The 57,671-nt window shown below is 41.6% G+C and carries 52 protein-coding genes, 2 pseudogenes and 1 riboswitch (2 of these 55 only partly in view); of the genes and pseudogenes, 30 read left to right on the top strand and 24 right to left on the bottom strand.

Annotated elements, in window-relative coordinates; translation table 11 throughout:
• Together nagK and MCT08_RS08560 are read right to left on the bottom strand one after the other, a co-directional pair.
• A protein-coding gene (gene nagK, locus MCT08_RS08565; protein WP_053311510.1) for an N-acetylglucosamine kinase crosses the window boundary here: on the bottom strand, positions 1-589 show its 5' portion. It extends 320 nt beyond the left edge of the window; only the first 589 of its 909 coding nucleotides appear in the window; it begins with the start codon at positions 587-589; its stop codon lies off the left edge, out of view.
• A 153-nt stretch (positions 590-742) separates the two neighbouring features.
• Positions 743-1,480 (bottom strand): tRNA-uridine aminocarboxypropyltransferase, encoded by a 738-nt coding sequence (locus MCT08_RS08560; RefSeq protein ID WP_053311509.1) that lies wholly within the window; start codon positions 1,478-1,480, stop codon positions 743-745.
• A 77-nt stretch (positions 1,481-1,557) separates the two neighbouring features.
• Between MCT08_RS08560 and MCT08_RS08555 the strand changes: the two genes are divergently transcribed.
• Positions 1,558-2,349 (top strand): sterol desaturase family protein, encoded by a 792-nt coding sequence (locus MCT08_RS08555; protein ID WP_053311508.1) that lies wholly within the window; start codon positions 1,558-1,560, stop codon positions 2,347-2,349.
• On the opposite strand, the gene MCT08_RS08550 is transcribed toward MCT08_RS08555, so the two are convergent.
• Positions 2,350-4,383 carry a methyl-accepting chemotaxis protein gene (locus tag MCT08_RS08550; protein ID WP_274678247.1) on the bottom strand — a complete coding sequence of 678 codons (2,034 nt, stop codon included), beginning with the start codon at positions 4,381-4,383 and terminating at the stop codon, positions 2,350-2,352.
• A gap of 101 nt (positions 4,384-4,484) precedes the next feature.
• On the opposite strand from MCT08_RS08550, the gene MCT08_RS08545 reads away from it, so the two are divergent.
• Positions 4,485-4,997, top strand: coding sequence for an NlpC/P60 family protein (locus tag MCT08_RS08545; protein ID WP_274678246.1), 513 nt, complete (start codon positions 4,485-4,487; stop codon positions 4,995-4,997).
• Here the strand turns inward: MCT08_RS08545 and MCT08_RS08540 are convergent.
• The gene (locus MCT08_RS08540) at positions 4,994-5,335 is read right to left on the bottom strand and encodes a DUF3802 family protein (RefSeq protein ID WP_053311505.1); all 342 of its coding nucleotides are present in this window, start codon (positions 5,333-5,335) and stop codon (positions 4,994-4,996) included. The genes MCT08_RS08545 and MCT08_RS08540 overlap by 4 nt on opposite strands.
• Before the next feature lie 399 nt (positions 5,336-5,734).
• Here MCT08_RS08540 and MCT08_RS08535 point away from each other — a divergent pair, with 399 nt between their 5' ends.
• Complete coding sequence (locus MCT08_RS08535; RefSeq protein WP_261926841.1) at positions 5,735-6,601, top strand: fructosamine kinase family protein; 867 nt, start codon at positions 5,735-5,737, stop codon at positions 6,599-6,601.
• A 154-nt stretch (positions 6,602-6,755) separates the two neighbouring features.
• Positions 6,756-6,959, top strand: a complete 204-nt coding sequence (locus MCT08_RS08530) for a CPXCG motif-containing cysteine-rich protein (protein ID WP_053311503.1) — start codon at positions 6,756-6,758, stop codon at positions 6,957-6,959.
• 42 nt (positions 6,960-7,001) lie between these two features.
• On the opposite strand, the gene MCT08_RS08525 is transcribed toward MCT08_RS08530, so the two are convergent.
• Complete coding sequence (locus tag MCT08_RS08525; protein WP_274678245.1) at positions 7,002-7,613, bottom strand: riboflavin synthase subunit alpha; 612 nt, start codon at positions 7,611-7,613, stop codon at positions 7,002-7,004.
• 119 nt (positions 7,614-7,732) lie between these two features.
• On the opposite strand from MCT08_RS08525, the gene MCT08_RS08520 reads away from it, so the two are divergent.
• Positions 7,733-9,103, top strand: coding sequence for an MATE family efflux transporter (locus MCT08_RS08520; RefSeq protein ID WP_053311501.1), 1,371 nt, complete (start codon positions 7,733-7,735; stop codon positions 9,101-9,103).
• Between the two features lie 37 nt (positions 9,104-9,140).
• On the opposite strand, the gene MCT08_RS08515 is transcribed toward MCT08_RS08520, so the two are convergent.
• Positions 9,141-9,989: a DNA ligase gene (locus tag MCT08_RS08515; RefSeq protein ID WP_274678244.1), complete on the bottom strand. Its 849-nt coding sequence runs from the start codon at positions 9,987-9,989 to the stop codon at positions 9,141-9,143.
• Between the two features lie 303 nt (positions 9,990-10,292).
• On the opposite strand from MCT08_RS08515, the gene MCT08_RS08510 reads away from it, so the two are divergent.
• The 17 genes from MCT08_RS08510 to MCT08_RS08430 all read left to right on the top strand — a co-directional run bounded on the left by MCT08_RS08510 (position 10,293) and on the right by MCT08_RS08430 (position 29,203).
• Entirely contained in the window at positions 10,293-10,613 is a 321-nt protein-coding gene (locus MCT08_RS08510; RefSeq protein ID WP_053311499.1) for an STAS domain-containing protein, read from the top strand.
• 50 nt (positions 10,614-10,663) lie between these two features.
• Positions 10,664-11,497, top strand: a complete 834-nt coding sequence (locus tag MCT08_RS08505; RefSeq protein WP_053311498.1) for an OmpA family protein — start codon at positions 10,664-10,666, stop codon at positions 11,495-11,497.
• Positions 11,490-13,583, top strand: coding sequence for an SLBB domain-containing protein (locus MCT08_RS08500; RefSeq protein WP_053311497.1), 2,094 nt, complete (start codon positions 11,490-11,492; stop codon positions 13,581-13,583). Before MCT08_RS08505 ends, MCT08_RS08500 begins: the two co-directional genes overlap by 8 nt.
• Positions 13,583-14,278 (top strand): P-loop NTPase family protein, encoded by a 696-nt coding sequence (locus MCT08_RS08495; RefSeq protein ID WP_053311496.1) that lies wholly within the window; start codon positions 13,583-13,585, stop codon positions 14,276-14,278. Before MCT08_RS08500 ends, MCT08_RS08495 begins: the two co-directional genes overlap by 1 nt.
• 93 nt (positions 14,279-14,371) lie before the next feature.
• The gene (locus MCT08_RS08490; protein WP_274672674.1) at positions 14,372-14,779 is read left to right on the top strand and encodes an Hpt domain-containing protein; all 408 of its coding nucleotides are present in this window, start codon (positions 14,372-14,374) and stop codon (positions 14,777-14,779) included.
• A gap of 108 nt (positions 14,780-14,887) precedes the next feature.
• Entirely contained in the window at positions 14,888-16,360 is a 1,473-nt protein-coding gene (locus tag MCT08_RS08485) for a sigma-54-dependent transcriptional regulator (RefSeq protein WP_053311495.1), read from the top strand.
• A complete protein-coding gene (locus MCT08_RS08480) occupies positions 16,338-17,369 on the top strand; it encodes a glycosyltransferase family 4 protein (RefSeq protein WP_274678243.1) in 1,032 nt (343 codons plus the stop codon). The genes MCT08_RS08485 and MCT08_RS08480 overlap by 23 nt, the downstream gene beginning before the upstream one ends.
• 152 nt (positions 17,370-17,521) lie before the next feature.
• On the top strand, positions 17,522-18,715 hold the full coding sequence (locus MCT08_RS08475; protein WP_171980505.1) for a glycosyltransferase: 1,194 nt from the start codon (positions 17,522-17,524) through the stop codon (positions 18,713-18,715).
• A gap of 9 nt (positions 18,716-18,724) precedes the next feature.
• Entirely contained in the window at positions 18,725-19,924 is a 1,200-nt protein-coding gene (locus MCT08_RS08470) for a glycosyltransferase family 4 protein (protein ID WP_274675910.1), read from the top strand.
• A complete protein-coding gene (locus MCT08_RS08465; protein WP_274678242.1) occupies positions 19,921-21,342 on the top strand; it encodes a lipopolysaccharide biosynthesis protein in 1,422 nt (473 codons plus the stop codon). Before MCT08_RS08470 ends, MCT08_RS08465 begins: the two co-directional genes overlap by 4 nt.
• A gap of 13 nt (positions 21,343-21,355) precedes the next feature.
• Positions 21,356-22,729, top strand: a complete 1,374-nt coding sequence (locus tag MCT08_RS08460) for an O-antigen ligase family protein (RefSeq protein WP_053311490.1) — start codon at positions 21,356-21,358, stop codon at positions 22,727-22,729.
• Positions 22,730-22,848: 119 nt separating this feature from the next.
• On the top strand, positions 22,849-23,559 hold the full coding sequence (locus MCT08_RS08455; protein ID WP_053311489.1) for an acyltransferase: 711 nt from the start codon (positions 22,849-22,851) through the stop codon (positions 23,557-23,559).
• Between the two features lie 11 nt (positions 23,560-23,570).
• Positions 23,571-24,689 carry a glycosyltransferase family protein gene (locus MCT08_RS08450; protein WP_053311488.1) on the top strand — a complete coding sequence of 373 codons (1,119 nt, stop codon included), beginning with the start codon at positions 23,571-23,573 and terminating at the stop codon, positions 24,687-24,689.
• Positions 24,686-26,113 (top strand): GumC family protein, encoded by a 1,428-nt coding sequence (locus tag MCT08_RS08445; RefSeq protein ID WP_053311487.1) that lies wholly within the window; start codon positions 24,686-24,688, stop codon positions 26,111-26,113. Before MCT08_RS08450 ends, MCT08_RS08445 begins: the two co-directional genes overlap by 4 nt.
• Positions 26,114-26,266: 153 nt before the next feature.
• Positions 26,267-27,367 carry a glycosyltransferase gene (locus MCT08_RS08440; protein ID WP_176245520.1) on the top strand — a complete coding sequence of 367 codons (1,101 nt, stop codon included), beginning with the start codon at positions 26,267-26,269 and terminating at the stop codon, positions 27,365-27,367.
• Complete coding sequence (locus MCT08_RS08435) at positions 27,364-28,551, top strand: glycosyltransferase family 2 protein (RefSeq protein WP_172533236.1); 1,188 nt, start codon at positions 27,364-27,366, stop codon at positions 28,549-28,551. Before MCT08_RS08440 ends, MCT08_RS08435 begins: the two co-directional genes overlap by 4 nt.
• A gap of 10 nt (positions 28,552-28,561) precedes the next feature.
• Complete coding sequence (locus tag MCT08_RS08430; protein ID WP_053311484.1) at positions 28,562-29,203, top strand: sugar transferase; 642 nt, start codon at positions 28,562-28,564, stop codon at positions 29,201-29,203.
• Between the two features lie 37 nt (positions 29,204-29,240).
• On the opposite strand, the pseudogene MCT08_RS08425 reads toward MCT08_RS08430, so the two are convergent.
• The 11 genes and pseudogenes from MCT08_RS08425 to hppD form a co-directional block, all read right to left on the bottom strand.
• A pseudogene (locus tag MCT08_RS08425) lies at positions 29,241-30,547 on the bottom strand (IS4 family transposase).
• Positions 30,548-30,860: 313 nt separating this feature from the next.
• The gene (locus tag MCT08_RS08420) at positions 30,861-32,045 is read right to left on the bottom strand and encodes a tetratricopeptide repeat protein (RefSeq protein WP_274678241.1); all 1,185 of its coding nucleotides are present in this window, start codon (positions 32,043-32,045) and stop codon (positions 30,861-30,863) included.
• Positions 32,042-32,662 (bottom strand): energy transducer TonB, encoded by a 621-nt coding sequence (locus tag MCT08_RS08415; protein WP_274678240.1) that lies wholly within the window; start codon positions 32,660-32,662, stop codon positions 32,042-32,044. The genes MCT08_RS08420 and MCT08_RS08415 overlap by 4 nt, the downstream gene beginning before the upstream one ends.
• Positions 32,662-33,066, bottom strand: a complete 405-nt coding sequence (locus MCT08_RS08410; RefSeq protein WP_053311471.1) for an ExbD/TolR family protein — start codon at positions 33,064-33,066, stop codon at positions 32,662-32,664. The genes MCT08_RS08415 and MCT08_RS08410 overlap by 1 nt, the downstream gene beginning before the upstream one ends.
• A complete protein-coding gene (locus tag MCT08_RS08405; protein ID WP_053311470.1) occupies positions 33,063-33,599 on the bottom strand; it encodes a MotA/TolQ/ExbB proton channel family protein in 537 nt (178 codons plus the stop codon). The genes MCT08_RS08410 and MCT08_RS08405 overlap by 4 nt, the downstream gene beginning before the upstream one ends.
• Positions 33,599-34,951 (bottom strand): MotA/TolQ/ExbB proton channel family protein, encoded by a 1,353-nt coding sequence (locus MCT08_RS08400; RefSeq protein WP_274678239.1) that lies wholly within the window; start codon positions 34,949-34,951, stop codon positions 33,599-33,601. Before MCT08_RS08400 ends, MCT08_RS08405 begins: the two co-directional genes overlap by 1 nt.
• Position 34,952: 1 nt before the next feature.
• The gene (locus MCT08_RS08395; RefSeq protein WP_274672094.1) at positions 34,953-35,720 is read right to left on the bottom strand and encodes a DUF3450 domain-containing protein; all 768 of its coding nucleotides are present in this window, start codon (positions 35,718-35,720) and stop codon (positions 34,953-34,955) included.
• A gap of 184 nt (positions 35,721-35,904) precedes the next feature.
• A complete protein-coding gene (gene maiA / locus MCT08_RS08390; protein WP_168522141.1) occupies positions 35,905-36,555 on the bottom strand; it encodes a maleylacetoacetate isomerase in 651 nt (216 codons plus the stop codon).
• Positions 36,555-37,565 carry a fumarylacetoacetate hydrolase family protein gene (locus MCT08_RS08385; RefSeq protein ID WP_274678238.1) on the bottom strand — a complete coding sequence of 337 codons (1,011 nt, stop codon included), beginning with the start codon at positions 37,563-37,565 and terminating at the stop codon, positions 36,555-36,557. The genes maiA and MCT08_RS08385 overlap by 1 nt, the downstream gene beginning before the upstream one ends.
• Before the next feature lie 9 nt (positions 37,566-37,574).
• A complete protein-coding gene (locus MCT08_RS08380; protein ID WP_274678237.1) occupies positions 37,575-38,711 on the bottom strand; it encodes a homogentisate 1,2-dioxygenase in 1,137 nt (378 codons plus the stop codon).
• Positions 38,704-39,777 carry a 4-hydroxyphenylpyruvate dioxygenase gene (gene hppD, locus MCT08_RS08375; RefSeq protein WP_274678236.1) on the bottom strand — a complete coding sequence of 358 codons (1,074 nt, stop codon included), beginning with the start codon at positions 39,775-39,777 and terminating at the stop codon, positions 38,704-38,706. Before hppD ends, MCT08_RS08380 begins: the two co-directional genes overlap by 8 nt.
• 481 nt (positions 39,778-40,258) lie before the next feature.
• On the opposite strand from hppD, the gene MCT08_RS08370 reads away from it, so the two are divergent.
• Both MCT08_RS08370 and MCT08_RS08365 read left to right on the top strand, forming a co-directional pair.
• Positions 40,259-41,758 carry an EAL domain-containing protein gene (locus MCT08_RS08370; protein ID WP_274678235.1) on the top strand — a complete coding sequence of 500 codons (1,500 nt, stop codon included), beginning with the start codon at positions 40,259-40,261 and terminating at the stop codon, positions 41,756-41,758.
• 163 nt (positions 41,759-41,921) lie between these two features.
• Positions 41,922-43,028 carry a M20/M25/M40 family metallo-hydrolase gene (locus tag MCT08_RS08365; protein ID WP_168522131.1) on the top strand — a complete coding sequence of 369 codons (1,107 nt, stop codon included), beginning with the start codon at positions 41,922-41,924 and terminating at the stop codon, positions 43,026-43,028.
• A 58-nt stretch (positions 43,029-43,086) separates the two neighbouring features.
• Here MCT08_RS08365 and MCT08_RS08360 read toward each other — a convergent pair whose 3' ends face one another.
• Together MCT08_RS08360 and MCT08_RS08355 are read right to left on the bottom strand one after the other, a co-directional pair.
• Entirely contained in the window at positions 43,087-43,821 is a 735-nt protein-coding gene (locus MCT08_RS08360; protein ID WP_168522129.1) for a chromosome partitioning protein ParA, read from the bottom strand.
• Between the two features lie 21 nt (positions 43,822-43,842).
• Positions 43,843-44,001 (bottom strand): hypothetical protein, encoded by a 159-nt coding sequence (locus MCT08_RS08355; RefSeq protein ID WP_168522127.1) that lies wholly within the window; start codon positions 43,999-44,001, stop codon positions 43,843-43,845.
• 366 nt (positions 44,002-44,367) lie between these two features.
• Positions 44,368-44,462: riboswitch (glycine riboswitch) on the top strand.
• 105 nt (positions 44,463-44,567) lie between these two features.
• On the opposite strand from MCT08_RS08355, the gene MCT08_RS08350 reads away from it, so the two are divergent.
• Positions 44,568-45,947 (top strand): alanine/glycine:cation symporter family protein, encoded by a 1,380-nt coding sequence (locus MCT08_RS08350; protein ID WP_168522125.1) that lies wholly within the window; start codon positions 44,568-44,570, stop codon positions 45,945-45,947.
• Between the two features lie 328 nt (positions 45,948-46,275).
• On the opposite strand, the gene MCT08_RS08345 is transcribed toward MCT08_RS08350, so the two are convergent.
• A complete protein-coding gene (locus tag MCT08_RS08345) occupies positions 46,276-46,917 on the bottom strand; it encodes a LysE family translocator (RefSeq protein WP_171981498.1) in 642 nt (213 codons plus the stop codon).
• A 183-nt stretch (positions 46,918-47,100) separates the two neighbouring features.
• Positions 47,101-47,334: pseudogene (locus MCT08_RS08340) on the bottom strand (DUF2931 family protein); the annotation flags it as partial.
• A gap of 280 nt (positions 47,335-47,614) precedes the next feature.
• Between MCT08_RS08340 and MCT08_RS08335 the strand changes: the two are divergent.
• The 4 genes from MCT08_RS08335 (at position 47,615) to MCT08_RS08320 (ending at position 51,705) form a co-directional block, all read left to right on the top strand.
• Complete coding sequence (locus tag MCT08_RS08335) at positions 47,615-49,096, top strand: carboxypeptidase M32 (RefSeq protein WP_274678234.1); 1,482 nt, start codon at positions 47,615-47,617, stop codon at positions 49,094-49,096.
• A 380-nt stretch (positions 49,097-49,476) separates the two neighbouring features.
• Complete coding sequence (locus tag MCT08_RS08330; protein WP_274678233.1) at positions 49,477-51,021, top strand: sensor domain-containing diguanylate cyclase; 1,545 nt, start codon at positions 49,477-49,479, stop codon at positions 51,019-51,021.
• Between the two features lie 151 nt (positions 51,022-51,172).
• Entirely contained in the window at positions 51,173-51,427 is a 255-nt protein-coding gene (locus tag MCT08_RS08325) for a hypothetical protein (RefSeq protein WP_274678232.1), read from the top strand.
• 68 nt (positions 51,428-51,495) lie between these two features.
• Positions 51,496-51,705, top strand: coding sequence for a hypothetical protein (locus tag MCT08_RS08320; RefSeq protein WP_274675091.1), 210 nt, complete (start codon positions 51,496-51,498; stop codon positions 51,703-51,705).
• 185 nt (positions 51,706-51,890) lie between these two features.
• Here MCT08_RS08320 and MCT08_RS08315 read toward each other — a convergent pair whose 3' ends face one another.
• On the bottom strand, positions 51,891-52,376 hold the full coding sequence (locus MCT08_RS08315; RefSeq protein WP_168522107.1) for an outer membrane beta-barrel protein: 486 nt from the start codon (positions 52,374-52,376) through the stop codon (positions 51,891-51,893).
• Between the two features lie 103 nt (positions 52,377-52,479).
• Complete coding sequence (hrpA, locus tag MCT08_RS08310) at positions 52,480-56,415, bottom strand: ATP-dependent RNA helicase HrpA (RefSeq protein ID WP_261915482.1); 3,936 nt, start codon at positions 56,413-56,415, stop codon at positions 52,480-52,482.
• Between the two features lie 183 nt (positions 56,416-56,598).
• Between hrpA and MCT08_RS08305 the strand changes: the two genes are divergently transcribed.
• Positions 56,599-57,186 carry an FMN-dependent NADH-azoreductase gene (locus MCT08_RS08305; RefSeq protein ID WP_168522103.1) on the top strand — a complete coding sequence of 196 codons (588 nt, stop codon included), beginning with the start codon at positions 56,599-56,601 and terminating at the stop codon, positions 57,184-57,186.
• Positions 57,187-57,283: 97 nt separating this feature from the next.
• Here the strand turns inward: MCT08_RS08305 and MCT08_RS08300 are convergent, their stop codons facing one another.
• On the bottom strand, positions 57,284-57,671 hold the final stretch of the coding sequence (locus tag MCT08_RS08300) for a MipA/OmpV family protein (RefSeq protein ID WP_246203219.1). The gene runs 872 nt beyond the window's last position; the window shows 388 of its 1,260 coding nt (coding positions 873-1,260); its start codon lies off the right edge, out of view; it ends in the stop codon at positions 57,284-57,286.

Genomic DNA, 57,671 nt, shown 5'->3' with positions numbered 1-57,671 from the left:
GAAGTTCGAAACCACGACCTGATAAATAACTGTCCAAACAACCTTTTTTTCCACAGCCACAACCTAGCATTGGTGCATTGTCACCAAGGTGGAGCCATGCATCTAAAGGAAGACGCATATGACCAAACTCGCCAGCTACATGGTTACGGCCAGAAAAAACTTGGCCTTGATAAACCAAACCACCACCAAAACCAGTACCGAGGATAAGCCCCATCACGGAAGGTTCATCTTTGAGTTCTTCATCCCAAGCTTCTGAAAGTGCAAAACAGTTCGCATCATTTTCAATTTTGACGCTACGGCCAATTTTTGCTTCGAGATCAGCACGAAGTGGCTTACCTTTTGCGGCCGGTACATTTACAGTCAGAACGGTTGCATCATCAGCATCTTCCATACCCGGAAGACCTAAACCAATTTTACCTTCAACACCAAACTGAGCATCATACTTATTCACTAGCCCAGCAATGGTGTCGACCAACATATTGTAATCATCCGTTGGGGTTGGTACACGTTCTGTTGCAACACGTTCTAAATTCTCATTAAATGCACCAAATTCAATTTTAGTGCCGCCGACATCAAAGCCGTAGTACATGTAATCTCTCCTAAAATTCACTCGAATCGATGAGCGATAAAATAAATCTTTTGGCATTATCCACAGAGCTACGCCTACGTTCCGTGACATAGTGCGAATTTATCTGGTTCACGAGTCTGTTTGGATAATATCGCAGCACTTAAACGATCAACTTTAGAGTGATCTCTCGCTTTTAGTCTGCTCGATGAAATGTTTCAACATCGGTTTACTAAAATCACGTTTTAAACGAGTTTTGCTTAATAAATAGCTTTCTCTAAACACTTCAAACCATTGCGTAAGCATTGTTGACGCCTGCTCTTCCCCCACTCCACTTAACACCAAAGAGGCTACTTCTGCAGTTGATAAGTGTTGATCATTTTCTGATTTTCTCATCATATATTGCGATACGGTTTGTGGAGAAATAGACATTACGGGCAAGGTATCGAGATAAGGCGATTTACGAAACATACGCCTTGCTTCGCGCCAGCTACCATCAAGGAAAATAAGTAATGGTTTACGCTTGTCGCCCACTTTCGGTAGTTCAAGTAACATTCGTTCTCTATTTTCGACATACTCTTCTGGAAATATCACAATAGGCTGATAACTAGGATCTTGTAAGAGTACGAGCATTTGAGCGTCTGGTTCTGTGCGATTCCACTGATAAACGTAAGTCTCTTTCACTACATCTGCAATTAAACGTCCAGTATTACTAGGTTTAAACACCTCATTTTCAGACACCAATAAAAGAACAGCTACATTGCTTTCAATATCGGGTTGGTACGGGCATAAGCAGTGTTCAGTGGCAATCTGACAATATGGGCAACGTTCCACTTTTGCTCCACGTGCTTGAAATGGTTTGGTCGATAAAGCGATACGGTGTTGATAGAGGTGATTAAAAGCGTGAATTCTCATAAAACCAATGTTTAAACTGGAAAGTGGTTGCGATTGTACTTACAGTAAAGCCAGATTCCTAGCACAGAAAGAGAACCATGAATCATAACCCTGAATTGATCCGCTTAAGCTTCTTTATTGCTGTATTTGTCTTGTGTGCGTGCTGGGAATGGCTAATGCCGCGCAAGGTTTTGACTCAAAATAAGATCAATCGTTGGCTGAATAATTTAGGGTTGATTGGGTTAAATAGCCTGTGTCTCTCGTTGCTGATGCCGATCCTCGCTTTTGAAGCGGCAAGTTGGGCTGAGATGCAACATATAGGTTTGTTTAATTGGTTAACCTTGCCTACCAGTATTGAGATTATTATTGCCGTCATTGTGCTTGATTTTGTTATTTATGCGCAGCATGTGTTTTTCCACTTTGTTCCTTGGTTGTGGCGCCTACACCGTATGCACCATGCAGATCAAGACATTGATGTGACGACGGGAACTCGCTTCCACCCCATCGAAATTGTTTTATCTTTATGGATAAAAATAGCGAGCGTGCTGATCTTGGGTATCGATCCGTTGGCTGTATTGATATTCGAAATATTATTGAATGCTAGCGCGATGTTTAACCATAGTAATGCGAAATTGAATTTGAAATTAGACCATCAGCTACGATGGTTTATTGTCACTCCAGATATGCATCGCGTTCATCATTCAGTGATTGCACGGGAAACGCATTCCAATTTTGGTTTTTTCTTGTCATGGTGGGATCGCCTGTTTGATACTTACCGAGCTCAACCGGAATTAGGGCATGATGAGGTAAAGATTGGTATTCCGCTGTTCAGACAAACGCGTGAGCAATGGTTGGATAAAATGCTGACCCAACCATTTCGGGAAAAATAACTAAAAGCGATATTTATGCAGCATGGCTTGTTGATCACCTGCGATTGCAGCGACCTGTTTTGAGCTTTCAACCATTGCCTCTAACTGCAATTTGGTCTGTCCACCTTGCGCTGAAACCTGAGTGATAGAGCGACTAACATCTGCTGTCGCTCGTTCTTGCTCTTCAGTGGCAACACTAATTTGTTCAACTCTGTCGCGAATATGCTCAACGGCTTTCTCGATCTGTTCGAAGGTTGTCTTTACCTCATCACTAGAGTGCAACGCATTGGTCATTTCTTGACGAGACTCATAGACTGCTTGGCGAGAGCGCTCTGCTGCTGCTGTGAGTTCATTCATCATGCTACGGATATTGGTGGTCTGTTGTGATGTATCACTTGCTAATTTTCGTACTTCATCAGCCACGACAGCAAAGCCTCGTCCTTGTTCTCCTGCCCTTGCCGCTTCTATTGCGGCATTGAGGGCTAACAAATTCGTGCTATCCGCAATACCGCTGATCATATCCACCATTTCACGTATTTGCTTCACTCGACTGTCCAATTCAAGCATCGCGACTTCATTTAGGTGTAAGGTATTTTCAAGTGACTCTAAACGGCCTCTATTTTGTTCAATAACATCAACACCTTGTGATGAATACTTGCTCGCCGACACCGATTCTTCATACGATTCATTAGTCACCATAGCAATATTACGAATAGCAGACTCTAGCTCCGTCACAGTGGTAACCATGTTCACTAGCGAGTCATTTTGCAATACCATATTAATATTTGATTTATCAGCAGCATCGTGACTGGTTTCGGCATTTTGGTATAGGATTTCGCAGTTGCGGGTAACGGTTGATATTGATTCGTTTGTCGACGCGATCACTTGGTTTAATTTTACAGCGACTTCTTTACACTCATTAGGGCCGATCAACATTGTTGGTTGAGAGAAATCGTGCTGTGTTAATAACGATAACCTTACCATTAAGTTATCCAGTCCTTTTTTCAACCAATGACGTAATCCTAACCAAGATAGCAGTACCAAAACAGTTAGCACTATACCACCAATATATTGCACTCTCTCAACTCGATACATCGCATCATGAACCACATTTTCGCTTTGCTTTATTAACCCACTTGCCGCATTTGAAATAGCATTCAACTGTACTATTGTCTCTTTTGCTATCTGGGCGGCTTGGTTCATTTCTAAACGCTGTAACTTCCCTTGTTCGACCTTTTTTAGGATTTTCTGCAAGATTCCGCCATCCGTGAAACCCGCTTTAACCATGTCGTATGGTGCTGTTAAACTTGTATATTCCATCACCTCTGGATGCCATTCTTTAAAATCATCAAATGCCAAATCTATGCTTGCCATTCGGTTTCTAACCTCTTTATAGTGCTTGTATGCAAGTTGAGGGTCTCGTTGCATCATCATCAATAGAAATGTGCTTTCCATTGAGCTGGCACTCGCAATAAATCGGTTTGCGGCATCCATAGATTCTGGGTTTTCCATCGATAAAAACGAACTAATACGGTTCATTTCAGGTCCGATAGAGCTCAGCCCATATCGAAATACGCGAGCCGCAGCTTCAATCGATTGTTGCTGTTCAAGCTGGTCAGCTTGTGCTGCCAGAATTGACTTAATCAGTGTTTGAAAGTTGATATTTTTAGTTTGCAGTTGCTCTTTTTGTTGCGGTGTAATCGTGGTGCCAAAATGAGAAGATATCGAGAAAAGTTGTTCGATAAGTACTTGTGTTTTCAAGCTCAGTTGGTTTAGTTGAGTGTTGACTGATTTTAATTCGAGTTGATTTTCAGTACGAATACCATCACCAAGGTATTGCACTTGTTCTAAGATATTTTGTGTCAGGCTTGCATTGTTTAATGCTAAAGGTAAAGTTTGTTCAGCTAAGTTAGAAAATTGCAGGCCTACCTTTTCCATACTTTTTAAACTCAACACTGCCAATAATATAACAAGCAGGATGATAGCAATAAAAATAGCACTAATGGTTTGCATGAATGAAAGCGAGCGAAGCTGTTTGTTTGGCAAAGAATTCATAATAAATACGACTAAATAATTAAGTAGGCAAATAAGACTCAAACCATGGTATGAAGGGAGTATTTCAGAAATGTTTCACTTGAATTTCAGTAAGATGACAAATGCTTAAATGCAGCTCATTATGTGACTTGTTGCTGGTATTTATTCTTGCAGGCTGTAGCAATGTGCCAACGTCACCTCAAACAAACGCTACTACTGTGACGGTGCAAGAAGTTAAGTCGATCATCAATAATTCCGAAGATGAGCTCGGTTTGGTATTTCAAAGTTGGCAAGGAGTGCCTTATCAACTTGGGGGAAATTCAAAAACGGGGGTTGATTGTTCTGCATTCGTTCAAATTGCGTTTAGAGATGTGTGGCAAATCCCATTACCAAGAACGACTCATTCACAAAGCCAAACGGGACGTCAGGTTAAATACAACAGCGCACAACGAGGAGACTTGGTATTTTTTAAAACATCAAGAACCACTAACCATGTTGGGGTTTACTTAGGTAATAAGAAATTTATGCATGCTTCGACATCCAAAGGCGTAATGATATCGAGGATTGATAACCCATATTGGGCATCTAAATTTTGGCAGTTTAGGCGGATAATGAGTCCGCCTAACGTCAATTAATCGTACTTCGCTACAGCAGAATCAAACAGGTTTTTCACCAATGCGATATATTCATCCAAGAAAATAATCTGTTCGTTAGTTGCAGGTTTATTCCAAACGCCGGCCAACACTTCACCCAGATCTTCAACGACTGAATCCGCTTCTTTTAATAGCTGAAAACGAACACTTGAATGCATGTCTGGGTTTTGTTCAAAAATAGCCATGATGTTACTGGCTACCATATCGGTTACCACATCTTCCACACTCTCTGAGCCAATATCCCCACCAGATGTAAATACATCCATATTAAAAGAGAGGTGCTCAATCAAAGCCAAATAGCCATCGGTTTCTACAACCACTTTAATTCTCCGCTTTACCGCTTTACCGCTTAATTGCCAGTAATCACTGTACCTTAAACAATACTAAGCCATGTCAGCTCTTTTTCACAGATTTGATAGTTTAATGGTGCGATTTTTCATCAATTTATTGATAAATATCTAGTATCAACAATATCTCAAACTTAAATATCGTTGATAAAAATGGGAAATGTAGTCCTTTAAGGAATGTTTTTTGGTGTTTATTGCTCTTGAGCCTTAATGTTCCGTCACAAAATCAACAATATTCTTGCACTAAATCACATTTATGAGCATTTATGTATCTTGATGCCTAAAGTGATGAAATTTGTGCCATGGAGGTCTGAAATATTTGTAAGCATAGCCTAAACTACGAATTATTAAGTAAATAAAACAGAGGTCATTATGTGGCAAAGGCTCACCCAGCAATTATCCGACACGCTAATGTTTCAATTCGACCTAGTTGAAAAAACCAAAATCAGTGGTGGTGACATTAACGACTGCTACATGATTAGCGATGGTGAACAGCGTTACTTCGTGAAAACGAATACCCGCGATTTTTTACCCAAGTTTGAGATAGAAGGTGAAAATCTTCGTACACTCCGTGAAACTTCAACGGTATCGTTACCTGAACTGGTAATGATCGGAACCAGTAAAAACCATGCTTTTATTGTCTTAAATTATCTGCCAACTAAGCCTCTTGATGATGCCAATAATAGTTACCAGTTTGGTGTACAGCTTGCAAAATTACACCAATGGGGTGAGCAAAAAGAGTATGGCTTTGATAGTGATAATTATATTGGTACTACGTTACAACCGAATCAGTGGCATAAAAAATGGCATCGCTTTTTTGCCGAGCAGCGCATAGGTTGGCAGTTACAGCTACTACGTGAAAAAGGAATTGAACTGGTTAATATCAGCGAGTTTTTAGATGTAATCCAAACACGATTAGCTAATCATAACCCTCGCCCTTCTCTACTTCATGGGGATCTTTGGCACGGCAATGTTGCTAACTCTGTCACTGGCCCGATTTGTTATGACCCCGCTTGTTACTGGGGAGATAGAGAATGTGATATTGCAATGACTCAGCTATTCGAAGGGTTTCAACCAGAGTTTTACCAAGGCTATGAAAGTGTTTTACCACTGAGTTTAGATTACGAAGAACGTAAAGCGATCTACAATCTTTATCATATTCTTAATCACTACAATCAGTTTGGGGGTCATTATCTTGCTGAAGCGGAAAGCCTCATCAAGGAAATACTCTCTTATTAAATATGAAAATCATATAGGTAAACATCGTTAAAGAGGCGATATAAATGAATGCGGGGCTGTTTTATGGATGAACTCAAACTTTACACTTAATTTGCCGCTTTAAGTAACTTCGGAGGCTAGTATTAGGATATCTCAATGATGTAAGGATAGAGATATGCAGAATTATACAGAAAGACAAGTTACGTGCCCGCATTGTGGTCACTCAATTCGAATTACGTTAGATGCTTCTAATGGCAGTCAAAATTTCTACGATGATTGTCCAGCATGTTGTCATGCTATTCATCTCAACATGATGGTTGATGAACGTTTAGATACCATAGAATTGTTTATCGACGCAGATGACGAACAGATTTTTTGAATCAGATAGAGCGCCTAAATGGGCGCTCTATCTGATTTTGAATTATCGATTTTGGCTCGCCAACACGCGTTCTACAGTGTCAACTATTGCTTGTGTTTGAGGATCAAATTCAACATTGATTTTGTCACCGACTTTTCTCATACCAAACAGTGTGCGCTGCAGAGTTTCTGGAATTAAATGTACGCTAAATTGATTGTCTTTCACTTCACCGATAGTAAGAGAGCATCCATCTAGACCGATGTAACCTTTAGCTAGCACGTATTTCATAGATGCTTGAGGTAATGAGAACCAGATGGTGCGGTTATTCGGTGTATCAATCACCTCTGAGATTTCCGCCATTAAAGCAATATGCCCTGACATATTATGGCCACCGATTTCATCACCAAATTTGGCAGCTCGTTCAATATTGACATGAGAGCCAACCTTTAGCTCTCCCAAGTTGGTTAACGCAAGCGTCGCTTGCATTAAATCGAACCATACTTGCTCTCCCTCAACTTTAGTGACGGTTAAGCAACATCCATTGTGAGCAACTGACGCCCCTACCGCTAAATCTTGATTAAGTGGTACTTTTAGCTCAATAACGTGAGTTTGAAACGACTCTTTTTTCTCGATGGCAGCGATTTTTGCCATTCCTTGCACGATACCTGTAAACATTTTGTCATTCCGGCAGTTTTTCATGGAGCTTAGTGTGACATTTCTTTATCATCCTTCCCAGTGCGACTTGTCACTTATTTTTTGCACCATTTTTACTCATCCTTCCTCTGGAGAATTCTGTGCATCGTTACAAACTAGAAGCTTCAAACCTAATAAAATTGGCATCACCTGTACTTGTCGCCTCTATCGCTCAAACGGGAATGGGCTTTGTTGATACGGTGATGGCTGGCGGCGTCAGCGCAATTGATATGGCCGCAGTATCAATTGCAGCCAGTATTTGGCTACCTTCGATTTTATTTGGTGTTGGGCTACTAATGGCATTAGTTCCTGTCGTAGCACAATTAAATGGCTCCGGTCGCCAAAAGAAAATACCTTTCGAAATTCAGCAAGGTGCAGCGCTAGCACTTTTTGTTTCTATTCCGATCATTGGAGTGCTGTTTCAAACCCAATGGATTCTTAAATTGATGGACGTTGAACCGTTAATGGCGGAAAAAACCAATGGTTATATGTATGCGGTGATGTTCGCGGTTCCTTCTTATCTTTTATTTCAAACATTACGCAGTTTTACTGATGGAATGTCGCTAACCAAACCAGCGATGGTTATCGGCTTTATCGGTTTGTTGGTTAATATCCCTTTGAACTGGATTTTTGTATACGGTAAGTTTGGGATTCCAGAAATGGGCGGTGTCGGCTGTGGAGTTGCTACTGCGATTGTCTATTGGATTATGTTTTTCATGTTGCTGTTTTATGTAATAACTTCCAAACGAATCGCACACATTAATATTTTTGGAGAATTTCATAAGCCGCAATGGAAAGCACAAATCCGACTGTTTAAACTTGGTTTCCCGGTTGCAGCAGCAATTTTCTTTGAAGTGACACTGTTCGCTGTTGTTGCTCTTTTGGTTGCACCATTAGGGTCATTAGTGGTAGCCGCCCACCAAGTTGCACTCAATTTTTCCTCCTTGATTTTTATGCTACCAATGAGTATTGGTGCAGCGGTGAGTATTCGCGTTGGGCATAAATTAGGAGAGAAAGATATTGAAGGAGCAACTATTGCTTCACGTGTAGGGTTATTGGTTGGGCTTTCTACCGCCTTCATTACCGCCACATTAACCGTTATTTTCCGTGAACAAGTTGCCCTACTTTATACAGAGAATAGTGCGGTGGTCGCGATGGCTATGCAATTGCTATTGTTTGCAGCGATTTATCAATGTACTGATGCCATTCAAGTTGTCGCTGCCGGAGCATTGCGTGGTTATAAAGATATGACGGCTATCTTTAATAGAACTTTTATCGCCTACTGGTTGATCGGTTTACCGACAGGTTATGTGCTCGCAATGACAGATATGGTTGTTGAGCCGATGGGTGCAAGCGGTTTTTGGATTGGGTTTATTGTCGGCTTGTCTTCCGCCGCGTTAATGCTTGGTATTCGTTTACATTGGATGCATAAACAAGAAGACCATATCCAATTGGATTTCGCCTCCAAATAAACGATTAAAGCCAGACTTGATGTCTGGCTTTTTAGTATTAGATCGTTGGCCTTTCTCTGAGATAACGAGCAAACCGAGGCTTTCCTTCTGCCGTTAGCCCATTAAAGCGAAACGTGATTGTGGAACCTATCTTCGGTGGATTTTTCCTGACCTCATCAGAAAAGCCACTGCCAATATAAAATTCAACCCCGTTATCTAACTTTACCAATACTGAGCCCATTAGTCCTTCGTATTTTCCTTGCCCTAATTTGTAACCAATGACCATGGCTTCGGAGTCTTGATGCTTTTTGAGTTTAAGCATGTCATTGCTGCGACCGGCCTGATAACGAGCATTGATTTTGCGCAACATCACTCCCTCACCTTTTTCGTCATTTACGCTATTCAAATATCCAAGTAATTCGGCTTCTGATGCTATCGGTGTATGCTCAATATATTTGACGTGCTTGCTATTGGTTTTTGACACTAAATCAACAATATTGAAATAGCGTTTTTGATAGTCCCCTGTCGCTTCTGGCATATCAAACAACATTAAATTAATCCTCATCCAAGCTTCATCATTCGGAGTGGTGTCTAATACGGTTTGTTGCACGTGATAAAAATGCCCTCGGCCAGCCCATAACTCACCTTCTATTGCGTAATTTGGCAAAGGATCGGTAAACCATGTCGGTGCATAAATTCGCTTGCCACTTCGAGTCTGTAAGTCATGCCCATTCCAAATGGCGCGAATACCATCAAGCTTTTCGCTTTTCCAATACTCATCAATATTGATGCCATGCTGATAATTATTAGCAGCAGTGACCTGAATAAAAGCCAAAGAACCGTCAGTAGCAATAGCATGTTGAGCGCTGAACATGGCGATGGATAGGCAAGAAAGACGGAATAACATCTCGATGTGATCCGGTTAATGAATAGTGGCTGAATAATGTCGGTCAACATATAGGAGAGAAAGAGCACAACGGAAATAGTGCGAGAAGTCTCATAGACATTAGCGGTAAAGAGGATTATTTATTACAAATTATACTGACAGAGATCTATTTCTAGTTTCTATTCCCCCCTATCAAAATGAAAAAAAATGATTTCTCATTTTGAGAATCATCAATAAGCCATCCATATTGCATTGAATTATAAGGAAATAATTTATGGCACATTATCTGCTCTATTAGATTACAACTACTGAGGAGATACCGTCATGGAACTACGTAAAATTGAAACAAATAACATCCAACTTACTCTACATATTGAAGGCAATTTAGATGCCGATGGCTGCCGTCATGTGCAATCTCATATCGATGAAGTGATTTCCCAAGATACATATCAAGAGATCGAAATTGATTTTAGCAACGTTCAGTTTCTCGATTCATCAGGTGTTGGAGCGTTAGTTTATCTCTACAAACGTCTTGTGGAACGCGAGCGCAACATGCGAATTGAAAACGTACGTGGGCAGCCATTAGAGATTATGAACTTACTTCGTATTGGTCATGCTATTCCCGTTAACTCTCGCTCTCATTAATACTATAGCTATATTAAACATAATAATAATCACTAACTGGAGACGTTGGCATGCGCTTATATTATCGATACATAGCCTTGTTGATAGCCACAACTTTAACCTTAGGTTGTACTAGCTATCCACAACAAGGGACTGGCGGTCTGGCGGAGTCTTACGCCTCCGCAGGGTTTTCTCCCGTGATGCCAGACGAACCACTTGGCCCTGAACACGGTTTGCGATTTGATTGGCAGCTTGCCAAGTTGCATCTAGACGCGCTAATTCGTGAAGGGGCTAAATGGTGTTTTCCTGCCGCAGTAGTACAAGCCTTAGAAAAACAAAACCGTATTGCGCGTGAACTAGAGGGTGGGCTATTACTTGATGCAGCCAACGATTTAGTGATTCAACGCAACCGTCTGAATCGGTTAGAACAGCAGTTAGATTATGTCACTTCGCAAACTCGTTGTGCTCCACCGAGTGATCAAAATCAATTAAACCAACAATTAGCGATTGTTGATAAGTTGTTTAATCTACTCAATGTCGATAACCAATTCGCCTTTAATTCTATAGAAATCAACCCCAAATTTATGGGCCATTTAGCGCAAGCTACCCACTTATTAAATGAGTATCCAATGCTCTCCGTTGTGGTGACAGGCCATGCTGATTCAACAGGAAGTGAAGAACACAACAACAAACTAGCCAAAGGCCGAGCAGAGCAAGTAAAACGCTACTTAACCATTTTTGGTTTAGAAGCCAAACGCGTTTCAACACAATCTTTAGGCGATAGTTTACCCTTATACCAAGGCGACTCACCAGCTGTTCAATTAACAAATCGTCGCGTTAGCATTGAAATCATCTCAACCGAAGAGCACTCAGTGACTCCGTCACTAGGAGGACTTTATGAATAAGCTCAATCTTCTCATTCTAATCATTTTAGCCATATTCATTCAGCCGTCACTAGCGAAAGAAACGATGGTTCAAGTCGGCGATCTTATTCAAGTCAATCTTCCTGGTGAAGAAGAGTTAAATCGTGGTTTCCAAGTGGACAAACGTGGTCGTATCACTCTACCTGAAATTGGGCCTATTTTTGTTGTGGGTTACGATGAAGGACAATTAAGTAAAAGCGTGACCGAAGCATTAAGTACCGTATTTCGTGATTTATCTAATGCGAAAATATTCATTGCAGAGCAACAGGTATTAATCTCGGTGCAAGGTTATGTTTCTTCCCCTGGTGAGTATACTTTGCCCAGCAATGCTGATATTCAGACGGCGCTTCACGCTGCTGGCGGTCTGAGATCCGGCGCACAGCTCGATAAAATGCAGCTTAAACGTGGTGGTGAAAAATCCGAATTTAATTACAAGGCCTTTTTAGATTCCGGTAACGACAATACCCTACCGAAACTTCAGTCTCTTGATACCTTATTTGTTCCAGCCTCACCACTTGTGGGTAATATCGAGCAAGAATTTGATGCTGCAAAATTGGCTAATTCGGGTGACAGTGCGGATAGTCGTAATGCAATTAAAGTCTTTGGTGAAGTGAATGCCCCCGGCTCATTCACTTATCAAAACAGCTCAGACTTGGTTGATATTTTAATGCGATCTGGTGGTGTCACTCGTTATGCTGGCGTGGAACAAATTCGAATTATCACCAATAACAATCCGCAGATTTTTAATCTTAAGCGATATCTTGATACTGGAGACAGTGGCTTACTACCAACCCTTTCACCAGGAACGACTATTTTTGTACCTAAACAAGAAGAGGAGATTAAATCTGGTGCAAATATGGTTTATGTGATGGGCGAAGTGGCTCGCCCTGGTGCTTTTGAAGGTAAGAAAGGTGCAACCTTCATGGATATTTTGGCTAACGCCGGCGGGCCAACGCGCTTTGCAGAATCTCGTCAAATTCGCATCATTAAAGCTAACGGCCAGGTGATCCGCTTTGATCTAACCGCATACACCGAAGGACTAACGGGTGAAAATCCTCCTAGCATCGCATCCGGTGACGCTATTTTCGTTCCCGAAAAAACAGACATGAATGAAAAATCATGGCTGAAAGTAGCACCAGACCGTGCTGTCAGTGTAATTGGTGAAGTTATTCGACCTGGGCGTGTTGAATGGTCTGACGAAATGGATTTAATGGATCTACTCGCACATGTGGGTGGCCCAACATTACGCGCAGATACCACCAGAATAGAAGTAGTAACAGCGGATAATCGTCTGCATGTTTTTAACCTTGATGCTTATATTCAAAAAGGAGCCCCGACGTCGGAATTGCCTTTGATTCGTGCTGGCTCAATCATTCGAATTCACGATCTTCCTCAAGATCCATCGGATAATAAATCACAATGGGTACGCCAAAGTTCGGAGGCTTCTATTTATCTATTCGGCCAAATCAACGCCCCGGGGCGCTATCGTTTCACCACGGAAATGCACTTCCTAGATATTCTTTCTGCGGCTGATGGCCCGACAAAAGACGCAGATATCCATAACATTCGCATTACTCATCGCGATAAAACCTATGCACAGGTCAGCAAGTTGAATTTATCGCTTTATTTTGAAACTGGTGATGAAAATCTGCTGCCTAAAGTTAAACCCGGTGACACCATTTATATTCCAGAGAAAAACCGTAACTGGCTCGATCGCTCTAAAGAATCAACGGTACGTGTACTTGGTTCTGTGAATAAGCCCGGCCGATATGTATTTAACGACACAATGACTATTCTCGATATTTTGGCTGAAGCTGGTGGTCCGAGTGACTCCGCTTATCTTGAGAAAATTACTGTGGTTAATATGTCATGTTGTCAAGGGCAGGCGCGTTCATTCAACTTAGTCGAATTTAGTAAAACCGCGAATATCTATCAACTTCCCGTACTGCGTGCTGGTGATACCATTTACATTCCTGATCGCAGTGAGAGTTTCATGGAAAAAGCACGTGTCGGTTTAGAGGATATTTTGCGTCTAACTACCACCATCGTACTGATAGGAGCTTTATAATGTGTATTCCTGCAACCCATGCTGAAATTGAGCAAATCTATATGGCGGCAGAGTTAGCAGACTGCCACTCACTGTGTATTACCGCCTGTCAAACTGGTGAGGGTGTAACTTCGGTAGCAAGTGCACTCGCCGAACGTTATTTACTTGCAGGCCATCAAACATTATTAGTGGATTTAAACCTATTTAACCCCGCCTTTCGCAACTTGGAATTGACCATTAATAGTAATCAACAACAAGAGTATTGGATAGAAAATAAAGAGACCCATCAGTTATTTACTGGGCTTGCCATTCCCAATGAACGTGCAACCCAACTGGCCTATAAAGATCCAAATACCATGGCAAAGGCGGTAGCCGGTTGGATGAGCAAATTTGACCGCGTCATTGTTGATACCTCACCATTACTGCAGGTTAATAAAGGGAATATTCCCGCACAAAGCGTTGCCAGTGCGTGTGATAAAACCATTCTAGTGGTAATGGGCGGTGCCACTACTTCCGGCCAAATCAGTACCGCAATGAATTTATTACAGTCGGAGAAAATCGACTTTTTGGGCTCGGTTCTCAATATAAAAAACCAACCGCCGTTGAGTCAAGAGTTGGTCAGAGAATTAGACCGCATTCCTTTTATTCCTCAATCTTGGCGCGAACGAATCAATCACTGGTTACTAAAAAATAGTTTCCTTTCTGTTTCTGCTTAACAACACGCTTTTAATCCTTGGCGTAAAACTTGCGCCTTCTCTCAGCTTACAGAAAAAGCTGACTTATAAGCCACGATAAAGGAAACAAAGGCTATGATAAATAATAAGTTTGGAATAGTGCTAGGTGAGAAGTTAATGACAAAAGATGAGATGGAACAATGGGTTGATGAGTCTATTTTACAACAGATGATTAAAGATACTGGTGTAGAAGTCATCCCTTTTCTTATTGAGCATTACCTCAAAGAGTGCGAATTACGTCTCTCTAAAATTCAACTCGCAACGATAGAACAAAACCTACCAGCGCTAGAGTTTGAATCACATACTTTGGGTAGTACTTCTCTTGCTTTGGGTAATCGCCGCCTGTCTGAATTAGCTCGCAAGATAGAAAAACATTGCCTCATAGGAGAGGCTGATATTGCATTTAGCCTTATTCCTGAATTAGAAAAGCTAGCGCATGATTCTATACGCGCGCTAATTCAACGTAAAGCTCTCGGATTCTGAAATGCCTCAACTTCAAATAATTGGCGAACAGCATTTCACACAATCTTAACCTTATGCTAGAAAATATGGATACAGGTGAATATCAAGCTATAGAACAAGGACGTGAAAATGAGACCCAAAGTATTACTCGTTGAAGATTCCACCTCCCTTGCCGTACTTTATAAACAGTATGTCAAAGATGAGCCCTATGACCTGTTTCATGTAGAAACGGGGCTAGAAGCCATCGCATTTATCGAACGTAACGTACCACAATTAGTCATTTTAGACTTAAAGCTACCCGACATGTCTGGAGAGCAGGTACTGGATTGGATTTCTGACAATCAAATACCAACCGCCGTTATTGTGGCCACCGCGCATGGTTCTGTCGATATCGCAGTCACCTTAATGAATAAAGGCGCAGAAGACTTTCTGGAAAAACCGATCAAAGCAGATCGACTCAAAACTTCGGTTAATCTACATCTAAAGCGAGCCAAGCTAGAGCATCTAGTTGAAGATATTAACAATAAATTCGATAGAACTCGTTTCCATGGTTTTATTGGTGCTTGCCTGCCAATGCAAGCAGTATACAAAATTATTGATTCCGTCGCTCCAACAACTGCGAGTGTCTTTATCAATGGTGAGAGTGGGACGGGTAAAGAGGTGTGTGCTGAAGCCATTCACAAAGAAAGCCAACGCAGAGATAAACCCTTCATCGCCATTAACTGTGGTGCGATTCCACGTGATTTAATGGAAAGTGAGATTTTTGGTCATGTTAAAGGCGCATTCACTGGCGCAACAACAGACCGTAAAGGGGCAGCATCATTGGCTGATGGCGGAACACTATTTCTCGATGAATTGTGTGAAATGGAATTGGAGATGCAAAAGAAGCTATTGCGGTTTTTGCAGACAGGAACCTTTACTCCTTTAGGTTCTTCCAAGGAACACAAAGTTGATTTGCGAATCATTTGTGCCACAAACCGAGACCCTCTAAAAGAAGTTGAAGAAGGGCGTTTCCGCGAAGACCTTTATTATCGTGTTCATGTGGTACCGATTGAAATGCCACCATTGCGTGAACGTGGAAATGATATTGTAACGCTAGCAAATCATTTTTTACTGCAATATGCCAAACAAGATAAGAAGAAATTCACAGGTATCAGCCGTGATGTGGAGGCGGTATTCAAACGTTATACGTGGCCTGGCAATGTACGTCAGCTACAAAATATTATCCGTAATATCGTGGTGCTAAATGATGAGAGTAAAGTTTCCGTTGCGCACCTACCAGCTCAAATGCATCAACAACGAACTGTCAAAATCGAATTGGTTAGTGATACAGCTTCTTCAACAATGTCAGCCACACCTCTGTCGGAAGTGAGCGCGGTTGGTCATCACGAAGCAATTCCTTTATCGGAAAACCTATCTTCTCCTCATCAAATGGTGATTCGCCCCATGTGGCAAATAGAACGAGAAACCATACAGCAAGCGATCGATTTTTGTGATGGTAATGTGCTTAATGCCGCAGTGTTACTAGAGCTGAGCCCTTCGACTGTTTACCGGAAAAAACAGGCATGGGAAATGGAAGATGAACAAACTCATAGCCAATAAGGTTTGGTTGCTGCTCGATAGCTTAGTGTTTGGTGGGATTGAAACCTATGTGCTTGAATTGGCTCGTGGGCTTTTGTCTCATGACGTGAATGTGGAAGTTATATTTATCCAGCGGTATGAGCAAAGTAACCAACTTGCTCTACAACTGGCGAAATATCAGATCCCTTTCTTTTATCTTTCCGAGCGTTCCTCAACAAACAATCCGTTTTATGCTCTGATACAAGTGGTAAAAGATGAAAAGCCCAGCGTAATTCACTCCCATGGTTATAAAGCCAGTATTTTCAGCAAATTATTGGTATGTGTACCGGGTTGTAACGTGAGACAAATTAGCACCTTTCATGCCGGTGAAACGCCAAAAGGGCGCGTTTGGTTTTACGATACACTTGATCGCTACACGAGTTTTCTATCTAAACACCGCTTTGCCGTCAGTGAAAAAGTGGCTCGAAAAATCCCATATCCGGCGTTAGTATTGAATAATTTTCTTAATGTGGGTGATCTTCATCTTTCACTAGGAAAACAAATTGCCTTTATTGGGCGCTTAAGTCATGAAAAGGCGCCCGATCATTTTCATCGCCTAGCACAAGCAAGCCCTAACCTTTCATTCCATTGTTACGGCTCTGGACCAATGGAAAAAATACTCAAGGCAAAAAAATCACACAATCTTAAGTTACATGGTCATCAAATTGAGATGAATATTGTTTGGCCAAAAGTTGGTTTGCTGGTGATTTGCTCACGCTATGAGGGACTGCCTATGGCGGCATTAGAAGCTATGGCGCGTGGTATTCCCATCGCTACCGTTGATGTTGGTGACCTCCCCAAATTAGTTATCCATGGAAACAATGGATTTATTGTTGATCACTATTCTCAGCTTTCTGATGTTATCGAGCGTTGGTCGACAATGAGCTCACAACAAAAAGAGTCCTTGAGCCAACATGCCAAACAAACTATTCAAGAGCACTATTCTAGTGATGTAATGATTCCAACAATCCTTGGCTTTTATTTTACTTAAACTGACTCTCATTTTGAGAAAATGCCATCCCCTAGCTATCCTGACATTACCTCAATAAAATAATACTTTTAAAAACAGTCAAATAGCACAATTTTATCATTGGCACTCCATTTGCAATCCTTTCCTTAACGAAAGCAAAAGGAGGTATTATCATGAAAAACCGTAAACGCGTGTTGTTTGTCCATTACGGTGATAATTGGATTCGCGGTAGTGAACAATGTTTGCTTGATTTAGTTACGCACCTAAACCGAGCTCAATACACTCCTTATGTCTGGACCAATTGCGAAGCCCTGCATCATAGAATGCAAAACGATGCAGTGCACAGTGAGTATTCTCCATTTACTTTACTTCTAGGCTGGAAAGCCCCTCGATTCAGCGTGCTAGGTTGGTATCGCTTAGTAAAACAAGGCATCGATTATATAAAACGGGCGCAAATCGATATCATCCATGTCAACAGCGGCGCTCCCTGCCAGTGGATGAGCCTTGCAGCTAGAATCACCAAAACACCGATGGTGACACAACTACATTCTGACTATCCAATGCGCGATCGCCTAACGCTCGGGCTGCATTTTTCGCCACATATTATTGCCGTCAGCAAAGCGATTACTGAGCATTTACGTCGTGATGGATATAAACGTGATCGCCTCTCCGTCATTCATAATGGTATTGATGTTGATCGGCTTAAACATTTTTCTGCGGTTGATTTAAATGAAAAATTGGGGATTGCTGATGATGCTTACGTCTTCATTACCGTTGGTTCTTTAATACATCGTAAAGGGATTGATCGTATATTGTCGGCGATCCGCCATCTGGCATTAGAATATCCCAATACTCATTTATTGGTGATTGGCGAAGGACCTCAACGGCATTCTTTAGAACTCAATGCGGATGAGCTGCATATCAATAATCATGTCCATTTCGTGGGTGAGCAAACTAACGTTCAGGGTTGGCTTCATGCATCAAATGCGTTTGTCAGCGGGGCTCGAAATGAGGCGTTTGGCTTGGTGATTATTGAAGCTGCACTTGCCGAACTACCGATTGTTGCCCCCAGAGTGGGCGGCATACCTGAAATTATTCGCCATAAGCAAACTGGGCTTCTTTATGAAAACTCCTCGATCAAACCTTTAGTCGAAGCAATGCGAGCCGTGATGAAGCATCCTTACCCTGCACGGGCGCTTGGTGTACGCGCAAAACAGAATGTACTTGCCCGCCATACAATCCAACATAATGCGCGAGCGATTGAGTTTGTGTACGAACAGTTATTAGAAGCGCAAAACTTACCAGAGTTTTCTTGGTTAGCGGCATTTCGCCCAGTGAAAACTTACATAACAAAGCATTTTGCTTAGGAGGGGATGATGAACTCTCACCCAACTCATTGTATTATTTTTGACCCCATCGCCTTTAAAGGCGGGTCAAAAATCGCGACCAGAGAAGCGTTATCTTTATGTGACCACACCACCACGCGCTTTACCGTGATCACATCCAGTTTAGAGTCATGGCAAGACGTTGGATTTAGCGACAAGCAAACGGTCGATTTTATTTCATTACCTTCATTTCGTTTTATTGCCAAAACGACTTCTGGGTTTGCATTTTGGTTTAAGCAATGCATTTATAGTCTTTATCTGTTGTTCCTTTTATTGAAGCTTAGTCGGGTTTCAATAGCAATTGGAGCATCTGGTCCGGGTATTGATATGCCTCTTTATCTTCTAAGACCAATCTTTCGCTTTAAACTATTGCAGTTTATCCACGGCCCTGTCGCTTGCTCACGATCAATTGGTTATTGCTTAACTCAAGCAAACTCTGTCTTTTATCTACCGTCCACTCAACGCAGTTTAATCAATGCCCTTTGCCGTTATTACCAAACTCAATACACTTATCTTGATGCTAGTTTAATTGCACAATTTGTCTGTCAAAGCCGCCAGTTTACTCCTTTTGTTAATGGTATCACTCAAGATAAATGGCCATCGCCTTGCCAATATGAAACTCCAGTGGTGTTTTGGTGTGCTTCACTACTCAAATGGAAAGGGTTAGACCTATTGTCTGAGTCACTCTCCGAGATAAACGAGATTCAATCTTGTCGTGCAAATATCTGCTTTATTCGCCCGCAAGATATCTCGCTCCCTTGCAGTATCGCACCACAAAAACTAGCTCTAGCTCAGTGGTACGAAGACCCGAAAAATCTGGATGATATACGTCGACAAAGCAATATATTCGTATCAACTAGCCACCATGAGCCGTTTGGCTTGTCGATATTAGAAGCATTAGCAGCGGGTATGTGTGTCCTCATCCCACAAGATGGGGCGTATTGGGATAACGTTTTAACTCATGATCTGAATTGTATTAAGTATCAACCTAATAATAGCAACAGTCTAAGCGAAGCAATTTTATATGCCAGCGCTGAACGATTAGTCGTCGCAAGAATTGGTACTAAAGCTGCGCAATTTGCACACCAATATCATGCTGAAAGTACATATTGGGCTATTGGTTATGCTATCAATCATCATAACAAGAGACTACCTTCTACGGCTCCTATGTCGCTAAGGAGTTCATTGTGATTCTGTCGCAACCAATGAAAAACATGGGTATTTATGCCTTAAGTCTATTTCTCAGTAAGGGTGTCTCTTTATTCATGCTGCCTTTAATTACCTACTACTTAACGGTTGACCAAGTCGGAAAGCTCGAGCTTCTGGCTACCATCAGCGCATGTTTCGGCATTATGGCAGGTTTAGCCTTACATGAATGTCTATACCGATTTGCCGGAGTAAAAAAAACACAGCATCAACGATGGATAAAAGCAAGCGAGTTGTTCACCTTTGCATTGATATTGGGCACATTGATTGCTATAGGCTTTTGGCTAGTTTTTCAATTCATTCGTTTCTCCACTTCCGTGAGTTTACCTTTTACAGTACAAGAGCAAAGCTTGATTTTATTGGTTGTTGGATTAGAAGGCGCCATTGCGATCAGTACCGCTTGGTTAAGGATGATCGACAAACCAATGTTGTTTTTTAAAATCAGTATTACAACAACGGGTATGCAAGTATGTGGCATTATGGCGATATTACATCTATTTCCGACGGTTATAGGTATCCTAACGGTAGGCGCTGTAGCAAGCGTTGTTCAGTTATTATTGCTTCAACACCACAATCACTTTGATTGGCAGTGGCCTGCACGACCTAAAGTGTATCTAGGTTATGCACTTCCTCTAGCTCTATCAGGCTTAATTGCTTTTGGATTGAGTGGCTCAGAGCGTTGGATCATCGCCTTTTCAAGCTCACTAGAGCAGTTGGCTCATTACGCTATTGCCATCAAACTTTCCTTAGCAATGTGTATACTGGTTCAACCTTTTGGTATGTGGTGGATGCCCAAACGCTTCACTACCTTGGAGCAAAAAGGCCCACAACAAGCGGTAAAATACACACAATATGGCATGGTTTATATTGCGTTACTCACAGTCACTATCGCATTTGCTGGGCAAGTCATTATCCTTTTTTCCTTACCATTAGAATATGCCGATGCAGCCAAAATGTTGATTGGTACCTTAGCCGTTGCATTTTTTAAAGAGCAAAGTGAGCTGTTTAATCTGGGTTTACTTCATCATAAAAAAACACATTGGTTATTCGCAATTAACCTTACCGCTACCACTGCCGGTTTAACCCTGTGTGGGTTTTGGGCTACTATTGGGATTAGCGGAATACTGATTGCTCTGATCATTGCTCAAGGCTTTCGTTGCTTATTGGTTATCTATTTCAGCCATCAATTACAGCCTATCCCCTATGCTTACAAAAGCTCTATCGCATTGATGCTCTGCGTTGGTTTTTGCTTGATCATCGCATGGCATGCTGAATTTCTCTGGATGTTAATCGTGGGGTCTATTCTCGCACCAATTATGATATTGCTAATGGCACTGATAACACGTCTTGTCATTTTGCCTAGTGCTTGGTTTCATCCTTCATTCAAACTCAGCAGCCGATAGTAAGGAAGCCAGTATGGAGATAAATAAAGTCAGCCGTATTTCAACAATTATTATGGTTAGCTCGCTTTGCTTAGGGATCGCCCTACTTTGGTTATATATTCCTAACCCAGCAGTTCCTATTGCCATTTCCTTACTGCCGTTTGCTATTTTGTTCGTAATTAACCAGACTTTCTGGTTAGTAACCTTATTTGTGGTGTTTTCTTTCTTTCGCTTGCATGAAGCGTTTCCCATTTTATTTGCACTAAAAATCCCACTCCTTCTTTCACTTGGCGCGTTATCAGCCCTACTTTGGCACACCTTAATAAGCCGAGACTTAAAAGTCTATTGGCACCACTCATTAACTTTCTTAACGATATTCTGGGTATTGGTTATCATCGGTATTGCATTTGCCTCGAATCGTGGAGAAGCTCTGGCGAATTTTAAAAGTATTTATTGGAAGATCATTGTTATGACACTTGCCATCGTTTGGCTGGTGAATACTTCACAGAACCTAGGACGAATTTCACTGTTAATTACGTTATCTGGCATGTTGATTGCCATGGTGGCGATCAGCAATTCTATTAATCAAATAGGGCTAGTGGAAGGAACTCGTGTCACCATTGGTCGTGAATTAGGCTCTATGCTGGGAGATCCTAATGATCTAGCACTAGTGCTGATGTTTCCATTGGCTTTTTCCATTAGTTTAACAACGACTCAAGGTATTCATGGTTTCGTTCGTTTTATTGGTCTTGTTGCCACCGTTTTATTAATAGCAGCAGTGATTGCAACCCAAAGCCGCGGAGGATTACTCGGCGCTTTAGCAGTGATTGGTATTTATGCCTTTAAATTAATTCGATCCAAAGTGCTTTTGCTTAGTATCGGCGCTGTTGGCGCTTTGGTGATGTACTATGCGGCAGGTATTTCAGATCGAGCTTCCGGCGGCGCTGCTGAGGCTGGAATTGATGCTTCGGCAATGGGCCGTTTATATGCATGGGAAGCTGCGTTTAAAATGGCATTAGATAGACCTTTGACTGGCGTTGGTTTAAACAATTTTTACTCAAACTATTTTTTTTACAGCCCACATTGGGATGGCTTGAATCATGCTGTACATAGCACCTGGTTTGGCGTACTGGCTGAAACCGGTTTTCTTGGACTGGCGGTTTTTATCCTATTTATCATTTCGCTTATTGTAACCGCCCGCAGAACACTAAAACACCTTGACCATCATCAATCTGTCGTTGCACCAAACCTCATCGCGGCCGCCAACGCCGTCTATGCTGGTTTAATGGGGACCATTGTCTCTGGAACCTTTTTAACCCAAGGTTTTAACTGGCCCATTTACATTTTGGCCGCACTCACAGTTGCTGTTTCCTATATCGCTCAAAACGATTGTCAAAATGAGAATTAATCAGTTGATTATTTCAATTGATAACTATCCATTTGATTTTTAATACATTATTTTATGGCACATAACATGAACTATTAAAAGAAAAAGACTTCGTTATTTTTCAAAATAGGACATTGTTTATGCTGGCATCTAGAGTTCATCAATTCAAAATTTGGTTGCAATATCACCCAAATACTTCATTGCGTTCTATTTTCTTTTTATTGAAAAAGATGCGCTCGTTTGAAATCCCATTCCCGCAAATATGGAATAAAGCGTTGTACTTCTTTCTAACGCTGATCCGCACATTTATTAGCAATTTGTCTCGCTTATTGTTTTATACCCCAGCATTTAGAGGTAGAACATCTCAAAGTGGGCAACGCTTGTATTTGTATGGCGGGCTCCCTTTTATTAGTGGTCCTTTACACATTCAACTCGGCGACGACTGTCGTATCTCTGGGCAGACTACATTTAGCGGGCGCACTGCTTCACAAAACCCACAACTATTGGTTGGGAATAATGTTGATATCGGTTGGCAAACCACAATTGCGGTGGGTAATAAAGTTGTAATTAGCGACAACGTTCGAATAGCCGGTAAAGGATTTCTATGTGGTTATTCTGGCCATCCACTGGATGCGAAACGTCGCGCTTTAGGTGAAGCCGATGATCTCAACCAAGTCGGTGACATTATTTTAGAAAAGGATGTCTGGTTGGGTACCAATGTCACCGTAAAAAGTGGTGTCACCATAGGTCAAGGCAGTGTCATCGCCGCTGGCAGTGTTGTAACAAAAAGTATTCCGCCTTTTGTTATTGCCGCAGGAAATCCTGCGCAAGTGATAAAAACCCTCAAGTAAGGAGACATCGTATGCGCGATCTAATTGTATTTGGTGAAGATTGGGGTGGCCTACCCTCAAGTACTCAACACTTGGTTGGTCGTTTGGCACAAGATCGTCAAGTGGTATGGGTTAACTCGATTGGCTTACGTCAACCAGCGCTTACATGGCGGGATTCAACGCGCGCTGTGCAAAAAATACTAGGTAAAGCTAAAACTGGCTATAACCACTCAGCTAAACAAACTGAGTTAAATTCAATCAAAGTCGTTAATTTACGCACAATACCAGCGCCAAAAAGTGCGATAGCACGCCGTATTGCAAGGGATGTCATGCTACACCAACTGCATCCTATCCTAGAAAAAATGTCGCTTAGCTCGCCGATTTTATGGAGCTCGTTACCAACCGCTGCCGATCTTTGCGGGCATTTGAATGAATCGGCGGTGGTGTATTATTGTGGGGATGACTTTTCTGCTTTAGCGGGGGTTGATCATCGTGTGGTTACAATGCATGAACGATGCCTTGCTGAAAAAGCGAATTTAATTTTCGCCGCCAGTGAAAATATCAAAGCTAAATTTCCAGCGTGTAAAACACAACTTCTTCCTCATGGCGTTGATACTCAGCTTTTTTCAACTCCGTCACCACGTGCTAGCGACCTACCGAACAATGGCAAGCCTATCGCAGGTTTTTATGGCAGCTTATCTCAATGGCTTGATTACGATTTAATTCATCACATTGCGTGCAACTTACCCAACTGGGAATTTGTGTTCATCGGTCCTATAGAATTATCGTCGTGCCAATTACCTAAGTTACCTAACGTGCATTACCTTGGCCCTAAAGCGCATTATTTACTGCCTAGTTACAGCCAACACTGGAATGTAAGCTTACTGCCCTTCAAAGCAAACCAGCAGATCCAAGCCTGTAGTCCGTTAAAGTTAATGGAGTACTTAGCTGCAGGCAGTGCGATTGTCACAACTGATTTTCCGGCATTGAAGCCATACCGTAAGCACGTAAATATTGCTCAAAATAGTGAAGAAATGGTCAGTATGCTGCATCTTGCTTGCCAGCAACCAAAACTTCCCCGAGATATCGTGACTCAAGAGAGTTGGGATAGCCGCAGTCAATTCGTCAATTGGATGTTGGAGCTATTATGAATCAACTAAAATTACGTCTATTGGTGATTCTTTGCGGGGCATGGCGCAGACGCTATTTAATTGCACTGCCAATGCTTATTTTACCTGTAGTTGGCTTACTCGTCTCCTACCTCACTCCGCTAAAATACCAATCACATACTAGTATGTTGATCCAAGAAACCGCCAAAATGAATCCTTTTTTGGAAGATATCGCAGTATCAACCATGCTCAATGATCGCATGAGCGCACTCAGCACTCTCTTGAAGAGTCGCCATGTTCTATTTTCAGTTGCTCAGGAGCTTGAATTGGTCAATGACACGATGTCGGGTAGCGAGATAGAAAGAGCCATCAACAAATTATCCAACAACCTTTCAATCAGCATGCTTGGCAAAGATTTTATTAAAATTGAGTTACAAGGTTCATCCCCTAAAGGCATGAAAGAGACGTTGCAAGCCGTGAGCGAACATTTTATTGACCAATTACTTGCACCTGAACGCTCATCAATTCGAGACTCAAGCGATTTTTTAACCATGCATATTGAAAAACGTAGGGCTGAGTTGGATGTTGCAGAAAATGCGCTCGCTATTTATAACAACCAAAATTCATCCGTTTCACCGGAAATGCAAACGCAAAGTTTAAATCGGCTTGCGGCTTTAAAACAATCATTGTCAGAAAAGGAGGCTGAGTTATCCGGCGTTAAAAAAGGACTAGGTAGCTTGGATGAACAGCTTTCAAAAACCAATCCGGTGATCGGTAAAATTGAAGATAAAATAATTCAAATACGCAGTGATTTAGCATTGCTTCAATCAAAATACACCGACTCTCATAGTTTGGTGCAAGCTAAAAAACGCGAATTATCGCGTTTAGAGTTAGAAAGAACGACCATACTCGGACAAGGGCACCCTAACTTGAATAGTGACCAGCTATGGGATATAGCCAGTAGTAATACATTGTCTGATTTAAATGAAGTTCAGCCATTACTCGTCACTCAACTGCAAGGCCTACAAAATGCACGTAGCCGTTATGAAGCGTTAAATGAGGAAACAAAAAGCTTACGCCAAATCATTTTCGAATTAGAGAACAAAGCTAATAACTTTGGTGACAATGCCAAAGAATTATACCGTTTAAAACGCGATGTACAGATTAAGCGTCAGTTGTACGATGAGTTACTACAGCGCTATGAAATGGCGCAACTAACCGGTTCTCTTGGTGTGTTTGAACAAAACAAACGGGTGAAAATCATCGATTTACCTTATACACCAAGCACACCATCCAATCTGCCTAGCATTTTGTTTGTGATAGCAGGCTTTATTGCTGGGATTGCATTAGGCTGTGGGCTTGCCACAGTAAGTGAATTGTTTGATACCAGCATTCGTCGTCGTGATGAATTGGAAAACCTCACCAAATCTCCCGTTCTTACCGTTATACCGAAAGTCTCTCTTTGATTTTGCAAATCTAACGTTCAATTCGATTCTCAGATTGGAATTGAACGTTAGCCTCAATAAAAAAACCACCTAATGCATTGAAAAACAATGCCATTTTTATTGGCATGCATCATGCCTTATTTACTTTAAACCTAGTCGTTAAAGGATGACATGATGAACAACCAGCAACCTTACCGTCGTAATGTTATACATGTAGTTCAGCATCTTGCTCCTGGTGGGCTTGAAAGCTTAACGCTCGATTTATTGAATTTTGCAAACCCACAGACCAATACTCTCATCCTCAGTTTAGAAGGAAATAAAGAAGCAGCGATTAAGAACTGGCCGAAGCTTGAAGCCTTTAGCGACCGGTTATTATTTCTGGATAAAAAAAACGGTGTACACCTAGCTATGATTCCAGTCCTAGTTAATCTGTTTCGCTTTCTTAGAGTTGATGTGGTGCATACTCATCATATTGGTCCATTAATTTATGCGGGTATTGCAGCCAAAATAGCAAAAGTTCAGGTTCGAATTCATACCGAACATGATGTTTGGCATTTAGAGAATAAAAAACATTTCAACTTACAAAAATGGGTATTGAAGGCTGTCAAACCAATTCTTGTTGGGGACGCAAGTTATGTTGCTGACACATTAAGACAACGCTTTCATTATGCAAACACCATTACCGTTAAAAATGGTATCGACTGCGAAAAATTTAACTTAGGTTCAAAAAAACAAGCACGCAAACAACTTGGCTTAGATGCAGACACCACCTTTATTGGTTGTGCTGGTCGCCTAGAAACAGTGAAAGGCCATGATTTAGCAATAAAAGCATTAGCACTACTGCCGGATTCTGTTCACTTAGTCATTGCGGGGCAAGGTTCACAAAGGGATAAATTGCAAGCTCTAGCTAAACGTTGCGCTGTCACCTCTCGCGTTCATTTTCTTGGTTTAGTTGAAGACATGCCTATTTTTTATCAAGCCATCGACCTATTTTGTATGCCGTCACGCTGCGAAGGTTTTCCTCTTTCACCATTAGAGGCTCAGGCATGCGGAACATCCGCCGTGCTGACCAATGTCGGCGCATCACGCGAAACGCTTTGCCCATTGTCTGGATTTATTGTCAAACCAAATCGAGTATTGGATCTCGCCATAGGCTTGAAGCAAGCTTTAGACTACCCCATATGCTTTAACCCAAGAACGTTTGTGCTCGCTCACAGCGATATTCGGCAAATGGTGAATTCGTATGAATCTTTAGCTACGGAGGCGTTAGCATGATGGAACTTATCTTAATTGTTGTATGTATAACCTGTGGCGGTTTGATTATTTATCATCATGTTGGATATCCCTTGTTTCTCAAGTGGTACTCCAAAAGCCATCCAATCAAAACCGTCCCCAAAACACTAAGAGGTTACCGTCAAGCGCAAAATGACTCGTTACGCCCAAGTGTGACCGTTGTGGTCCCTGCTTTTAATGAATCTCGCTGGATTGCTGAAAAAATTCGCAATCTCGCAGCTCTTGACTATCCCAAAAGCCAGCTGACCGTCATTATTGCTTGTGATGGTTGTACAGATGATACTGTAGAAATAGCAGAACAAACCATACAAGAAGCTATTTGTAGTGATACCTATTTTGAGGTCCACAGCTATACGCTTAACCGCGGAAAAGTGGCGTTACTGAATGATGAAATGACGTATGTTCAATCTGAGATCACGGCTTTTAGTGATGTTAGTGCTTTAATCTCATTGGATGCTTTGCTCATTGCTGAGCAGCACTTTATGAATCCAGATGTAGGTGTCGTGAATGCTCAGTATCAGTTACTTGATCAAACCAACCAAGGTGAAACAAATTACTGGCGTTATCAAGGACAAGTCAAACTGAATGAAGCTTCACTAGGATCCACCCTTGGGGCTCATGGTGCGCTTTATCTCTTTCGAACCGCTTTATTCGAACCTTTATCTGAAAATACGATCAATGATGATTTTGTACTGCCTATGGAAATCATTCGTAAAGGATATCTCGCGCATTACGAACCCAATATGGTGGCCCTCGAACTTGAGCCTACCCAACAAGAGAGTGATTTCAAACGACGTTTACGTATTTCTGCCGGTAACATGCAACAAATGATTCACTTATTTGAATTGTTTAGCCCACGATATAAAGGTGTTGCTTTTGCTTTCTTTTCAGGGAAAGGATTGCGTTTAGCAACCCCATACTTGATGCTGATTTGCTTCAGTTGCTCACTTGTACTCATGCATAATTTTTTATTCATGATTCTGTTATTACTACAAATATTTGCCTATAGCCTAGGGGCATTAGGCGTGCTATTCCCACGACTATTTAGCTACAAAATTTGCCAATTAGTGACATATATCGTTGCGGGCCATTATGCCAATTTTATCGGTGGGCTACGCTACCTACTTGGGTTGGAAAATGGCCGTTGGGCTCGAGTCAATCGTTAAGGAGATGATGATGAAAACTCGCAAACTTACTCGCTTATCCGTTTATGCAACCAAGCGCGGCTTTGATTTTATCGGTGCTGCACTTGGTCTGCTATTACTACTACCCATTTTACCGTTTATTGCATTAGCGATTAAAACCACATCATCAGGACCTGTTTTATATCGCCAATTGCGAGTGGGTAAATCAACCCCTGAAAAAATGGCGTTCTTTGAAATCATCAAATTTCGTACCATGTATGAAGATGCTGAAACCCGCTCTGGCGCTGTGTGGGCAACCGAAAATGATCCTCGTATTACACCTGTTGGTCGTTTTTTGAGAAAAACTCGTTTGGATGAAATTCCACAACTATTTAATGTATTAAAAGGCGAAATGTCTTTGATCGGACCACGCCCAGAAAGACCCGGTTTCTATCAAAAACTCGAGCAAGCCATTCCCTATTTTGCAGATCGAACTTATGGAGTATTACCTGGAATTACTGGCCTTGCCCAAGTTAATCAAGGTTACGATACCTGCATCGATGACGTTCGACGCAAAGTCGGTTTTGACCATAGTTATGCGTTATCCATGAATTCATTAGGTGGATGGCTGAGTATGGATTTAAGTATCCTCACTAAAACCTTGATAGTGATGATCGACGGTAGAGGACGTTAAGCAATAAAAAAGGTGCGAGAACCGTAATGCCGTTCACTTAAGAGTGAACGGCATTTTTGTTCTTAGCATACCGTTGTGGTCTGGGTTTAACTGTTCTAGGGAATGTCCTTTCCCTTCGCCCTTCAAGTATTAAGCTTTCAGCCATGTTGTGGAACCCCTTTAGCTGACGAGGTATTGCGCCTGGTGTTGAGTAAGGTAAGCCTACAAGTAACGCAGATACATGAGCTAATGTGCCGTTAAAACTCAGTTGATAAGGAAGGTAATTTCCCTTTAAATTGAAGCAGAGCTCGACCATCTGGTATCGGATTAAATTGTAAGTAAGCAAGATGCCCCATAACTCCTGCTTTACCAGTTCTGGTAAACGACTTCGCAGCGTGAGACGATTTCCAAGCATGTATTGCTTTTGCTCTCGGTAGCCTAGCTCAATTTCCCAACGATGCTCATAAAGGCCAACAATATCTTTTGATGGGTAACGCAGGGAGTCCGTCATGGAGGTTAATACTTGGTAGTCTTTTCCTATAATTTTACGTGTGACAAGCCGAGCGGTTATCGACTTTGGTAAATCAGGCCATAGCTTTCTAGCTCTTGGATTACTGTGTAATTGAACCAGTTTGTCGTTTCGCCCTAAAGATTGAACGATGTCATATTGTGTGTTTTTCTTGAGAGGGATAAGCCAATGGCGTTCATCGCCAGAGTCTTGCCATTTATGTAATAAACCTAAAGAATAGAACCCCTTATCGAACATTGTCACGCTATGATTTGGTGTTGCTTCTATCAGTTTTTCAGCTAATACCATTTCGTTTGTATTGTAATTATCAAATGCACTGGCCGTAATAATGTGACTGCTTAGTTCCATTTGGCAGACCATTCTCACTTGCGGATATTGCGTCCCTTTTTGTCGAGAAAATGCTTTTCATTTTGCGGATTATCGGGCGTTCGCCAAACAACGCCATCGACGCCAAGAAGCGTTAATCCATTCCACTGGGGTAACTTTGCACTTTTTAACCATGACGTAGTCATTCGCTCAAAGACCGCTTTAATTGCGTCTTCACCCAACGTCTTTCGACGTTGAGTTAACGCACTCGGTGCGACAAAAGCTTTACCTGTACGGTCGACAATATCAAGTTGGTTCACTAAATCTTTCATGGATTTACTGTTATAGATAGCCATTCCAACAAGCAGCCACACCATGGATTCTAAAGTAAATTTCCTCTTTCTCATCGTGACAGTATCAGTAAGAAAATAGGCTTCGTCGATGAGTTCAATTGGAAGCAAGTCAGACAAAGTCTCAACGCTGCTAGGTTTCCAATCATTAATTATGTTTAGAGCTTGAGAAACATCCATAAAAAAATCCAAGTGCATTAAATACACTTGGATTTTGACAGCTCTGAAGGATCCTTCAACCGATCACTTTGGCTTTAACTGATCGGCATTAGCGAGAACCGCACCTTTTTTATTACATATAGTTAAAGGAGTGAATTATCAATACTTCACTTGATAATTCAAGGTGAAGGTACGGCCACGACCTTTATAGTCATAAGCCTCTGCCGCGTGATTGACTCATGGTACGAACAAATAATGAAAAGGGATTCAATCATAAAGCGCGCCACAAACCAATGCAAAAACTTATGAATCATCAACAGATACTCCACGCCGTTTAAGACTGAATGGACTTATCTTTTTTGATTTGTTGTAACTGAGTCAAAAACTTGATCCATCCTTTGGCCGCTTGTGAAGGCTGAATAATTTCTGCTTGCTTCGCTTGGTACAGCGCCGTATCCAGTTGATTGAGTTTATACAGCGCTTGTACACGAACTAATGCAACATCAGCCTGCTTCTCTTTTGTTGTGATCTTATCGAGCGCTACTAATGCTTGGTTGTATTGCCCTTGTTGGTTATACAGCAATGCAACTTGCCAAAAGTACTTATTATCAAATTGAGCGGCAATTAACCAAGTTTCTATGGCACTTTGCCATTCTCTGGCTTGTTGCCAATACGTTGCTTGCTCTGTGATTAATGACACATCGCTATTGATATCAGGCAGAGTTTGCATCGTTTTCGCGGCACGTTCTGGAATGCCATTTTGCGCATAAAGTTGCGCTAATAGATGTGTATCTTTCTCTGATAATTCAACACCTTGTAGTTTGGCTAGCGCTAAACTATTAAGCGCTTGGCGTCGCTGATCTAAACGCAGGTGCAATCCTACTAATTGACGCCACCAATTTGATTTATTCGGCTCCAAAGCAATCAAATTTTTCAGAGTTGGAATAGCCTCTTTCCATTGTTCAAGCTGAAGTTGCGCCCCAAGCTTAAGAGAGAGTGGCGTTTTGCTATTCATTGCGGCTAGGTTTTGATATTGATCTAACGCCTTTAGCACCTTACGCCATTGCGCTAATTGGTAATGAGTCTGAGCAATACGCAACCATAATTGTAGCGCGCTTTGTGAGTCTGGAACATTTTTAACTAATTGATAATAATGTGGTAGTGCTTGTTCAAATTGACCTTCATTAACATATAAATCAGCCAACATACGCTCGGTTGTCCACATTTGTTGGTCGTTAAGTTCACCACTTTCAACCGCATATTTTATTTGGGCAATAGCTTGCTGTGTCTGGTTATTTTGCCAATAAAAAACGCCTAACATACGCGCGATAAAAGCTTTGTCGTAGCTTCTCGAACTCTCTAAATGGCGCAGTTCATCTATCGCTTCTATCAGCTTTTCTTGTTGTGCAAGTTGCTGCGCTTTTTGTACTTTTATCGCTGTTATTGGGCTTAATTCGCTGGCATTTAGGGCTAGCGATACAATAAACAACGGCAAGCTAATGAAAAGTCGTTTTATCATTTGGCGATTTTAAACTCCACCGTTACGGTTTGCCCATTTTGTGATATGGCTTGTCCATCGACAATTTGCGGCTGATATTTCCATTTTTTCACTGCTTGTATCGCTTCCCGCTCAAACATCCTCACTGGCTTTGCTTCCACGACTTTAATATTGGTCGCTTTGCCCATCTCATCGATGGTAAAGCTCAGCGTAACAAACCCTTCTACACCACGTTTAAGCGCCTTGGCTGGATAAACAGGCTCAACACGATACAGCGGCATTGCCTGTTGATTAGTGCCAAAGTCACCGAAAGTAGGCGCACTAATTGCGACTCCATTCATTACGGTATCTAGCCCTAACGCAGGCAATGCGTTAGCGGCTAACGTTTCAACTGCTACCGTTTGGGCCTGTGTTACGGGTGATTGTGGTGGTGGCTCTGGTAGTTGTAATGGCTCTGGTAAGCTACGTTGACGACGTTGAAGATCCTGCTCTTGCTCAACCATAATCATAGTAAAGCTGAGCGATTGAGCACTTTCAGTAACCCGTTGATGGCCGTTATCTATCATCCATGACATAAAACTGAATAATGCTAGCGAGATGATGCCAGCAAAAGGCAATGCAATGAATAATCGTAGCATCAGCGTTTTTCCGCAGCCAATGCGATGTTTTTCACTCCAGCCCCTTTTGCCGCGTCCATGACCTTAACAACCGTGCCATTGTAAGCATGCTCGTCAGCTTGAATAACCAGTGAAGCATCTGGCTGCTCTAATAGCAGGTGCTCTAATGTCGCTTCAACTCGCTCTGCATCAATCAGACGTTTATCAATATAGATATCATTTGCCGCATTAATTGCGACGAAAATCCCCGCGTCTTTTTGACTCACCGCATGCGAAGCTTGCGGTCGATTCACTTCAACGCCAGATTCTCGAACAAATGAACTGGTAACAATAAAGAAAATCAACATAATAAAAACAATATCGAGCATCGAGGTTAAATCGATTTGCGCTTCATCATTTTTCTGGTGGCGTCTGCCTAATCTCATCGCAAACTCCTTAAGGATTTTTCCAATTTTAGTTCAAGCAGATGGCACGCTTTTGCTAAACGAGCGTGAACAAATACGCCTGCTAATGCTGCAACCATACCAGCCATAGTTGGTAACGTGGCCAATGAAATACCCGATGCCATTAATTTAGGATCACTACTGCCTTGGTTTGCCATAACATCAAACACCGAAATCATCCCAGTAACGGTACCAAGCAAACCAAGCATTGGGCATAGAGTGACAAGCAGTTTTATCATATTGAGATTTTGGCGCAGTAGGCATTGTGCTTGCCCTAGCCACCCATCGCGAATGGCGTGGGCATACCATGAATGGTGATCGACTCGCTGATGCCATTCAGCTAACCACGTTTTACGAAGTTTGGGAAAAGCAAACATTATAAACAGCACTCGCTCAACAATAAGTAGCCAATACAAAACCACCACGCCCGCTAACCACCAAAGTACGACACCGCCTTGTTGCATAAATTGCTGCAATGTCACAAGCCAATCATTGGCTAACAAAGCACTTGGCATTACGCTGCAACCTCGGCTGCGGCAGGATTAACAGACAAGCAGTCTTGCTCCGCTTGCTCTGCAACCAAACCAATACCTTGTTTTTCCAATATAGTGCGAATGTTTTCAGCCTGAGAGCTCAAGATATTGTGTGCCAACAGCAATGGCATCGCCGCGATCAAACCAAGCACAGTCGTTACTAGTGCCATAGAAATGCCTCCAGCCATCACTTTCGGATCACCATTACCAAACTGAGTGATCACCTGGAAGGTTTCAATCATTCCTGTCACGGTTCCCAGCAATCCGAGCATAGGAGCAATCGCTGCCAACAATTTAAGCATCGATAAACCTTGTTCAAGATGAGCTTGCTCGTCGACTACCGCTTCTAATAGACGAAGTTCTAACGCTTCTACACTACGATTTTGTTCTTTGTTATAGACAGTTAGTACTCGACCCAAGGGGTTATCGCCAATTTTCTGTGGATCTTTTAATTGCGCTTTGATCTTATGATGAGTCATGAACAACACCGAACCACGATAAAGCGCAATCAGCAGCCCGATCACTAACAGTGCTAAAATAATATTACCCACAGCTCCACCAGCTTGTAAGCGTTCCATCAATGTCGGCACTTGCGCGAGTTGCTCTAGCATCACTCCACGCGATGGATCCACAATCAACATTTGTACATGGCTACCTGCCATGTTGGTCAAGGTAGGGGTCTTTTCGGGTTGTTTAGCGTAGCTTGTCGCCACCTGTTTATCACTATTCCATTTCATATAACCTTGCTCTGATACAAGGCCAAAAGCACCGATGCGATAAGCTGGAATGGATTTGGTGACACCGTCACCATCAATAAAATCAACGTCAACACGACTAAGCTCACCACTTGCGATGATCTGCTCGTTAAAACTGCGCCACAATCCGGTCAATTGTGTCATCGAAGGTAATGATTTTGCCGCAACAATTTCATCAACTTGTGCTGTGTGTTGATGCCGATCAACAGCGGTAATGGATTGCTGCAACTCGCTACTCAATGATTTGGCATTTTGACGTACCACACCAAATAACTCGCCCAAACTACCTGTTTCTAAACGTAACTGCTCTTCTAATCTAGCTAAGGTGTTTTCGTTATCACCAAACTGTTTACTGAGCAGGTCAGCCTGTGCTTGCAATGCCTTACGTTGAGTTTCTAAGTCCTGCTTAATCGCACGCAATTGTTGCTCTGTCTGTTTAAAACTCGCTTCTCGCTGAATATTATGAGTTTGCTGCTTCTGGTTTTCCTGTTTAGCACTAGCCACTAACTCAGCATTAGCAAAAGCATGTAATGAAAGCAGAGCAAAAACGAGCGAAGAAATTTTTAATAACTTGTTCATTTTATTGCTCCTGTTTCTGGTTAAGTGAAACAGGCACCGTCATTAAGTTTGGTGTTATCAGGCTGCTTGCCATTTTGAATGCATTATCTAACTCACTGTATGCGTTTGTATCCACTGAATTCCACTGTTGAGACTGTTGATCCCAAGCCCAATAATGTTTGCCATTGAAGCTTCTCGCTACCAAAGATATACGCCCAACGTATAAAATATCAGCTTCAATAGTTTCAGCGGAATTCAAAGTGATCGAACCTTGGTAAGCACCAAGTTTAGTCCCGTAATCAATTTCAATTTGGTAAGCCTCAAGAATTCGACGATATTTTTCAGCGTCACTGACATCGGCTCTGGTCATCATCGTTTGAAGTTTTTCTATGCGTTCCAAACGTTGTCCACGTTTTAGTGGTCGATCACTTTCAACGATAATGCGCAACCCATCAATCATTTTGTACATCAAAGGGACTATCCCCTGACGTGTTAGTTTTATTTCTTCAATTTGATGAGCAAGACTTTGAGTTTCTTGATTTTGGCTTTCAACCAATGACGCTAAATGATTACGGTAAATGGTGATATTTTTTACGTCTTCTTTAAGTTGATCAATTTCAGCTTGTAGTTGCAAAGCCTGTTGTGAACTGTGATTAATACTCTGCTGACTAAGGGCAGACATTGAGTTGGTGCTATTTTGAATTGCGTTAGCATCGCTTAACGTTGAAGCATTTGCGCCGAGCAAGCTTGTGGTTGCGACAAAGAGCAAACTTATTTTAAAAGGATTCATAGACGTTATTTATTACCATCAAAACAGTGCGTGCAATCTTATTGATAAAAGCTCTCATTATCAACAAGAATTGCATTCTAGCGATCTTTTACCATTCAAACAACAGTATACCGCGCTAACTTCTTCAGCAGGTTATAAAAGTCTATTTTTGGAAGTGAAGCTAGCCCAATATCAGGCTAGTTTATTAGATTTCCGCATCAGGCTGATTTTCAGGTTCTGCTGCTATAAAAGCAGGATGAGCTCTAAGATTGGCGGTTATGCGCTCAATGTTAGGGAACTGGCTAATATCAAGACTAAACCGTTCAGCGTTATACACTTGGGGAACTAAACAGACATCGACGAGGCTTATTTGATCACCAACGCAATGAGTCCCCGCCACTTGTGCCAATTTCTTCTCTAATCCGTGAAAACCAGTCTGGATCCAGTGCCTATACCAATCACTTTTCTGCGACTCACTCACGCCCAATTCACTGGTTAAATACTGCAACACCCGCAAATTATTAAGCGGATGAATATCTATAGCAATATCTTGAGCCAGTGATTTAACCAGATATTTTTCTTTGCCAGACTCAGGGATTAAACGAATGTCAGGATACACATCATCGAGATATTCGATAATTGTTAGCGATTGGTTGATACATAGTTCGCCATCTGCAAGTACTGGGATCAATTCGCTAGGGTTAAGCGCACTGAACTCCGGAGAATGCTGAACTCCACCACTTTTGACAAGGTGAATCGGAACTTGCTTGTAGGTTAATTTTTTCAAATTAAGCGCAATTCTTACTCGATACGCAGCCGAAGAACGCCAGTATCCATACAATTTTATGTCTGCCATTAATATTTCACCACTTTCTGTTCTATGCTGCCAAACAAGCTATTGCCATGTTTATCTCGCATTTCTAATTTGATGGTGTCACCAAATTTCATAAACTCCGTGCTCGGTTTACCATCTCGAATCGTTTCAATCATCCGTACTTCGGCAATGCAGGAGTAACCAACCCCACCCTCTTCAATAGAGGTTCCGTAGTCCGTTCCTTGCTTGTTCGATACCGTACCAGAACCAATGATCGTACCTGAACAGAGTGGACGAGTTTTTGCCGCGTGGGCAATCAATTGTGGAAATTCAAAGGTCATATCAACGCCTGCATTAGGACAACCAAATGCACGACCGTTATAAGTAGAAAGTAGAGGTAAATTGAGCTTGCCCCCGTCCCAATGTTCAGCCAATTCATCGGGCGTGACAGCTACCGGTGAAAACGCAGATGACGGCTTCGATTGGAAGAAACCAAAACCTTTGGCCAATTCTTGAGGAATTAATCCCCGCAGCGACACATCATTCACCAGCATTACTAAGCGGATAGCCTGAGCCGACTCGTCTGCTGTCGCACCCATCGGCACATCGTCTGTAATCACAGCGACCTCGGCTTCAAAGTCTATTCCCCACTCTTCACTAACCATTTTAATCTCATCACACGGGCCTAAAAATGCATCTGAACCGCCTTGATACATCAGTGGTTCACTCCAAAAACTGTCTGGGATTTCAGCACCACGTGCTTTCCTGACTAACTCGACATGATTAATGTAGGCCGAACCGTCGGCCCATTGGTAAGCACGTGGAAGTGGTGAGTGACATAAGGTTGGATCAAACGTTATTTCATGCAGTAATTTACCCTCGTTTAGAGCAGTGTAAACTTCGTCCAACATCGGTTCAAAGTGATGCCAACGGTCCAATGCTTGCTGAAGATTTTCTGCTATATCAGGCACCGCAACACATTTTGTTAACTCTTTGTTGACTACCACCAGCAGACCATCTCGCGTGTTATTTTTGAGCGTTGCTAATTTCATTTTATCTCCCTACTCTTGCGTCGTTTTCCAACTGTAGACATAGTGCTTATTTTCCACTAGCTGCGCTGCGTCACTAAATTGCAATGCATGACGAGTATCAATCATCACCGCGACTTCATCTGTGAATTTTTTCTTATATTCTTGCCCTGCTTTAAACGCTTTCGGATGCGGTCCATGCGTAAACCCTGCCGGATGAAACGTAACCATACCTGCTTCAATATTGTCGCGACTGAAAAAATCACCAGCGTGATAAAACAGCACTTCATCGTAGTCATCATTGTTATGGTAAAACGGCACCTTCAATGCTCCGGGGTCACTTTCAATCGGACGCGGAACAAATGTACATACCACAAAACCTTGTCCAACGAAGGTCGTGTGGGCGGACGGAGGTAAATGGTAGCGGTGCGACATTAAGGGACGAATATCTCGCCAATTCAGTTTGACTACCGCGAGATCACCATGCCAGCCAATGGCATCTAAAGGATTAAATGGATAAGTAATCACGCTCACTTTTTCGTGACGCTTTAGCTCTACTTGCGTGCTCTGCTCTGAATACTGATCTCTAAACTGCTCATTGATTGAAGGGACTTCTAACACCGCCGGGTCAAAGATTGCATGATTTCCGACCAGTCCTTTTTCTGGCAGAGAGTACGTTGCATCGGTATTTTCTATCATCAGAATAAACATTGGTTCGCTCGGAGCTAAACGCCAATTAGTGCCACGAGGGATCACAACATAGTCCCCTTCGGTGACATTTAAATGCCCATAGTCACAATATAAATCCGCTTTACCTTGATGGATGAAAAGCAGTTCATCACCATCAGCATTACGAACTAGATGGGTCATGGCTTGTGCTACTTTCCAGACACGCACTTTGCAGTTGGCGTTGTGTAAAAGATGGGGCACAGCCCAAGGAGAAGATTTCTCAGCCTGTTCGACATGGTTAAAGTTGAATGCTCTTGGTCTTAACTCACCTTGCCATTCAACCCACCCAGTCGGAGCATGTTGATGATGAAAATGTGCCGCCGGGCCAAAAAAGCCACTGCGTCCGGCTTCTCTTTCGTATATTGCCTGTTGCGGAAAATCGGCGTGCGCTTGTTTAGAGCACACCCCTTCTCGATGAGGGAATGTGATCCATTTATGCATCGCTTAGTACTCCTCGGCGAATTTGATCTTCTTCAATCGATTCAAACAGTGCTTTGAAATTCCCTTCCCCAAATCCTTCATTACCCTTACGTTGAATGATTTCAAAAAAGACCGGACCAATGACGGTTTGAGTAAAGATTTGCAACAAGATGCCATCTTTCATTGGTGCGCCATCAATCAAAATACGCAGATCTTTCAACTGTTCAACATCTTCTTGGTGCCCTTCGACCCGCTCATTGACTTTCTCATAATAGGTATCTGGGGTTGGCATGAAATCCATACCACGTTCACGCAGTGTGTTCACTGTGGCGTAAATATTATCTGTCGCTAAGGCAATATGCTGAATACCTTCACCATTATATTCGCGGATAAATTCTTCTATCTGTGATTTATCGTCTGAAGATTCGTTAATAGGAATGCGGATTTTGCCACATGGAGCCGTCATTGCTCGACTCACTAACCCTGTCAGCTTGCCTTCAATATCGAAATAACGGATTTCTCTGAAATTACCAATACGCTCATAGAAACCAGACCACACATCCATGTGCCCCTGTTTTACATTATGCGTTAAGTGGTCTATTTCATATAAGCCAACATTCGCGGTTGCTACGCGCTCATCGGCATCGGGGTAAAATTTAAAATCCACATCGTAAATACTTTGGCTGCCATAGCGATCCACAAAATAGAGTAAGCTGTCGCCAATTCCGTAAATAGCTGGAATACTGAGCTCCATTGGCCCAATCTGAGTTTTGTATTCTTTACCACCATTGGCTAACGCATGTTCCATCGCAAGGCTAGCATCTGCAACACGAAATGCCATACCACAAACCGAAGGGCCATGCTCACGAGCAAACGACTCCGCTTGACTATGCGGTTGAGCGTTAACAATGAAATTGATGTCTCCTTGGCGGTATAGCCAAGCTTGTTTGGAGCGATGCTTTGCTATTTCGGCAAAGCCTAATGACATAAATAGCGCTTTTAATTGCTTGATCCCTGCTTGGCTTGCGGCTGTATATTCCACAAACTCAAAACCATCAGTACCTAGTGGGTTATAGGTTGCTGCCATCTTTTTTACTCCTTCAGTGCACGAGCGTTACCATGCTTTAAAAATTTATCTATGTTTTGATAAGCTATTTAAAGAAAATTACGCAATTTTTGGCAAAAAGGAATGACTGAGCGGAAAACGGTGCAGCTACCTCACCCGCCACAAAATGTAATTAAATTGTTACAGTTAAAGAATGAGCATCCACAAGGATTATGATGTTCAGGAAAAATATGACGCGCATTAATATAAAACTCTTAAATACAAATAGTTAAATTAAATTAACTCTATAATAAAAAGCTAGCCAATTATGAGAGATAGAGTATTCTAGCAATTACAATGTAACATTATTGCTACAATTACAATAATTAGCGCAATGACTCTATCAAGAATAATCCTACAGTGTAATTGTTGTGTTAATTCTCTCAATAGTGTCTATTAATGCAGCACTATATCTTTATACTGCGACTCCTTTTTATAAACAGATAGGCAGAAGATTTAACTTATGCTCAACAGATTCACAGATAGCCAACGAAGACTGATCACAAAAGCGTTTGCTGTTTTAATACTACCAGTCCCTATCGTTTTTTCTGTGGCGTATCAAGTTAACCTAAAAGCTATCAATAACAATTTAGAGACCATTGCCACCTCTTATGTAAAGCGAATAGAACACCTCATTGATGATCTGAAAGAAAATAATTACCAAGCACTCTATCGCACCAATAACTGCGCTCAGATTCAAAATAACTTTCTTTTTGAGAGCAACTTAAGGGAGATGCTAATTGTCGAAAATCAAACCATCACCTGCTCTTCAAAACGTGGGGTTAGGCACACCGATATCAGTCATCGAGTATCGGCAAGTGGCTTGAATGCAAGGGAATTCTTATTTGACCTAGAAGGTGATCCTGATAACCGCACGTTAGTCGTGGTCGATGTCGATAAGAACAATCCGCAACGTGGTGCTGTGTCCATTATGGATAGGCATTATGTTTCTGCTCGCTTGGGACATGGCTCTGATAAGCGTATAAAAAAGATTGTTGTGAAGTTAGGTGAGCTTTACTACCCAGCAAATAAAGAATTTGTCAGTCAAAATCCAAGTCAAATTGTCAAATCAAGCCGTTACGATTTTTCCATAATGGTTGAAGCTAGTTCTAATTTTGTTGATTCAAGGGTTATTTTTAGTTTCCTCGGTGCTATTCCGGTCTCTTTGGCAATATCAATATTGATTTTCATATTTTTTCAATGGTTTAGTAAACGAAACTCGTTAGTTGATGATTTAAAAAGAGCACTAGTCAATAAAGAGTTGTTTTTAATGTATCAACCGATCATTTCTAGTGACGATCATTCTATTATCGGTGCAGAAGCTTTGATTCGTTGGGTGCATCCAAGCCTTGGATTTATCCGACCAGATACCTTTATTCCTTTAGCTGAAGAGCATGGGTTAATTAATCAAATTACCGACTACGTGATTGAACATGCTTTTGAAGATTGGAAAATGATCACTATCCAAGATAAGTTCCACCTTGGGGTCAATGTTCCTCCTTCATACCTTCTCAATGACCTTTGTTTACAACGGCTTGAACAATATGGTCGAGCTTTTAAGGATATCAATATCAATTTTGATATCGAAATCACCGAAAGACAGTTATTGAATGAACAAGGGCAAAAAGCCATAGAAGAGGTGCGAAAATTAGGTATTCAAGTTTTCATCGATGATTTTGGTACCGGACATACCACTCTTTCTGTGTTGCAAAATATCACTTTTGATTGCTTAAAAATCGATAAATGTTTTGTTGATACTATTGGACTGCAATCGGTTAACGCACCCGTTTTGAATGCCATCATAGACCTCGCGCATAGTTTAAATATCGCAATTATTGCTGAAGGTGTCGAGACAGAAGAACAAGCCCACTACTTAGCAGCAAAAGGGGTACAATTCCAGCAAGGTTACTATTTTCATCGCCCACTAATGCTTGCAGATATTCATCTAAAGATGGACCAATAGATTTTCATACAAAAAAGTTAGTGGCTTAGCCAAAACAGATAAACTTGCTCAATGTCAGTAATTAGACGGTTTTATTTTATCGGTATTTTTTGATTTACCTCAGCATCTTGACCCTGTAACACGCGATAAGGTATCGCTTCTGTTCCCTACAAGGTAAGACACAATGAATTCCATAAATGAGCAACGTTTGGTTGAGCACTTCTTTGATTTGATCAAAATTGATAGTGAATCAGGCAATGAAAAGCAAATTGCTGAAACCTTAGCAACACAGCTTGAAGGGCTAGGCTTTACCGTTCATAAGCTTGCAGTGCCAGAGCAAGTCTCTAATGGCTTCAATATTTATGCTCGCTTAGAAGGCCAAATAAACGACAGTGTCGTATTAAGCTGCCATATGGATACCGTAAAGCCCGGCATGAGCATTACACCGATTATCGACAATGGCATTATTCGCTCTCAAGGCGATACCATTTTAGGTGGCGATGATAAGTCAGGTATTGCTGCTATTATCGAGGCCATTCGCTGTATTCAAGCTGAAAATCTGCAGCACAAAACTATTGAAATTGCCTTTACGGTTCATGAAGAAGGTGGTCTTCAAGGCTCAAAACAATTCGATATGACGAACATTCAATCAACGAAAGCCATTGTGTTAGATACTGGCGGTCCAATCGGCACTATAGTAAAAGCCGCACCAGGCCAGCAAAAGATTGTAGCGACAATCAAAGGCAAACCTGCTCATGCAGGCCTTGCTCCTGAAGAAGGGATCAGCGCGATCATGGTTGCCGCTGACGCTATTACTCAAATGAAGTTGTTACGCATTGATGAAGAAACCACGGCCAACATCGGTATTGTTCAAGGTGGTGGCGCAACCAATATTGTCATGCCAGATATTAAAATTGTTGCCGAAGCACGTTCATTGAATGATGACAAACTGAGTCAACAAGTTGAACACATGGTTTCAACTTTCCAAACGACGGCAGATAAACACGGTGCACAAGTCGAGATTGAATCAACACGCGCTTATAACGCTTTTGTTTTGGATGAAGATCATCCGCACATTGTAGCGATCAAAAACACCTTCCATTCTATTGATATTGAACCTAAAACTAAGCGTACTGGCGGCGGTAGTGACGCCAACAACTTCAACGAAAAAGGGTTAACAACAGTCAATCTTTCAACTGGCATGGCAAAAGTTCATACTACTGAAGAGTACATTGCAGTTGCTGACATGGTTAAAATAGCCCAGTTCGTAAAAGCGTACTTAACGGCATAAAACAAAAAGCGCCTCTATTTTCGGAGGCGCTTTTCTTTACATAGACAAAAAATTAAACTTACAAGCCGATACCTTCAGTTAAAACTTTTATCTGCTCTAGATCCATGCGGTGTACTTGTATCATTTGGTCAATTTGACTGATACGAGAATTCGCAGCATCTTGCTTATCACAAGCATCTGATTTCGCATCCCAAGATTTACCTTCCAAGTAAGCGTCACAGTCAGACTTCAGTAACTTCAACTTTGGAGTAATGGTTTGTTTCTCTTTCTCTAGCGCTTCAAGCTCTTGTTTAATTTTTAGCTCACGTTGGAAAAGTTCACGTGAACGTTCAAACATGGTCGCTTGCATATCCGCCTGGCGATTGAGCTTACTATTGCTTTGAGCAATCTCTACTAGCTTTTCTTTCTCATCATTGAGTTTCGCTTGTAGCAACTTATTTTCTGATTCCAGTTTTTTATATTTTTCTTGGAATTGATTCAATTGTTCTTGATGCTGTGAATTCTGTTCATCCAATGCTCGTTGTATTTTAGTCTCAACTTCAGCGTCAACTTCTGCCACTTTCAATTCTACCGTTTCAACTAATTGTGTACGGTCTTCATTGAGCTGCTGATATTTTTCTTCCAATTGACTATAGCTTTTTTGCCATTTATTAGTGGTGATACTTGAACCTATCAGGCCGCCTAGTGCCAAGCCTAATACTCCCGCCAATGCGAGATAAACGTAAGTGCGTTTATCTCGTTCTTCAATGACTACTACATCCTCTTGTTCGTCAATGTCAGTATGTTTATCCACTCTTTTACTCCTCTATAAACATCAGCGGGTTAATTCAGCAATTACAATTGAAGCGGTGTAGATTACAAAAGCAGACAGTAAGGTAATAACAACACCTTTCTGCAATTTTTCATTAGTGCGAAAACGCACTAAAATGAACGCCAAAGCGATCAATACAACGATGGTTATTAGTCGTGTCATAGCACTATTCCTCCAGCGTATTTTATACCATTTATAGCATGTCAAAGGTCAGAGAAAAGTAGAACAATCGACAAGTTGCGTAAACTTTCACCTTAATCGCTTTTCATTGTTACTCATTGGATAAATCGATTGGACAACAATTCACCGATCAATATAAAAATGAGACTAAAGCCACAATTTATCTTGTTTTGCAAACTTCTTTATGTAACATATCGTGCCTTGACGGTAAGCACTGCTTGCGGTCAGTTCCGATGAAGACTGCAGGAGAGAGGCTAGTTCATTCTTAACTGAATAAACTAACCCACCGAAGAAGTAAATCTTTCAGGTGCTAATGTTCTATTTACAGAACAAGCGAGGACTGTAGTTGGAGGAACCTCTGGAGAGAACCGTTGAATCGGTCGCCGAAGGAGCAAACCCTGGCATAGGGTGAAACTCTCAGGCAAAAGGACAGAGGAGTGGAAAGCTATAATTTTAAATAGGTATTGTCTATTCAATACCTATCGTGTTCTATTTGATCACTACCCTTTCCCTCTTCTCCTTAACTGTTGTTTTATTAAGGGGAATTCATGAACAACCTGCAATCTATACTTGAAGCTGTTGATAGCTTTATTTGGGGACCACCACTTCTTATTTTATTAGTGGGTACTGGTGTCTATTTTACCTTTCGTTTGGGACTTATTCAGTTTCGCCACCTTCCAACGGCACTAAAAATGGTCTTTAGCAAAGATAAGTCATCGGATAAACAAGGTGATGTATCAAGCTTTGCTGCGCTTTGCACAGCATTATCCGCCACTATCGGTACCGGTAATATTGTTGGTGTCGCAACCGCAATTAAACTAGGCGGTCCGGGTGCACTGTTTTGGATGTGGCTGGCGGCACTATTTGGTATGGCAACAAAATATGCAGAATGCTTGCTCGCGGTAAAATATCGTAAAGTCGATGACAAAGGGCAAATGGTTGGCGGCCCAATGTACTATTTACAATATGGTGTTGGTTCGAAAACACTAGCAGTTCTATTTGCTCTGTTTGCAATTGGCGTGGCTTGCTTTGGTATCGGCACTTTCCCGCAAGTAAACGCCATTTTGGACGCCACTGAAATCTCATTTGGTGTATCTCGCGAAATTTCAGCTATAGTTCTGACGCTTTTAGTCGCCTTTGTCACCGTTGGTGGTATTAAATCGATTGCTAACGTGGCAGGTAAAATCGTACCGGCAATGGCACTATTCTATATTGTTGCCTGTTTAAGTGTGATTGTGAGCAACAGTGATAAACTGCTAGATGCAATCAGCCTTGTCATTACCTCTGCATTTACCTCAACCGCTGCTACTGGTGGTTTTTTAGGGGCGAGTATCATGCTTGCTATTCAATCAGGTATCGCACGCGGTGTCTTTTCAAATGAATCTGGACTTGGCAGTGCGCCAATGGCTGCTGCCGCTGCGAAAACAGACTCTTGTGTAAAACAGGGGTTAATTTCGATGACGGGTACGTTCTTTGACACCATTATCATCTGTACGATGACAGGCCTTGCATTAATACTTACCGGAGCATGGCAAAGCGATTTTTCTGGTGCAGCGATGACCACTTACGCATTTGCTGTTGGTTTGAATGCTCAAACATTGGGACCAATGCTTGTCTCTATCGGTTTGATGTTTTTTGCTTTCACTACGATTTTGGGTTGGAACTATTATGGTGAACGTTGCGTGGTATTCCTATTCGGCACAAAAGCGGTTTTGCCTTACAAAGTGATATTTATCGGTTTAGTTGCATCTGGCGCTTTCTTGCATCTGGATATGATTTGGATCATTGCAGATATCGTTAACGGGTTAATGGCCATTCCAAATCTCATTGGTTTAATTGCCTTACGCCACGTCGTGATGGAAGAAACGAAACTGTTCTTTGAAAAACAACCTTCAAACGCTGTGAATACCGTTCAGACACAATATTAAATCGACACCGCAGGTAGGTATTCAACAGCCCTATCTGCGGTTTAATGACATGTGTTTTTGCTTACGTATCTGTTTATCTAAGCAAGAGTGGGACCAATTTAAAACTGCTAAAATAATGATTGCAGTAGGCACTCCAAGATCTAACGCTATCCCTCCAAGAAACAGCAACACACACACCAAAACAACCGCACAAATAAGTAAAATATTCACATCATCTCCCACAATTTCCTACCGAGTAGCGCATGTGGGTATTTATACTTCATATTTAAGGACGTTATTTCAGGGAAATGTCAGCGCAAATTTATTGAGAAAACTCCTACAACCCTATTTATTGAATTGTTTCTTTCTCAAGTAACAATTTGAGACCCAGGCCGATAAGTACAACACCAGTTGTGCCTTCCATCCATTTCATAAAGGATGCATTTTTAAGTAGATTCTTTGCAGAGCTTAGTGCACCCGCTAACCCACATTGCCAAACCATGGCAATAACAAAGTGAACAGCGGCCATAAATAATGACTGAAATAATGGAGAAGACTCTGGATTAATAAACTGAGGTAAAAATGCTAAATAGAATACCGCTGTTTTAGGGTTAAGCACATTCGATAGAAAGCCCTCACGCAATGAACGAGAGAGTTTGAGCTCGCCGTGAGAAACGGTGGAGATATTCATCCCTTGCCCATTTTTTAATAGAGCTTTTAAGCTAGAAAGCCCTAGCCAAATCAAATAAGCAGCACCGATCATTTTCACGAAATGAAATAGCTCTGCGGATTGTGCCAAGATCGCTGAAATACCTACCGCCGAAAACGTGGCATGAACGAAAAGACCGCCGCAGATACCTAAACTAGTGACGCATCCATCACTAAAACCAGCGCGAGAGGTATTACGAATAACCAATGCGGTGTCTAGCCCTGGTGTTAAGGTTAAGATGGTAATGGCAATTAAAAATGCCTCAAAGTTTTGGATATACATACCAATCCCTGTATGAAAAATAATGCGGTCAGTTGTTCTTTTTATACCTGAGCATTTGATTGATGTCTTTAAGAGTTTTGCAGCAGATAAGAAAAAACCCGATAAAATCGGGCTGTTTCCGTGTCTAGTGATGACTACAACAAAATCACCAGAGCAGATTTTTATCCAGCAAGTAATTTACTTTCAATTCAATTGGATAATTTTTTCACTAGAGTACACCTTATTCACTTTATCCCAAGGGATCGGGTCAATTGATACACCTGCGTCTTTTGCGCGTTGGTGAATACGCCCTAAATAAGAAGCCTCTTTATAGGTGTCTGCTGTAAAACCGTTGCTATCACGATCCAATTCGGCTAAATAGACGGTCTCGCCACAACCTCTTAGCCAAACTTTGGCTTGCCCATTGGGCACTAAACCAGCACCATAAAACACAGGTATGTCACCATCAAATCTAAAACCACCATTTTGCGCAAATTCATCACCTATAGAGCAAGGTCGATGCCAACCTTAAGATTGTTTAATTTCAATAAGTTATAATGATAAATAAAACATATCGAGCAATAACCTGCCTAGCATAAGCAACTTTTTGCTTTATGGGGTAGAAAATTGCGATGAAAGCACAAAGTTGAACGCTTGGTTGAAGTGATATTGATTGCTACACTCATCTCTTATTTTTAAGTCACGGAAGGCAAATGTCATGTATGCATTCGATAAGTTAGTACAACATTCTAAAAAAATCTCTCACTTTAGCCATTTAGCGGCCATTTGTGGCTGGGACCAAGCAGCAGTTATGCCTTCAGGAGGTGCGCAAGCTCGTTCAGAAGCGATGGCACAGCTATCGGTACATATTCATAGTTTGTTAACTCAACCCCAGTTGTCTGATTGGTTTGCTCAGGCAGAAACAGAAGCATTGAATAATGAACAAAAATCGATATTACGCGAGCTAAAACGCCAATGGTTACAGGCAAATGTACTTCCAGAAACATTAGTTCAAGCCAAGTCATTGGCTGGTTCTAAATGTGAGCATGCATGGCGTACTCAACGTGGTAACAACGATTGGGTCGGTTTCGAAAAAAATTGGGCGGAGGTGGTTAAGCTATCTCAAGAAGAAGCACAAATTCGCGCGGATGCAACCGGATTTACACCTTACGATGCTATGCTCGACATATACGAACCTGGCACTAATACCGAATCTCTTGACCGTGTTTTCTCTAATGTGAAGACCTGGTTACCTGATCTCATTGATCAAGTTATTGATAAGCAAAAGTCTGAGCATATCATTTTGCCTAGCGGACATTACCCTGCTGAGAAACAAAAAGCACTCGGTTTGGAAGTAATGAAACTACTGCAATTTGACTTTGAACATGGCCGACTCGATGAAAGTGTTCACCCTTTCTGCGGTGGTGTTCCGAGCGATGTTCGTATCACCACTCGTTATAATGAAGCCGAATTTATACAATCTTTGATGGGTATCGTCCATGAAACTGGCCACGCTCGTTATGAACAAGGATTGCCTAAAAACCTTGCTGGGATTCCGGCAGGCGAAGCTCGCTCAATGGGGATACATGAATCTCAATCTTTGTTTTTTGAAATGCAAATTGGTCGTAGCAACGCATTTATTGAACACCTTGCAAAACTTTCAGCCAAACATATCGCTGATAATGAAGAAAATGTATTTGAACTTAATAATTTCCAAAAAATTTACACTCGTGTAGAGAAAGACTTTATTCGCGTTGATGCTGATGAACTTACCTACCCTGCTCATGTCATTCTACGCTATGAAATTGAACGTGATTTGATGAATGGTAAAATTCAACATACTGATATTCCTGAACTATGGGATCAAAAAATGCAGGCGTATCTAGGGCTATCGACTAAAGATAATTATAAAAACGGCTGTATGCAGGACATTCACTGGACTGATGGGAGCTTTGGGTACTTCCCCAGCTATACATTAGGCGCTATGTATGCCGCGCAATTTATGGCAGCAATGAAGAAAACTGTGGATGTGGATAACGTGATTAAATCAGGCGATTTAACTCCTATTTTCAATTGGTTATCTGAGAATATTTGGCGCAAAGGAAGCTTGCTAACTACCGATGAGCTAGTCACTCAGGCGACTGGGGAAACTCTAAACCCTCTACATTTCCAAAATCACCTTCGAAGCCGTTATTTGTGATATAGCTATAGAGGCTCCAACACAGGTAATATTGCGTCGCTTCACACTGAGGGCTACCCTACATGACTAGTACTTTGACAAAGTGCAAACCATCAGTAGCCCTTTAAAGTAAAATTAATCAATACCATTTTAAAGCCACTTATTGATAACCCCTCCACCATAGTATTGATGGGGTCTTAGCTGGCTGTAGTAAGTCACAATATAACGAGTAACTGAAGTCCTATTTTCGCGATAACAAGTAATTTTTTTAGCTAGAAAGGTAGGTGTTGCTTCCGATATTTTTAATTGATATTTTTATAGTTATAATATCGTTTTTCAACTAACATTATTGATACCATCACCTTATGAAAATAGGTAATGTTTTGATATCGAGAAGTAATTTGAAAAGCATCATTGGATCTAAATTGTCAATTCACATCACATTGTTGATGCTTTTGAATATCATTTCTTTCACGGTGCTAAATCGCGAATATCATGAGCAAAAGACTCGCATATTAAACAACTACTCGGCCATTATGCAATCAAAAGTCGAAGCGAGTTTGGGTGTTTTTAAGAAATTTTCTCATTACGTATACCAGCAAATATCGCAGGATACACAGGTGATGACGCTTTTTAAACAGGCGGTAGAATCCCCAGGCCCAGTCAGGGATGCGAGTCGACAAAAAATATATCAACTTCTGAAACCAAATTACGATCTATTGAAGGGCCATAACTTTCGTCAATTGCACTTTCACTTTGCCAATGGTGATAGTTTCTTAAGAGTACACAAACCTGAAAAGTATGGTGATAACTTATTTTCTGTTCGTGAATCAGTGAGGCTTGCGAATACACAACAGCAAATCATTGAGGGTTTTGAAGAAGGTAAAGTGTTCAACGGTTATCGATTTGTCTATCCGCTTACTTTTGAACAGCAGCCTTTGGGAAGTGTTGAAGCTTCTTTGTCTATGGGAAGCATCCTTGAGCTTCTGTTCGAACTTTATCCACATGACGACTTTTACTTTGTGATCAATAAATCTACAGTGGATGCCAAGCTATTCGAGGACATGAAAGGCAACTATATTCCAACCTTACTATCTGAAGATTACTACTATGACAAAGCGGTATTTGAACAGAATCTTGCCAATATTAAGTATAGGGATTTACTCAAAAATGTTGAGAGTCTTGGCGCAGAGTTGAGCCCACTGATTGAACTTGAAAAGACCTTCTCTCAGGTGATAACGGTGTCTAACAGAGATTATGCGATGAGTTTTATCTCATTCCAGAACTTCAAAAATCAACATGTGGCTTACTTGATTACCAGCTCTGAAGATACTGCGGTAGGGGGACTGCGTAACACATTTCTGATGTACGCACTTTTGGTTATACTTGTATCCATGATTTATGCGTGGAATATATACTCAGAGCACGTATACAAGAAAAAGTTGATGTATCTTTCCAACACTGATTTTTTGACTAAGCTGTTTAATCGCAACAAGTTTACCGAGAACTTAACGTTTGAGTTCATCAAATATAGAAAGTCTAGTGGGTTCTTCAGTGTGGTTCTGTTCGATATTGACCATTTTAAGAGGATTAATGATGGTCTTGGCCATAATGTCGGTGATGCGTATCTAAAAGAGCTCAGCGAGCTTGTCGCTTCAAAAGTCAGGCATTCCGACACGTTTGCTCGTTGGGGTGGAGAAGAGTTTATTGTGTTACTCCCTAGCACTCCCGAAAGCAGCGCACTTAAGGTCGCCGAATTGCTTCGCAAACAAGTTGAGTCACATCAATTTTCGTCACCTCAGAGAATCACCATCAGCTTGGGGGTTGCTGAAGTCAATGACAGCGATAAAAGTATTGATGATGTTATAGCAAGAGCGGATAAAGCTTTATATGAGTCAAAAAACGCTGGGCGCAACAAGGCCACGGCATGGTCTGAGAGTCATTAAGGTCTGTTAACAAATAGCAAGGTTCCACTTGATTAGGCAAATTTGACCAAATACAAACGAATCAGAGCCACTTCTGGCACTTTCATGACTATGCGCTCAGAAAATACTACTAAAATAGGACTGCTGTGAATACGTTACAAATGGAAGTTTCATGACAACAAATATGAAGTTTTTTTTGCTTTCAGCGATTTCTGTGGCTGTTTTAAGTGGTTGTGGTAGCGATAGTGCTCCTCAACAAAAAACCGCCAAAGTTTCATTCTCAATTACCGATGCCCCAGTAGATACTGCTGTCGAAGTTAATGTTACCTATAAGTCACTAATTGTCCTATTGATGGCAATGTCGTTTACCTGTACCAAGGCAATTATACCAATGAGCTTGGTCAAGTTCTCGAAGGATTTGTTTTAGGTGATGAGTTTGATCCTGCTGTTGATAAGTCAGTTCCTGAAAATGTCGTAGCCCCTTACGCCTCAAAAATGGTTGAAAGTGCTGATGCAGGCTACTCGTACAGCTTTAACTTCCTACCACAAGGTGATTACACCCTAGCTTTTAGCTGTAGTGCGATAGACGATAACCCTGAAACTTACGATAAAATCGTTATTGCCGATCCAATAGACCAAGTCAAACACTTTACTTTAACTGAAGGTGAAAACTTAGAGAGTGATTTTTTTGAAAACGTTGACTAAATAAGATTAAGTTTGAGTTTGAGAGTTCATTAAATCCCTTGAGATTATTGATAAAGTGATAGATATAGATAAAGCTGCCACCACTTTCCCAGAGCTCACTTATTCGCTTAGTTTAGAAAAGCAAAAACGCCAGTCGTTAAGTACTGGCGTTTTGATTATCAGCTAATAGCTTAGGTTAACGGCACTTAAAGGAAATTGAACGATACTGTGAAAGACAAAGTGCCTACGTCTTTTTTATCCATTACGTAGTACATGTAGTTAGCTCCTAAAGAGATAGGCCCAAATACACCGTAATCGGCGCCCACACCGTACATAAAATCAAAGCCATCATCATCAGAGAACGCCGCACGACTGTCAGTAAGATCCCAAGAGTGAATACCACCTTTTGCGTAAATTTGCAGAGGACCAAAGTTAATGCTTGGTTTAACAGCAAAATAAACTGAAGATGCCTTCAGGTCGCCACCCGTATATTCAAATTTGCCGTGATCGGTGTAGCCGCCTTCAATACCAATGAAAGGTAAAATACCAGTCCCTATATGAATGTTATATGAGGTTGATGTTTCGCTGTCTAAATCCGATTGGCCAACAGAAGCACCACCGTAGATCCAAGAATCAGCAAAAGCCGTTGAAGATGCCCCAATCAGAGCAAGAGCTAGTAAAGTCTTTTTCATAATTAACCTTTTTATATTGTTTGGCAACGGAGTCACACCGGCACTCCATTGCCACATAGCGTCAAATTACAGTGGATACATTTATCTGATGCAAATTTTATACCTAACAAGCATCAATCGCGTTCTTAATTCGCTTATCAGAAACTGGATAAGGTGTTCCGAGTTGTTGAGCAAACAAACTGACGCGTAATTCTTCTATCATCCAACGGATCTCTTTAACGTTTTCTGGTACTGCTATGCCACGTGGGATCTTGTTGAGTAGTTCTTTGTAATCATTGAGCACTGACTCAATTTTCAGCATGTGCAGACGATCTTTATTCGGATCAACGGGCAATTTTTCCATCCGTCGCTCTACAGCACGTAAATATCGCAAAATATCAGGCAAACGTTTCCAACCACATTCAGTGGCAAATCCTTTGAAAAGAAGCCCTTCGATTTGTGCTTTTATGTCAGACAAAGCAAACGCCATTGTAAAATCGATTTTGCCTTTTAACTTTTTGTTAATGTTGAAGGCCGTTGTCAGAATCGTTTCAACTTGTTGAGCAATATTCACTACAGTATCGCCCAATTCCGCACGCACATACTCTTTTAGCGCTTCAAATTCCTCGGGTTGCCAGACTAAACCGCCCCGCTCTTCTAATAATTTATCAATACCACATGCAATGCAGTCATCAATCAAATCTAAAACTTTGCCATAAGGATTAAAATATAGGCCCAGTTTAGATTTATTGGGCAAATTCGCGTGTAAATATTTAATCGGTGATGGGACGTTAAGCAAGATCAAACGTCTTTGTCCTGCTTTCATGGCACTGATTTGCTCTTGTTCCGTTTCAAAGAGCTTAATTTCCACACTATCTTTTGCATCAACTAAGGCTGGGTAGGCTTTGACTTCAAACCCACCTCGTTTTTGTTGATACACTTTTGGCAACTCACCGAAGCTCCAAGTATGCAAACCTTGCTGTTCAATATCATCATCGGCAACTTGAGAAAGTGTCTCTTGAACTTTTTCTTTCAAACTTTCTTTCAATTCGTGTAAGTCTTTATGTTCTTTGAGCTTACGGTTTCGGTGATCGACAGCTCGGAAAGTGACCTTCAAATGATCAGGCACTTGGTCTAAATTCCAATCTTCACGCTTGACTTCAACACCAGTCATGCGGCGTAGCTCTTTTTCCATTGCATCCAACAACGGCAATTCCATAGGGGTTACACGGGCTAAAAAGGCATCGGCATAATTAGGCGCTGGCACAAAGTTTTTACGAACCGTTTTTGGTAGTGATTTGATCAAACTCACCACCAGCTCATGGCGTAAACCCGGGATCTGCCAATCAAACCCTGCCGGTTCAATCTGGTTTAATATTGGTAATGGCAAGTGAATAGTGACACCGTCACTATCAATGCCAGGTTCAAACTGGTAACTTATTTTTAGCTTTATCCCATTCTGATGCCAAAAGTTTGGATAATCTAAATCTGTAACATGGCTGGCATCACCTTTGAATAGCATCTCTTTTTCAAAGTTGAGCAACTCCGGAGTCTCTTTACTCGCCTTTTTCCACCATGCATCAAAATGACGACCAGAGACGACATCAGTTCCAACACGTTGATCGTAAAACTCAAACAGTTCTTCGTCATCGACCAAAATATCGCGGCGACGTGACTTGTGTTCTAGCTCTTCTACTTCAAGCAGCAACTTGCGATTTTGCTTGAAGAATGCGTGTTTTGTTTCCCAATCACCTTCGACCAACGCACTGCGAATAAATATTTCACGGCATAGAGGTTCATCTATCGAGCTGTAATTGACTAAACGCTTCGGAACAATCGGTACACCGTAGAGCATCACTTTTTCGTAAGCCATGACAGCAGCTTGCTTTTTCGACCAATGCGGTTCGCTGTAAGTACGTTTAATCAAGTGCTTGGCTAGGGGCTCAATCCATTCTGGCTGGATTTTAGCGGCGATACGCCCCCATAGCTTGGAGGTTTCTACTAGCTCAGCCACCATGATCCACTTGGGTTGTTTTTTAAATAAACCTGATGCAGGAAAGATATTAAAACGTGCGTTACGTGCACCTTGATATTCGTGTTTTTCTTGATCTTTAATACCGATATGGGACAGCAAACCTACCAAAATCGCACTATGAACACATTGGTAATTAGCCGGTTCAGCGTTGAGTTTGTAATCCATTTCGCGCATTGACTGATGGATTTGGAAATAGACATCTTGCCATTCACGTACACGTAAATAGTTTAGGTAGTCTTGTTTACACTGTTTGCGAAATTGATTCCCAGTGAGCGCTTTCTGCTGTTTTTGAATGTAATCCCACAAGTTAACTAAGGTGAGAAAATCGGACTCTTCATGAAAGAAGCGGCGATGTTTATCATCAGAAGATTGCTGCTTATCGGATGGCCTTTCCCGCGGATCTTGAATCGACAGTGCAGAGGCAATCACCATTAGCTCTTTTACACAACCAAAACGCGTCGACTCCAGAACCATACGAGCCAAGCGCGGGTCGATAGGTAAACGCGCCAATTTTCGCCCCATATCGGTTAAGCGTTTTTTGGCATCTTGATCTTTTTTCTTTGGATCAGGAACAATGGCCCCTAGTTCTTCCAGTAGTCGCACACCATCTAAAATATTCCGCTTATCTGGGGCTTCAACAAAGGGAAACGCTTCAATATCGCCAAGTCCTAGTGCTGTCATTTGCAAAATAACAGACGCTAAGTTAGTGCGAAGAATTTCTGGATCGGTAAATTCTGGACGAGACAGAAAATCCTCTTCCGAGTACAAACGAATACAAATACCTTCTTCGACACGTCCACAACGCCCCTTACGCTGATTTGCACTCGCTTGTGAAATCGGCTCGATAGGTAAACGTTGTACTTTGGTACGATAACTGTATCGGCTAATACGTGCAGTACCTGGGTCAATCACATACTTGATACCCGGTACGGTCAAGGACGTTTCTGCTACGTTCGTGGCGAGTACAATGCGTCGACCTGCATGAGGTTGGAAAATTTTATTTTGCTCGCCAGCTGACAAACGAGCGTAAAGCGGCACGATCTCGGTATCACGTAAGTTACGCTTACCCAAGGCTTCAGCGGTATCACGAATTTCACGTTCACCATTCATGAAGATAAGTATATCGCCAAGACCTTCTGCGCAAAGTTCATCTACCGCTTCAAAAATACCTTCGAGTTGATCGCGATCGGCATCATCCTCACCAAATAGAGGTCGGTAGCGCGTATCAACCGGGTAAGTGCGCCCAGAGACTTCGATAATCGGCGCGCCACTAAAGTGGTTTGAAAAACGTTGTGGATCAATCGTCGCAGAAGTGATCACCACTTTTAGGTCTGGTCGACGTGGCAGCAACTCTTTGAGATAACCCAAAATGAAATCGATGTTGAGGCTACGTTCATGCGCTTCATCGATAATGATGGTGTCATATTGATTCAAAAAGCGGTCGTGTTGAATTTCAGCCAGTAAGATACCGTCCGTCATCAACTTGATCTGAGTGTTGTCGGAGATTTGATCGTTAAAACGAACTTTATAGCCGACAAAATCGCCTAACTCGGTTTCCATCTCTTCAGCAATACGATTCGCAACAGAACGAGCCGCAAGACGACGTGGCTGTGTATGACCAATCAAACCATATTTACCACGCCCAAGTTCAGCGCATATCTTAGGTAACTGCGTCGTTTTCCCCGACCCAGTTTCACCGGCAACAATGACTACCTGGTTTTCAGCGATCGCCTGCGCGATATCATCACGCTTTTGACTCACTGGAAGCAAATCTGGATAGTCAATTTTCACACGATGTTGAATGCGCTGCTGAGCAACCATCATTGATTGAGCGATATCTAAAGCGATTTCATCAAAGACGGCGTTTCTGGCTTTTTCATTTTTGATTTTACTTGCACCAGCAATACGTTTGCTAAAACGAAACCTATCTCGCATCATGCATTCGCTTAATGCATTGCGCAGTGACGCCGCACTATTGGTTTTGACGGCGGTCTGTTTTTCTTGATTTGGCTGTGACGAGGTCAAAGCGTTTCCTATTCTTTTCATTACACAAAACTGCGCGGATTGTACCATAATCCTTGCCAGTGCGATGATATTATCCTTATTCAATTTTTTAGAATGACTTGACCAATTCAGACAACTTATCTAACAATTCAAATCGACTACGATGTATTCATCCAGTTATTGATACCCTATAGGAAATACATTATGTCTCGCGTTCTTGCTCTTAAATCTAGCATTCTTGGTGATCACTCTCAGTCAAGCAAACTGCTTGACACCTATTTAGCGAAATTTGAGCCACAACAAGTCACACTTCGTGATTTAGCAGCAAATCCTCTCCCTGTATTGGATTTCGCTGTAGCAACGGCACTACGTTCAACAGAAGATCGGTCTGATGAACAGCAAAAAGTCGTATCCATATCTAACCAACTGATTGATGAACTTAAAGCTACGGATACGTTAGTGATTGCTGCACCTATGTATAACTTCACGATTCCAACACAACTAAAAAACTGGTTCGATTTGATTGCTCGTGCGGGTGTCACATTCCGATACACTGAGTCAGGCGTTCAAGGCTTAATTCAAGGTAAAAAAGCAATTGTGATCACCTCTCGTGGTGGTATCCATAAAGATTCAGCCACAGACAATGTGACCCCATACTTAAAAACTATCCTTGGCTTTATCGGTATTACAGATGTTGAATTTGTCTTCGCAGAGGGCATGAACATGGGCGAAGAAAATGCAGCGAATGGCATTAAAAGTGCTACATCGCAACTGGAAGCAATTACTCTGTAATAATTTTATAGAGCGCTATGCATTGCTATAATCTGGATTTGGTTAAACAAGTTTGGTTTAAAAAAGATGGCCTCCAATTGGTGGCCGTCTTTTATCATTAGAAATCAACCTGTATATAAATGGTGTTGTAGTTACTGCCACCTTTTATGCGCCCAAATTGAGAAGATTTCTCAAAAATCGCCGAACGGTGATGTAAAGAATAGCCAAACCAGACATGCTTGAAGTCACTGCTGTCGAATAAATCCCCCATATTCACATCAAAAGAAAAATCGAGATAGTTGAGCAAATGACTCGGCGTATACCCTTTCTTTTCCATCTCTGACTGCTCAATGTAGGTGATATTGTCGATATAAGACATACCTTCTGCAAAACCAAATCGCCACTGAGTTGGCCAATTGAATGTATAGTAAGCCTTGATTGCTGCAATAAATTCAGAACTTGACGATTGAACTTGTGATGACCAGTGATGAGCGACACCTGGAGTA

Source organism: Vibrio aestuarianus (assembly GCF_028858425.1).
GTDB classification, from domain to species: domain Bacteria; phylum Pseudomonadota; class Gammaproteobacteria; order Enterobacterales; family Vibrionaceae; genus Vibrio; species Vibrio aestuarianus.
This window is presented reverse-complemented; position numbering and strand designations above follow the sequence as displayed.

What these genes read in the sequence shown, in the direction of transcription:
- MCT08_RS08495 (WP_053311496.1), top strand. Translation starts at nt 13,583, where the DNA reads ATGTGTATTCCTGCAACCCATGCTGAAATTGAGCAAATCTATATGGCG.
- hppD (WP_274678236.1), bottom strand. Translation starts at nt 39,777, where the DNA reads ATGGCAGCAACCTATAACCCACTAGGTACTGATGGTTTTGAGTTTGTG.
- MCT08_RS08325 (WP_274678232.1), top strand. Translation starts at nt 51,173, where the DNA reads ATGACAACAAATATGAAGTTTTTTTTGCTTTCAGCGATTTCTGTGGCT.
- MCT08_RS08405 (WP_053311470.1), bottom strand. Translation starts at nt 33,599, where the DNA reads ATGCCAAGTGCTTTGTTAGCCAATGATTGGCTTGTGACATTGCAGCAA.
- MCT08_RS08430 (WP_053311484.1), top strand. Translation starts at nt 28,562, where the DNA reads ATGAAAACTCGCAAACTTACTCGCTTATCCGTTTATGCAACCAAGCGC.
- MCT08_RS08380 (WP_274678237.1), bottom strand. Translation starts at nt 38,711, where the DNA reads ATGCATAAATGGATCACATTCCCTCATCGAGAAGGGGTGTGCTCTAAA.
- MCT08_RS08515 (WP_274678244.1), bottom strand. Translation starts at nt 9,989, where the DNA reads ATGTTATTCCGTCTTTCTTGCCTATCCATCGCCATGTTCAGCGCTCAA.
- MCT08_RS08470 (WP_274675910.1), top strand. Translation starts at nt 18,725, where the DNA reads ATGAACTCTCACCCAACTCATTGTATTATTTTTGACCCCATCGCCTTT.
- MCT08_RS08560 (WP_053311509.1), bottom strand. Translation starts at nt 1,480, where the DNA reads ATGAGAATTCACGCTTTTAATCACCTCTATCAACACCGTATCGCTTTA.
- MCT08_RS08510 (WP_053311499.1), top strand. Translation starts at nt 10,293, where the DNA reads ATGGAACTACGTAAAATTGAAACAAATAACATCCAACTTACTCTACAT.
- MCT08_RS08435 (WP_172533236.1), top strand. Translation starts at nt 27,364, where the DNA reads ATGATGGAACTTATCTTAATTGTTGTATGTATAACCTGTGGCGGTTTG.
- MCT08_RS08440 (WP_176245520.1), top strand. Translation starts at nt 26,267, where the DNA reads ATGAACAACCAGCAACCTTACCGTCGTAATGTTATACATGTAGTTCAG.
- MCT08_RS08370 (WP_274678235.1), top strand. Translation starts at nt 40,259, where the DNA reads ATGCTCAACAGATTCACAGATAGCCAACGAAGACTGATCACAAAAGCG.
- MCT08_RS08490 (WP_274672674.1), top strand. Translation starts at nt 14,372, where the DNA reads ATGATAAATAATAAGTTTGGAATAGTGCTAGGTGAGAAGTTAATGACA.
- MCT08_RS08420 (WP_274678241.1), bottom strand. Translation starts at nt 32,045, where the DNA reads ATGATAAAACGACTTTTCATTAGCTTGCCGTTGTTTATTGTATCGCTA.
- MCT08_RS08305 (WP_168522103.1), top strand. Translation starts at nt 56,599, where the DNA reads ATGTCTCGCGTTCTTGCTCTTAAATCTAGCATTCTTGGTGATCACTCT.
- MCT08_RS08545 (WP_274678246.1), top strand. Translation starts at nt 4,485, where the DNA reads ATGCTTAAATGCAGCTCATTATGTGACTTGTTGCTGGTATTTATTCTT.
- MCT08_RS08555 (WP_053311508.1), top strand. Translation starts at nt 1,558, where the DNA reads ATGAATCATAACCCTGAATTGATCCGCTTAAGCTTCTTTATTGCTGTA.
- MCT08_RS08355 (WP_168522127.1), bottom strand. Translation starts at nt 44,001, where the DNA reads ATGACACGACTAATAACCATCGTTGTATTGATCGCTTTGGCGTTCATT.
- MCT08_RS08475 (WP_171980505.1), top strand. Translation starts at nt 17,522, where the DNA reads ATGAAAAACCGTAAACGCGTGTTGTTTGTCCATTACGGTGATAATTGG.
- MCT08_RS08320 (WP_274675091.1), top strand. Translation starts at nt 51,496, where the DNA reads ATGGTTGAAAGTGCTGATGCAGGCTACTCGTACAGCTTTAACTTCCTA.
- MCT08_RS08345 (WP_171981498.1), bottom strand. Translation starts at nt 46,917, where the DNA reads ATGTATATCCAAAACTTTGAGGCATTTTTAATTGCCATTACCATCTTA.
- MCT08_RS08445 (WP_053311487.1), top strand. Translation starts at nt 24,686, where the DNA reads ATGAATCAACTAAAATTACGTCTATTGGTGATTCTTTGCGGGGCATGG.
- MCT08_RS08365 (WP_168522131.1), top strand. Translation starts at nt 41,922, where the DNA reads ATGAATTCCATAAATGAGCAACGTTTGGTTGAGCACTTCTTTGATTTG.
- MCT08_RS08505 (WP_053311498.1), top strand. Translation starts at nt 10,664, where the DNA reads ATGCGCTTATATTATCGATACATAGCCTTGTTGATAGCCACAACTTTA.
- MCT08_RS08315 (WP_168522107.1), bottom strand. Translation starts at nt 52,376, where the DNA reads ATGAAAAAGACTTTACTAGCTCTTGCTCTGATTGGGGCATCTTCAACG.
- MCT08_RS08550 (WP_274678247.1), bottom strand. Translation starts at nt 4,383, where the DNA reads ATGAATTCTTTGCCAAACAAACAGCTTCGCTCGCTTTCATTCATGCAA.
- MCT08_RS08535 (WP_261926841.1), top strand. Translation starts at nt 5,735, where the DNA reads ATGTGGCAAAGGCTCACCCAGCAATTATCCGACACGCTAATGTTTCAA.
- MCT08_RS08450 (WP_053311488.1), top strand. Translation starts at nt 23,571, where the DNA reads ATGCGCGATCTAATTGTATTTGGTGAAGATTGGGGTGGCCTACCCTCA.
- MCT08_RS08530 (WP_053311503.1), top strand. Translation starts at nt 6,756, where the DNA reads ATGCAGAATTATACAGAAAGACAAGTTACGTGCCCGCATTGTGGTCAC.
- MCT08_RS08335 (WP_274678234.1), top strand. Translation starts at nt 47,615, where the DNA reads ATGTATGCATTCGATAAGTTAGTACAACATTCTAAAAAAATCTCTCAC.
- MCT08_RS08395 (WP_274672094.1), bottom strand. Translation starts at nt 35,720, where the DNA reads ATGAATCCTTTTAAAATAAGTTTGCTCTTTGTCGCAACCACAAGCTTG.
- MCT08_RS08480 (WP_274678243.1), top strand. Translation starts at nt 16,338, where the DNA reads ATGAACAAACTCATAGCCAATAAGGTTTGGTTGCTGCTCGATAGCTTA.
- MCT08_RS08350 (WP_168522125.1), top strand. Translation starts at nt 44,568, where the DNA reads ATGAACAACCTGCAATCTATACTTGAAGCTGTTGATAGCTTTATTTGG.
- MCT08_RS08415 (WP_274678240.1), bottom strand. Translation starts at nt 32,662, where the DNA reads ATGCTACGATTATTCATTGCATTGCCTTTTGCTGGCATCATCTCGCTA.
- MCT08_RS08485 (WP_053311495.1), top strand. Translation starts at nt 14,888, where the DNA reads ATGAGACCCAAAGTATTACTCGTTGAAGATTCCACCTCCCTTGCCGTA.
- MCT08_RS08385 (WP_274678238.1), bottom strand. Translation starts at nt 37,565, where the DNA reads ATGAAATTAGCAACGCTCAAAAATAACACGCGAGATGGTCTGCTGGTG.
- MCT08_RS08400 (WP_274678239.1), bottom strand. Translation starts at nt 34,951, where the DNA reads ATGAACAAGTTATTAAAAATTTCTTCGCTCGTTTTTGCTCTGCTTTCA.
- MCT08_RS08455 (WP_053311489.1), top strand. Translation starts at nt 22,849, where the DNA reads ATGCTGGCATCTAGAGTTCATCAATTCAAAATTTGGTTGCAATATCAC.
- MCT08_RS08525 (WP_274678245.1), bottom strand. Translation starts at nt 7,613, where the DNA reads ATGTTTACAGGTATCGTGCAAGGAATGGCAAAAATCGCTGCCATCGAG.
- MCT08_RS08500 (WP_053311497.1), top strand. Translation starts at nt 11,490, where the DNA reads ATGAATAAGCTCAATCTTCTCATTCTAATCATTTTAGCCATATTCATT.
- MCT08_RS08410 (WP_053311471.1), bottom strand. Translation starts at nt 33,066, where the DNA reads ATGAGATTAGGCAGACGCCACCAGAAAAATGATGAAGCGCAAATCGAT.
- MCT08_RS08460 (WP_053311490.1), top strand. Translation starts at nt 21,356, where the DNA reads ATGGAGATAAATAAAGTCAGCCGTATTTCAACAATTATTATGGTTAGC.
- maiA (WP_168522141.1), bottom strand. Translation starts at nt 36,555, where the DNA reads ATGGCAGACATAAAATTGTATGGATACTGGCGTTCTTCGGCTGCGTAT.